This is a genomic window from Flavobacterium ichthyis, assembly GCF_009915155.1.
Classification (GTDB): Bacteria; Bacteroidota; Bacteroidia; order Flavobacteriales; family Flavobacteriaceae; genus Flavobacterium; species Flavobacterium ichthyis.
Genome location: NZ_JAABLM010000005.1, coordinates 1 through 57671, shown reverse-complemented (window position 1 = coordinate 57671; position 57671 = coordinate 1). Strand labels below are relative to the sequence as shown.

At 35.9% G+C, this 57671-nt stretch carries 44 protein-coding genes and 1 tRNA gene (1 of these 45 running past the window's edge); 18 read left to right on the top strand and 27 right to left on the bottom strand.

The features are described from left to right. The 4 genes in view from GV828_RS05230 to GV828_RS05215 are tightly spaced (at most 53 nt apart) and all read left to right on the top strand, a layout consistent with a single transcriptional unit that may run on beyond the window. Positions 1-2783 carry the 3' portion of a SusC/RagA family TonB-linked outer membrane protein gene (locus tag GV828_RS05230; protein WP_166536428.1) on the top strand. 187 nt of this gene lie to the left of the window's left edge, so the window shows 2783 of its 2970 coding nt (coding positions 188-2970); its start codon lies beyond the left edge, outside the window; it ends in the stop codon at positions 2781-2783. An 11-nt stretch (positions 2784-2794) separates the two neighbouring features. Continuing rightward, positions 2795-4384, top strand: coding sequence for a RagB/SusD family nutrient uptake outer membrane protein (locus GV828_RS05225; RefSeq protein WP_166536427.1), 1590 nt, complete (start codon positions 2795-2797; stop codon positions 4382-4384). A 17-nt stretch (positions 4385-4401) separates the two neighbouring features. After that, the gene (locus GV828_RS05220) at positions 4402-5502 is read left to right on the top strand and encodes a SusE domain-containing protein (protein ID WP_166536426.1); all 1101 of its coding nucleotides are present in this window, start codon (positions 4402-4404) and stop codon (positions 5500-5502) included. Between the two features lie 53 nt (positions 5503-5555). Continuing rightward, positions 5556-8459 (top strand): alpha-amylase family glycosyl hydrolase, encoded by a 2904-nt coding sequence (locus GV828_RS05215; protein ID WP_166536425.1) that lies wholly within the window; start codon positions 5556-5558, stop codon positions 8457-8459. A gap of 54 nt (positions 8460-8513) precedes the next feature. Here the strand turns inward: GV828_RS05215 and GV828_RS05210 are convergent, their stop codons facing one another. The 3 genes from GV828_RS05210 to GV828_RS05200 form a co-directional block, all read right to left on the bottom strand. Beyond that, positions 8514-10085 (bottom strand): AsmA family protein, encoded by a 1572-nt coding sequence (locus tag GV828_RS05210; protein ID WP_166536424.1) that lies wholly within the window; start codon positions 10083-10085, stop codon positions 8514-8516. A 264-nt stretch (positions 10086-10349) separates the two neighbouring features. Further along, on the bottom strand, positions 10350-10634 hold the full coding sequence (locus GV828_RS05205) for a GIY-YIG nuclease family protein (RefSeq protein ID WP_166536423.1): 285 nt from the start codon (positions 10632-10634) through the stop codon (positions 10350-10352). 54 nt (positions 10635-10688) lie between these two features. Continuing rightward, positions 10689-10761: transfer RNA gene (locus tag GV828_RS05200), tRNA-Phe, on the bottom strand. A gap of 121 nt (positions 10762-10882) precedes the next feature. Between GV828_RS05200 and GV828_RS05195 the strand changes: the two genes are divergently transcribed. The 6 genes from GV828_RS05195 (at position 10883) to GV828_RS05170 (ending at position 17203) form a co-directional block, all read left to right on the top strand. Further along, entirely contained in the window at positions 10883-11617 is a 735-nt protein-coding gene (locus GV828_RS05195; protein ID WP_166536422.1) for a type III pantothenate kinase, read from the top strand. Continuing rightward, positions 11610-12854, top strand: a complete 1245-nt coding sequence (locus tag GV828_RS05190; protein WP_166536421.1) for a hypothetical protein — start codon at positions 11610-11612, stop codon at positions 12852-12854. Before GV828_RS05195 ends, GV828_RS05190 begins: the two co-directional genes overlap by 8 nt. After that, complete coding sequence (locus GV828_RS05185) at positions 12847-14208, top strand: hypothetical protein (protein WP_166536420.1); 1362 nt, start codon at positions 12847-12849, stop codon at positions 14206-14208. Before GV828_RS05190 ends, GV828_RS05185 begins: the two co-directional genes overlap by 8 nt. Before the next feature lie 2 nt (positions 14209-14210). After that, a complete protein-coding gene (lptC, locus tag GV828_RS05180; RefSeq protein WP_166536419.1) occupies positions 14211-14756 on the top strand; it encodes an LPS export ABC transporter periplasmic protein LptC in 546 nt (181 codons plus the stop codon). Between the two features lie 19 nt (positions 14757-14775). Continuing rightward, positions 14776-14970, top strand: coding sequence for a hypothetical protein (locus GV828_RS05175; protein WP_208103144.1), 195 nt, complete (start codon positions 14776-14778; stop codon positions 14968-14970). A 136-nt stretch (positions 14971-15106) separates the two neighbouring features. Then, a complete protein-coding gene (locus GV828_RS05170; RefSeq protein ID WP_166536418.1) occupies positions 15107-17203 on the top strand; it encodes a peptidylprolyl isomerase in 2097 nt (698 codons plus the stop codon). A gap of 66 nt (positions 17204-17269) precedes the next feature. Here the strand turns inward: GV828_RS05170 and GV828_RS05165 are convergent, their stop codons facing one another. After that, positions 17270-18181: a GYDIA family GHMP kinase gene (locus GV828_RS05165; RefSeq protein WP_166536417.1), complete on the bottom strand. Its 912-nt coding sequence runs from the start codon at positions 18179-18181 to the stop codon at positions 17270-17272. A gap of 3 nt (positions 18182-18184) precedes the next feature. After that, the gene (locus GV828_RS05160) at positions 18185-19510 is read right to left on the bottom strand and encodes a hydroxymethylglutaryl-CoA reductase, degradative (RefSeq protein ID WP_166536416.1); all 1326 of its coding nucleotides are present in this window, start codon (positions 19508-19510) and stop codon (positions 18185-18187) included. A 155-nt stretch (positions 19511-19665) separates the two neighbouring features. On the opposite strand from GV828_RS05160, the gene GV828_RS05155 reads away from it, so the two are divergent. The 5 genes from GV828_RS05155 (at position 19666) to GV828_RS05135 (ending at position 27419) form a co-directional block, all read left to right on the top strand. Further along, the gene (locus GV828_RS05155) at positions 19666-21834 is read left to right on the top strand and encodes a S9 family peptidase (RefSeq protein ID WP_166536415.1); all 2169 of its coding nucleotides are present in this window, start codon (positions 19666-19668) and stop codon (positions 21832-21834) included. 2 nt (positions 21835-21836) lie between these two features. Further along, complete coding sequence (locus GV828_RS05150) at positions 21837-23381, top strand: peptide MFS transporter (protein ID WP_166536414.1); 1545 nt, start codon at positions 21837-21839, stop codon at positions 23379-23381. 86 nt (positions 23382-23467) lie between these two features. After that, the gene (locus GV828_RS05145; protein ID WP_166536413.1) at positions 23468-25114 is read left to right on the top strand and encodes an MFS transporter; all 1647 of its coding nucleotides are present in this window, start codon (positions 23468-23470) and stop codon (positions 25112-25114) included. 51 nt (positions 25115-25165) lie between these two features. Continuing rightward, positions 25166-26911 carry a peptide MFS transporter gene (locus tag GV828_RS05140; RefSeq protein ID WP_166536412.1) on the top strand — a complete coding sequence of 582 codons (1746 nt, stop codon included), beginning with the start codon at positions 25166-25168 and terminating at the stop codon, positions 26909-26911. Between the two features lie 46 nt (positions 26912-26957). Continuing rightward, the gene (locus tag GV828_RS05135; protein ID WP_166536411.1) at positions 26958-27419 is read left to right on the top strand and encodes a thioredoxin family protein; all 462 of its coding nucleotides are present in this window, start codon (positions 26958-26960) and stop codon (positions 27417-27419) included. Between the two features lie 4 nt (positions 27420-27423). Here the strand turns inward: GV828_RS05135 and GV828_RS05130 are convergent, their stop codons facing one another. From GV828_RS05130 to surE, 4 genes are all read right to left on the bottom strand, one after another. Then, positions 27424-29445 (bottom strand): ComEC/Rec2 family competence protein, encoded by a 2022-nt coding sequence (locus GV828_RS05130; protein ID WP_166536410.1) that lies wholly within the window; start codon positions 29443-29445, stop codon positions 27424-27426. A 49-nt stretch (positions 29446-29494) separates the two neighbouring features. After that, positions 29495-30175: a C40 family peptidase gene (locus GV828_RS05125; RefSeq protein WP_166536409.1), complete on the bottom strand. Its 681-nt coding sequence runs from the start codon at positions 30173-30175 to the stop codon at positions 29495-29497. 289 nt (positions 30176-30464) lie between these two features. Then, positions 30465-31589 carry a lipid-A-disaccharide synthase gene (gene lpxB / locus GV828_RS05120; protein ID WP_166536408.1) on the bottom strand — a complete coding sequence of 375 codons (1125 nt, stop codon included), beginning with the start codon at positions 31587-31589 and terminating at the stop codon, positions 30465-30467. Between the two features lie 11 nt (positions 31590-31600). Continuing rightward, positions 31601-32380, bottom strand: coding sequence for a 5'/3'-nucleotidase SurE (gene surE / locus GV828_RS05115; RefSeq protein WP_166536547.1), 780 nt, complete (start codon positions 32378-32380; stop codon positions 31601-31603). 276 nt (positions 32381-32656) lie between these two features. Between surE and GV828_RS05110 the strand changes: the two genes are divergently transcribed. Further along, complete coding sequence (locus GV828_RS05110; protein WP_166536407.1) at positions 32657-34921, top strand: carboxy terminal-processing peptidase; 2265 nt, start codon at positions 32657-32659, stop codon at positions 34919-34921. A 15-nt stretch (positions 34922-34936) separates the two neighbouring features. Further along, the gene (locus GV828_RS05105; protein WP_166536406.1) at positions 34937-36043 is read left to right on the top strand and encodes an ABC transporter permease; all 1107 of its coding nucleotides are present in this window, start codon (positions 34937-34939) and stop codon (positions 36041-36043) included. A 63-nt stretch (positions 36044-36106) separates the two neighbouring features. On the opposite strand, the gene GV828_RS05100 is transcribed toward GV828_RS05105, so the two are convergent. The 6 genes from GV828_RS05100 to GV828_RS05075 are packed head-to-tail and all read right to left on the bottom strand — an operon-like array spanning position 36107 to position 40634. After that, the gene (locus tag GV828_RS05100) at positions 36107-36721 is read right to left on the bottom strand and encodes a DUF6705 family protein (RefSeq protein WP_166536405.1); all 615 of its coding nucleotides are present in this window, start codon (positions 36719-36721) and stop codon (positions 36107-36109) included. Positions 36722-36752: 31 nt separating this feature from the next. Then, positions 36753-37367, bottom strand: coding sequence for a DUF6705 family protein (locus GV828_RS05095; protein WP_166536404.1), 615 nt, complete (start codon positions 37365-37367; stop codon positions 36753-36755). 31 nt (positions 37368-37398) lie between these two features. Then, positions 37399-38013 (bottom strand): DUF6705 family protein, encoded by a 615-nt coding sequence (locus tag GV828_RS05090; protein WP_166536403.1) that lies wholly within the window; start codon positions 38011-38013, stop codon positions 37399-37401. 31 nt (positions 38014-38044) lie between these two features. Beyond that, on the bottom strand, positions 38045-38659 hold the full coding sequence (locus GV828_RS05085) for a DUF6705 family protein (RefSeq protein WP_166536402.1): 615 nt from the start codon (positions 38657-38659) through the stop codon (positions 38045-38047). 9 nt (positions 38660-38668) lie between these two features. Beyond that, the gene (locus tag GV828_RS05080; protein WP_166536401.1) at positions 38669-40108 is read right to left on the bottom strand and encodes a hypothetical protein; all 1440 of its coding nucleotides are present in this window, start codon (positions 40106-40108) and stop codon (positions 38669-38671) included. A 31-nt stretch (positions 40109-40139) separates the two neighbouring features. Beyond that, on the bottom strand, positions 40140-40634 hold the full coding sequence (locus tag GV828_RS05075) for a hypothetical protein (protein ID WP_166536400.1): 495 nt from the start codon (positions 40632-40634) through the stop codon (positions 40140-40142). Positions 40635-40715: 81 nt separating this feature from the next. Here GV828_RS05075 and GV828_RS05070 point away from each other — a divergent pair, with 81 nt between their 5' ends. Then, positions 40716-41522: a DNA/RNA non-specific endonuclease gene (locus tag GV828_RS05070; protein ID WP_166536399.1), complete on the top strand. Its 807-nt coding sequence runs from the start codon at positions 40716-40718 to the stop codon at positions 41520-41522. 216 nt (positions 41523-41738) lie between these two features. On the opposite strand, the gene rodA is transcribed toward GV828_RS05070, so the two are convergent. The 12 genes from rodA to GV828_RS05015 form a co-directional block, all read right to left on the bottom strand. Next, positions 41739-42995, bottom strand: coding sequence for a rod shape-determining protein RodA (gene rodA, locus GV828_RS05065; protein WP_166536398.1), 1257 nt, complete (start codon positions 42993-42995; stop codon positions 41739-41741). Next, positions 42964-44871: a penicillin-binding protein 2 gene (gene mrdA / locus GV828_RS05060; RefSeq protein ID WP_166536397.1), complete on the bottom strand. Its 1908-nt coding sequence runs from the start codon at positions 44869-44871 to the stop codon at positions 42964-42966. Before mrdA ends, rodA begins: the two co-directional genes overlap by 32 nt. Continuing rightward, on the bottom strand, positions 44868-45377 hold the full coding sequence (locus GV828_RS05055) for a rod shape-determining protein MreD (RefSeq protein WP_166536396.1): 510 nt from the start codon (positions 45375-45377) through the stop codon (positions 44868-44870). The genes mrdA and GV828_RS05055 overlap by 4 nt, the downstream gene beginning before the upstream one ends. Beyond that, positions 45370-46200 carry a rod shape-determining protein MreC gene (mreC, locus tag GV828_RS05050; protein WP_166536395.1) on the bottom strand — a complete coding sequence of 277 codons (831 nt, stop codon included), beginning with the start codon at positions 46198-46200 and terminating at the stop codon, positions 45370-45372. The genes GV828_RS05055 and mreC overlap by 8 nt, the downstream gene beginning before the upstream one ends. A gap of 12 nt (positions 46201-46212) precedes the next feature. Continuing rightward, positions 46213-47241: a rod shape-determining protein gene (locus GV828_RS05045; protein ID WP_166536394.1), complete on the bottom strand. Its 1029-nt coding sequence runs from the start codon at positions 47239-47241 to the stop codon at positions 46213-46215. Between the two features lie 54 nt (positions 47242-47295). Further along, the gene (purH, locus tag GV828_RS05040) at positions 47296-48822 is read right to left on the bottom strand and encodes a bifunctional phosphoribosylaminoimidazolecarboxamide formyltransferase/IMP cyclohydrolase (RefSeq protein WP_166536393.1); all 1527 of its coding nucleotides are present in this window, start codon (positions 48820-48822) and stop codon (positions 47296-47298) included. 71 nt (positions 48823-48893) lie between these two features. Then, positions 48894-49019 carry a hypothetical protein gene (locus GV828_RS13245; protein ID WP_262885810.1) on the bottom strand — a complete coding sequence of 42 codons (126 nt, stop codon included), beginning with the start codon at positions 49017-49019 and terminating at the stop codon, positions 48894-48896. A gap of 48 nt (positions 49020-49067) precedes the next feature. Beyond that, complete coding sequence (locus tag GV828_RS05035; RefSeq protein WP_166536392.1) at positions 49068-51734, bottom strand: carboxypeptidase-like regulatory domain-containing protein; 2667 nt, start codon at positions 51732-51734, stop codon at positions 49068-49070. 32 nt (positions 51735-51766) lie between these two features. Beyond that, positions 51767-52450, bottom strand: coding sequence for a GLPGLI family protein (locus tag GV828_RS05030; protein WP_166536391.1), 684 nt, complete (start codon positions 52448-52450; stop codon positions 51767-51769). Between the two features lie 54 nt (positions 52451-52504). Continuing rightward, entirely contained in the window at positions 52505-52714 is a 210-nt protein-coding gene (locus tag GV828_RS05025; protein WP_166536390.1) for a hypothetical protein, read from the bottom strand. Positions 52715-53082: 368 nt separating this feature from the next. After that, complete coding sequence (locus GV828_RS05020) at positions 53083-53565, bottom strand: hypothetical protein (RefSeq protein WP_166536389.1); 483 nt, start codon at positions 53563-53565, stop codon at positions 53083-53085. A gap of 51 nt (positions 53566-53616) precedes the next feature. Next, complete coding sequence (locus tag GV828_RS05015; RefSeq protein ID WP_166536388.1) at positions 53617-57021, bottom strand: hypothetical protein; 3405 nt, start codon at positions 57019-57021, stop codon at positions 53617-53619. Positions 57022-57671 lie beyond the last annotated feature (650 nt).

Genomic DNA, 57671 nt, shown 5'->3' with positions numbered 1-57671 from the left:
CGGGTGTAAAACCCGGAGACGTCATCGTATTCTCATTTTTGGGATACCAAAATGCCACTGTTAATTATAGTGGACAATCAACTTTAGCTGTTAGCATGAGCGAAGATGCCTCTCAATTAGAAGAGGTGGTCGTGATTGGGTATGGTACTGTTCGTAAAAAAGATGCGACAGGTTCGGTAGAAGTGGTGACTTCGGAAAAATTTAACCGAGGAAACAATGTAACGGCTGAAAATCTTTTAAACGGTAGAGTTGCGGGACTTTCAATTAATACCGGTGGGGCTCCAGGATCTGGTTCAACAATCAGAATTCGTGGAGGTTCTTCGTTAAGTGCAAGTAATGATCCTTTAATTGTAATCGACGGTTTGCCTATAGATAATGCAAATTCTGGAGGTTCAACGAGTATTTTAGCTTCGATTAATCCAAATGATATCGAGTCTTTTTCAATCTTGAAAGATGCTTCTGCAACGGCAATTTATGGTTCGAGAGCGTCAAATGGAGTAATCATTATTACAACTAAAAAAGGTGGACGTGGTGGATTACAAGTGTCCTTTAATTCATTAACTACGTTAAATACTTTAGATCGAAAAGTGGATGTTTTGTCTGCAGATGAATTTAGAAGTGTTGTAAATCAATACGGAACACCAACTCAAATTGGTTTGTTAGGAACTGCAAATACAGATTGGCAGGATGAAATCTTCGCTAATTCATTTTCGGTTGATAACAATTTAAGTGTTAGAGGTAATTTGTTCAATGCCATTCCTTCAAGATTATCAGTAGGTTTTACAGAAGTTCCGGGATTGTTGAAAACAGGAAAGTTTGAAAGAACGACAGCTTCCTTGGCGTTAAATCCTTCACTTTTTGACAACCATTTAAAAATTAGCGTGAACGCAAATATTTCTTGGCAAAATAACCGTTTTGCAGATGAAGGAGCTATCGGAAACGCTATTAGATTTGACCCAACACAATCAGTTTACGACCCAACTTCAATTTTAGGAGGATATTTCGAGTGGTTTGAGCCAGATGGAGATCGTGTGGCAGTTGGAGCACAATTCAACCCGGTTTCTTTGTTGGAGCAAAGAAGAAATATTACCAATAACAGAAGAATTTACGGAAATGTACAATTAGATTATAAATTGCATTTCTTCGAAGATTTGAGAGCGGTTGTAAATTTAGGATTAGACAAACAAGATGGTAGCGGAAATAATATTTTGGCACCATTTAGTCCTGCCGGAGCGCAATCAGGAAATATCAGTGCTGGGAATTATGTAAATTACGGAGCTGACAATTATTTCTGGGATGATCGTCAAAACAAATTGTTAGATGCTTATTTAGTATATAATAAGGAGATTGGTAAAATTAATATCGAAGCGACTGCGGGATATTCTTACCAACATTTCGAAGCAGAACAATATAATAGTGGAAACGTATTGAGTCCAACGTGGGATCCAATTGCAACACCAGACATTAATACAGAAGCAGATGTCAACCTTCAATCCTATTTTGGGCGTTTGAATTTAGGTTTTGATGATAAGTATTTGCTAACTTTTAATTACAGAAGAGACAATACATCTCGTTTCTCACCGTCAATCCGTGGAGGAGATTTCTATGGAGCGGCATTTGCTTGGAAAATTTCTGAAGAAGCTTTTATGGCAGACTTTAAAAATCTTTCGGACTTGAAACTACGATTAGGATATGGTATTACGGGTCAACAAGATATTTCGGCAAGAATGGCTTTCATTCCAAGATATTCTACCTCTACAAGTCCACAAGCACAGTACCAATTTGGAGATTCTTTTGTATCATTCGGTCGTCCGCTAGGATACAATACTGGATTAAAATGGGAAGAAACCGTGACGTATAATGCGGGTATTGATTTCGGATTTTTCAATGATAGGTTAACAGGAGCTGTTGATTATTTTTACAAAGAATCAGGTGATTTATTGGCTTTCGTAGGTTATCCTGATGGAGCTAACTTAAGTAACGAAGGGTTTACCAACTTAGGTAGTTTTACAACTCAAGGACTTGAATTTAGCGTTGCATACGATATTTTTAAATCAGAAGATTTTACATGGAATGCCAACTTCAATATGTTTTACAACAAAAGAAGAGTAGAAGAATTAGCCAATGGCGAATCGGTTCCCACCGGAGACATTGACGGTGGTGGAGGTAACAGAATTCAAGTTCACACAGAAGGTTTTGCGCCAAACGCATTTTTAGTGTATGAACAAGTTTATGATGAAGCAGGTCGTCCGGTTGAAGGTGTTTATGTAGATAGAAATCAAGATGGTATAATAAATGCTGATGATTTGTACAGATATAAAAAACCAAATGCAGATTATACTTTTGGTTTCATGAACAATTTATATTACAAAAATTGGGATTTGTCTTTCGCAATGCGTGCGAGTTTAGGAAATTATGCGTATAACAATATCACTTCTACAAACAGTTACTTACTTTCAGGGGTTCGTTACCCAGATGTGATCAGTAACCTTGGAAGAGATTTTTTTAACACAGGCTTTTTAGCGGAAGGGAATAATTATTATTCAGATTATTATGTGCAAAATGCATCATGGTTTAAAATGGATAATATTACGTTAGGTTATACCATTAACGACCCTGTAAGAAATGAAAAATCAAGACTTAGAATCTACGGAGCGGTACAAAACGTATTTACAATTACTGATTACGATGGTATTGACCCTGAAGTTCAAAACGGAGGAATTGATAAAGCTGTTTATCCAAGAGCAAGAATGTTCATGTTAGGTGTGAATTTCGACTTCTAAAAAAAATGAAAATGAAAAAAACAATCGATTTATTAGGAAAAAAAGTGATTCTACTGCTCATGTTAATGACAGTTGTAATTTCCTGTACGGATGATTTAAACGTGTTGCCGGAAGACGATGACGAGTTTACATCCGAAAAATATTACCAAGATCCACAAGCATATCGCATGTTTTTGGCAAAATTATATGCAGGTCTAGCAAGAGCTGGAACTGGAGAAGGAGATGGTGGGGAAGATATTGGAGGAATCCGAAATGATTTCAGTGTTTACATGAGATCCTATTTCACCATGCAACAATTACCAACAGACGAAGCTATTATTGCTTGGGCTGACGGAAATTTACCATCAATGAACAACCACACCTGGTCAGGAAACAACGAATTTATCTATGTAATGTTTTCAAGATCATTGTACCAAATTAGTTTGGCAAATGAATTTTTGAGACAATCAACACCTGATTTAGTAGCAAGCCGTCCGGTTGCACCAGAAATTGCAGCCGATATGACTTCTTACCGTGCAGAAGCAAGATTTTTGAGAGCACTTTCATTGTGGCATGCTATGGATATGTTCGGGAATGTGCCTATTCTAACTGAAAATGATCCGGTAGGATTTTATTATCCACAACAACGAAGCAGAGAAGAAGTTTTCAACTTTTTGGTAGAAGAGTTACAAGCTATAGATGCCGACTTAAAAGCTTCTCAGCAAAACGAGTATGGACGTGTGGATAAAGTGGCAGCCAGAATGTTATTGGCAAAACTTTACCTTAACGCTCCAGTTTACATTAACCAAAATAAAAATATTGAGGCTTCCCAAGCTTTGGCTGACGTTTTGAACTCAACTTATACCATTGCAGATGTTCCTTATAGCTATTTGTTCATGGCAGATAATGACACTAATGGAGCACAAAACGAATTTATTTTCCCTATCCGTTTCGACGGTCTTTATACTACAAGTGGAGTCACTAATTATTTAGTTCACGCATCTATCTTGAGTAGTATGAATGCAAGTGATTTTGGAGTAAATGGAGGATGGAAAGGATTAAGAGTTCGAAGAGAATTTGTGAACAAATTTACAACCAATGACGATCGTGCCATGTTTCATACCCTAGGACAAACTTTGGACATCGCGTCAATCGCAGATGAAACACAAGGTTATGGTTTTACAAAATGGACAAATCTTCGTTCTGATGGCCAACCATTTAACGATCCAACCGGAAACTACGTAGATACAGATTTTCCAATGTTTCGTTTAGCTGACGCATATTTAATGTATGCAGAATTGGCTACAAAAGGTCAAGGTTCTCTTGGTCAGGCTGTAACCTACATTAATGAACTTCGTATGCGTGCTAACGCGCCAACAATTTCCCAAGCTCAATTAAATCCTGATTTTGTTTTAGACGAAAGATCTCGTGAACTTTCTTGGGAATGTCACCGTCGTCAGGATTTAATCCGTTTCGGAAAATTTACGGGAGGTTCTTATTTGTGGCAATTTAAAGGAAACGCTGTGAACGGCGCTCCAATCGCTGATCATTTAAAAGTATTCCCAATTCCGGATAGAGCCAGAACTTCTAATCCAACTTTACAACAAAATACAGGTTATTAATATTAATAAAAATGAAAATGAAAAATATAACTAAATCAATTATTGCACTTTTTACGGTATTTGCCGTAGCGTGTTCATCAGATGATGTAGAAGATAGACCGGTAATCATGCCTGTTGATGCTCCCGTTTTATTAGCACCAGAAAACGGAAATTCTTATGTACTAACAGTAGAAAATGCTACAATGCAAGCGGAAAGATTTGTCTGGTCAGCAGCAAATTTTGATCAGGATGTAGCCATTACTTATGAAGTAGAAATAGACTCTACCGGTCACGATTTCGACAATCCTGCATCATTGGGTTCAACTGTTGGCGGTTCTCAACTCTCTGTTTCAGTTGAAACACTTAATAACGCAGTAAGTTCTGTTGGAGGTATGGCTTTCGAAGAAGGAACTTTTGATGTTCGTGTAAAAGCAAGTGTAAATGGGACATTCGAACCAATGTACAGCAACGTGATGACAATTTCTGTAACACCATACGTGGCTTTAGACCCCGAATTATTTATGGTTGGTGCCATTCAGGGGTCATACGGTTTAGGAGAATGGGATAATACAACTGCTATCCCAATGAGATACGTAGGTAATGGAACTACAAAAGTTTTTGAAGCTTACGTTAAAGTAAATACTGGTCAAGGATTTAAATTTATTGGAGAACAAGGAACTTGGGACAATGGTAATTACGGTACTATCGGAGGAGCTCAAGACGGTGTTTTAGAAAATAGCGGTGGTTCTAGCGACCTTAAAGTTGCTGACGTTGACGGTCCGGGACTTTATTATGTAAGAGTAGACATTGATGCACTAACTTACAAAGCTGTTAAAATGAATTGGGGTGTAATCGGAGATGCAACACCAGCAGGTTGGGGAGATGAAACTCCAATGACTTACGATTTTGCAACAAATTTATACACCTTTACTGGAACTTTAGCTAACGGTGAATTAAAGATGCGATCGAAAAATGTGGGACAAGCAATTTACAGCGAAGACTGGAAATTTGCAGTGGGTAATTCTGCCGAAAAATTTGCCTATGATACAGGTGCGCCAAATTTCCCAATCACAGCAGGTTCTTATACTATTACTTTAAGTATAGATTTCGATGGAACAGCTACTGTAACCGGATTATAAAATTAACTTAAAGGGCTGAACCAAAATTCAGCCCTTTTTTAACTTTATTTCAAATGAAAAAAATTACACTTTTATTTCTTTTAATTTCTTCTTTTGCGTTTGCGCAACAGCAAACCGTTACTTATAACGTTTCGCCGGCAACTTTTGAAGAAAATCAATCGATTACAATCACAGTTAACGGAAGCAGCATAAACGAATCCGCTTGGGCTGTTACCGGGAACGCTTTATATCTTTGGGCTTGGTCTTTTGACCAAAATTATTTAAACAATCAAGATTGTCCTACTAACGGAACTTGGACAAGCTCTAACGAAGCCAATCGATTGACTTACAATGCTGGAACTGATACTTACAGTATTACATTTGTCCCAACAACATTTTTTGCCCGCACAAATATCGGACGAATAGGTTTCTTGGTTAAAGCCAAAAATGGAACCGGAGATAAAAAATCGCAAGATATTTTAGTGAACGTTGGAACTTTCCAGGTGAATTTAACCGCCCCTGCGCAAAATTCTACTACCATTATCCCTTCAGGGGGAAACTTAACTGTTACTGCTACAAACACTGGTGGTAATGCCGCTTACGTTTTAAAAGCAAATGGAACAACAATTAACACAGTGCCTTCTGCTGCTAGTTTTTCGTACAACCACACCGGAATTACATCCAACCAAAATTATGTTTTAGAAGTAACACAAGGTACAACAACCATCACCAGAAATTTTGCAGTAGTCGTAAACGGTGGTGCCATTGCCGAAGCAATGCCTGCTGGATTACAAGATGGTGTCAACTACAATCCATCAGACCCTACTAGAGCAACTTTAGTTCTAAACGCTCCATTCAAAGATTTTGTTTACGTAGCGGGAACTTTCAACGGATACGCGCCATCAACAAATCACTTGATGAAAAAAGATCCTGCATCTGGAAAATTTTGGTTAGAATTAACAGGTTTAGTCTCAGGAACTTCATATTCTTACCAATATTGGGTAGGAGATCAAACTAATCGTCCGGCTAATTCACCAGCTTTGGTAAAAACAGCAGATCCTTTTTCTACCTTAGTTTTAAGTCAGTTTGACGATCCAGAAATTGCTTCTTTGGGAGTTTACCCAAGTCTTCCTGCATTTCCTGCAGGTCAAGAACGCGAAGTTTCAGTATTGCAAACGGGTCCAAATGCTTATTATCAGTACAATTGGAGTAGTGCTACCACTAATTTTGTGAAACCAAATAAAAAAGATTTGGTAATATACGAAGTTTTAGTTCGCGATTTTGACGCTTCAAGAACTTACCAAGATTTGATTAACAAAATTGATTATTTCAAAAATTTAAATATCAATGCCATCCAATTAATGCCGGTAATGGAATTTGAAGGGAATGAATCTTGGGGTTACAATACAGCTTTCCACATGGCATTAGACAAACGTTACGGGTCTGAAGCCAAATTAAAAGAATTTATTGATTTGTGTCATCAAAATGGTATCGCTGTAATTTTAGATATCGCTTTAAACCATGTTTATGGACGTTCGCCTCTAGAAAGAATGTGGATGACCGATACAAATAATGATGGATGGGCTGACGGAATCACCTCGGAAAATCCTTATTGTAATGCTAACGCTATGCACTCTTACAACGTGGGTCGTGACTTGAACCATTACCGTGAGCCAGAAAATTTGACAGTATATTATGTGCAAAGAACGATCCAACGCTGGATGAATGATTTTAAAATTGATGGTTTCCGATGGGATTTAACCAAAGGTTTTACACAAAATTGTCCTTATACCGGAAGCGGTTCTGCGCAAGATGCTTGTACAAATGCTTATCAAGCAGATCGCGTTGCAAAACTGAAATATTATGCAGATTTACAATGGGCAATCGATCCTAATTTCTATGTAATTTTCGAACATTTAGGAACTGGTGGTTCTTACGATGAAGAAGTAGAATGGGCAAACTATCGTAAAACCGGTGACGCTGACGGAATTTCCAAAGGAATCATGCAATGGCGAAAAATGACTGACGAATATGCCAATTTCTTGAAAGGAAATGGTACTAACTTAACTCGAGTAGCAGACGCAACAGAACGTTTCATTGGTTATGCTGAAAGCCACGACGAGGAAAGAGTAATGTATAAAGCCCTAACCGAAGCCGGACAAACACAAGGAAATTTAACCAAGGCTTTAGCAAGAATGCCAGCTTTAGGAGCGCTTCATTTGTTAGTTCCAGGTCCTAAAATGGTGTATCACTTTGGTTCATTAGGTTTTGACGATTCAATTTTTACTTGTAACAATGGAACCGTAAATACACCTAACGATGCAATTAGTGGAGATTGTAAATTAGATACAAAACCCCAACCGCAATGGACTGAAAATTGGTTGGGAGATACCGCTAGAAGAAAAATTTACGACGAATGGGCCAAAATGATTAAACTAAGAATCAATGAACCGCTTTTTGAAAACGGTCAGCATTTCTGGAATTTTGGAACACAAGGAAAACCCAGACTTGATGTAAGAACTAGTTTAACACCTACTACAGATTTGTCTTATGTAATTGTTTTAACTAATTCTACTAATAATACAGCATTTACACCAGGAGGTTTTCCTTACACAGGAACTTGGTACAACATGATCACAGGAGATTCTTTCCAAGTAACAAACGTTAACCAAAATATTACCATTGAAGCAGACGGCTATCGCGTGTTTGGGAACAAAGCACCAAATCTTTCAAATCCAACTTTTGAAATTGAAAAAATTACTTTGTATCCAAATCCTTCAAAAGGAATTTTTAATTTAAATAGCAATGCGACTCACGTTTCGGTATATTCAATCACCGGACAATTGGTGAAAGATTTCGCTGGAAATTTTGATGCAAATCATCAATTCAACATCGAAAGTTTAAACCCAGGAATGTACATTGTAAAAGTAAAAACAGAAAATAATGCCGAATCAACTTTAAAATTGATGAAGCAATAATTGTTTGGGTTAGTTTAAGAAAGAAAAGCCTTCTCTTCTTTCGAGAAGGCTTTTTTATATCTTCAAAAGTGTTTCCTTTAAGCCTTCGCCAATATTTCGCCAAAAGAAATTATAAAAAGATTTTTCAGGAATGCGTTCCAAATTATCAACTGTTGCTTCTACAATCTCTTCGTCAGAATCATTTTTTACCAGCAAATTACCCACAAAAGAAAGTAATTTATTTTTCTTTTGTGACTTATTTTTGCGATATACGGTAAGTTTTAAATCCTTATATCTCAAGGCAAAATCACCACTTGAACGCATGTCATTCCCGGTAAAATTAAAATAAACTTCGTTCAGCATTCCTTCAACTTCGGCATTCAGATAAGGTTTGGTAAACGGTTTTAGTCTTTTGGCCGGAAAATTTAAAATACTACCATTAATATTAAATCCGTCAGTTTTGTCCAAAACATTCAGTTTCCATTTTACCTTCATCGGTGAAACGTTCATAAAGTTACAATTTACATTAATCACTAAATCCGGTAATTTTGTCTTCCCGAAACCGCTGTTTACTTCGGTTGCAAACAAATTAAATTGATTAAACGAAAGTAACCCAGCTCCTCGTTCAAAAGTTTTTTCCTCTTCGTATTCTAAAGTTGATTCGCGAACTGCAAGCGTATCAACATGCAATCCAAAGGGAATTTCACGAAGCAATTTATTGTAAAGTGGCTTTTTCGAAAGATCGTCAGGCGGCATTTTCGGGCGGTAAATATTCGCAAATACACGATCCAGAAATATATTGGACGAATTAAAATAAAAATCATCATTTTTAAATCCCCAGTCCATATTATTAATCCTAATTTCGTCCGCATTAATCGTAAAAATATCTTTCTCTTTCGGCATTCGTCGTGTAAATTCCGGGCGATCATATTGCGGAATCAACCGAAAAGCTGCAAGTTTTAAATCATTTTTATCAACTGCAATTTGATTTGCCGTGATGTGGTAAAATTCGCTGGCACGAAAATAAATACTGTCGCAGTTCACAATAAAATCGCTATATTGAAAAGGAATTTTTTCCGAAAGCGTTTCTTCATCTAAAACTAACTGGTCAATCGCCATTGATAAGTTATGGACAATTAGTGAAGCCTTATTGTTTTTAGTAGAAATAATTTTTAAACTGCTGTTATTTAAAGCAATATCTCTTACAGAAATTGTATTTCGGAAAGGTTCAACCACACGATTTTTAATACTTTTCGAATCGTTTAAAGCCTTGTCATTTTCTTTGTATAAAATAATATCAGGTCTGTTAATCGTCAATTTTTTCGCCTGAATTTTTTCGCTAAAAATAATCTTCCAAGCTTTAATTCCTTCCACATTTATCGATTCAATAGTGGCATAAATCCCCGATTTTACTTCGGTTTTGTTCAAAGAATTTTTTGGCACCAAAACAATTTCTGATACCAAAGCATCACCACCCCAAATTGACACATCGATATTTTTGTAGGTAATTTGATAAGGCGAATCATTTTTTTCGTTAATGAGTTGTGGCAGTTTTTCTTTAATCCAAAAATTAAGTCCAATATTGACAACCGCCACCAAAACCACTAAAATTCCTACACCAATCAGTATTTTTTTCCAAATTGCCATTGCTTTTTTTCTATTAAATATAAACAGAAAATTGCAGTAAAAATCCAGACAACAATTTAATTATCATTTTTTTAAGAAGATTTTTTTTGAAAGTATAGCGTGGGAGAAGAAGCTATTTTTTGCGTGCGCAAAAGTCAGAAATGCTTTTTTCACGCAGAAAATTCAGAATAATTTACGGGAGATTTTAAAAACAAAAAACCCACTAATTTCTTAGTGGGTTTAAGTGGTACCTCCAGTCCCGATGTTTCGGGAGAACCAGAGACACTATTTCTTAGTGAGAAGGTCTGGAATTATAAGTGGGTTTTGAATCACTTTTTCAATAAATTTTTTGCTTTTCATTCGTTTAAAAAAATTTTCTAAAAAAATGGCTTCATTTCTATTAACGCATTCAAAAGTCAATGTCAATTTCCAATCATTACTAATTTTTGAATAAGAATTTTTGTAGAAATGTTCATTGTGTTTTTTGACACGTTCTTCAACATTGTGTGTTTCCCCAATGTAATATTTATTCGCTTTTTCAGAAAATAGGATGTAAAAGTAATGAGGCATATAAAATGAATTTTATAAAAACAAAAAACCCACTAATTTCTTAGTGGGTTTAAGTGGTACCTCCAGGGATCGAACCAGGGACACATGGATTTTCAGTCCATTGCTCTACCATCTGAGCTAAGGTACCGTACAATTTTGAGCATTACTGCTTGTTGATTGCGGGTGCAAATATAGAACGATTTTTAATTTATCCAAAATAAAAATTAAAAAAAATCTATTCGTACCTTCGCCGAAACAAAATTGATGATATGCTTTTAGCTATTGATGTGGGAAATACAAGAGTGAAAGCTGCTGTTTTTGAGGAGAATGTGATTTTAGAAACCTATATATTTAAGGTTGAAATTTTTTTGGACCAGACACAAAATATTTTAAAAAAATTTCCAAAAATTAAACATTTAATCATTGCATCGGTAGGAAAACTGGATGAACACGATTTAAAACCCCTTTCTAAAAAGGTGGAAATTGTGATAGTATCCCGCGATTTTCAATTTCCATTTCAAAATTTGTATCACACACCACAAACTTTAGGTATCGATCGATTGGTTTTGGCATCTGGAGCTACACTTTTATTCCGGAATCAAAATCGATTGATAATTGACGCTGGAACTTGCATTACCTATGATTTTGTCAATAATCAAAACCAATATCTCGGAGGTGCAATTTCTCCAGGAATCAAACTTCGCTATAAATCCATGAACGATTATACTGCGAAATTACCACTTTTAGAAACTCAAAACCCAGAGAATTTTATTGGTAAAACTACTGCAGAATCTATGCATTCCGGTGTGATTTTCGGTGTGATTGGTGAGATTGAAGGTTTTATCAATCGCTATCAAACTGGTTTTTCAAACTTTACCATAATTTTAACGGGTGGCGATGCGGAATTTTTGGCTAAACGATTAAAAAATACCATATTTGCCAATTCAAATTTCCTTTTGGAAAGCCTGAACGTTTTATTTCAATACAAAATCAAAAATGATTAAAAATATCTTAGTAAGCTTCGGTTTGCTTTTTTCAATGGCTATTTTTGCCCAAGAAGGTACTTCGTCTCCTTATTCTTACTATGGTCTTGGCGATGTTCGTTTTAAAGGAACTGCCGAAAATCGAGCCATGGGAACTCTTTCCATTGCCGCAGATAGTATTCACATGAATTTGCAAAATCCTGCAGGATATTCGTTCTTGAAACTCACTAATTTTGCCGTTGCGGGAACTCAAAATTATAACAATCTTCATTCAAACTCCGGTAGTGCAGATGCACAAAGAACCACGCTTGATTATTTAGCATTGGCATTTCCGGTTGGGAAAATGGGATTTGGTTTCGGGATTATTCCCTATTCATCAGTAGGTTATAGAGTTCAAAGCACGGGCGAAGGTTTGCCATCTAGGCAATATTCTGGAAAAGGTGGGTTAAATCGCGTTTTCTTAGGAGCTTCTTATAAAATCACAAATTATTTAAGCTTTGGTGTTGAAGGTAACTATAACTTTGGTGATGTTGAAACAACAAACGTCATCCAAAACAGCGGTGTTCAATATGGAACTCGAGAAATCAGTAATTCAAATCTTACAGGTTTTAATGCGAACTTTGGTTTGATGTTCGATAAAAAAATCGGAAAAAAATACCATTTCGCAGCAAGTGCCACTTATAGTCCGGAAGGAACAATTACTTCAGAAAATGAACGCAACTTAGCTACCGTTTCAATTTTTGGTAATGGAAATATTACTACAATTGAAGAAAGAAACCTTACTGTTGACGATACTGAAATTAAAATGCCGTCAAAATTTTCTTTCGGAGTAGGGATGGGTGAGCAAGGCAAATGGTTTGCAGGAGCCGAAGCTGTTTTTCAAGAAAGCAGTTCTTTTGGAAACCGATTTAACGACATTCAAAATGTAGCATACGAAAACTCTCAAAAATATGTTTTAGGAGGTTATTTTATACCCAAATATAATTCTTACGACAGCTATTTAAAAAGAGTAACCTATCGTGCAGGATTCCGCTATGAAACAACCGGACTCATAATTTCTGATGTGTCCATAAAAGATTATTCCGGAAGCGTTGGAGTAGGATTACCGTTAGGAGGAATGGCATCTAATTTAAATATCGGGTTTGAATACGGACAACGTGGAACAATTAAAAATAACTTGGTTCGCGAAACTTATGCCAATATAATCATCGGTTTATCGTTAAATGATAAATGGTTCCAAAAGAGAAAATATGATTAAACAGAGAATTTGTACGATATTGATTTTGTTGTTAATGGGATTCGGTGCAATTGCGCAAGAAAAATCCTGTAAAGAAAAATGGACTGATTTTTCGGAATTGGCAACGAAAAACAATTTCGACAGTTCTACTTACCAACCTTGGTTGGCAATAAAAAATTGCTCAGAAAACAACGAAGATTATTTTCTTTCCGGAATAAAAATTTTATCAAAAATGGTGGAAGCTGCCAATGCTTCTGCCGAAAAAGATAAAATGATTGCCGATTTGACAACGCTTTTTGACGAACATGACAAAAAATTTCCCAACAATCAAAATGGAAATAAAATTGCCAAGTCAGTTATTCTTTTCGAAAATAATGCCGCTTCTGAAAATGATATTTTTAAATTTCTCGATCAAGCGTTTGCCTCGCAACCTTCGCAGTTTAAGCAGCCTTTTGTGATTGATTTGTATTCAAAAGTTTTGGTCAATCAATTTCATGCTAATGCCGAAAATTTAGATTTAAACAAAGTTTTGCAAAAGTTGGATGCTATTTCCATTCAAATTAAAACTGAAAAACAAAAATATTGGCCAACGGTTGAAACTTTGGAAAACAAAAAACAAACCATAAAGCTAACTCCAGAAGAAATTCAACAATTAAATTCTGCAAAATCTTCTTTTGACAATTTAATTTTGGTGGAAGAAAATGTCAACGCGCGTTTTTTAAAATTAGCTACTTGCGAACAATTAGAAAGTTTTTATGCTGAAAAAATAAAAGGTGCCGATGCGATTTTGACGATGCAAAACAGTTTTGAGGTGTTATCACAAAAAAAATGTACGTCAGCTTTTTATTTTGATTTGACCAAAAAATTGCACGCTGAAAAACCATCTGCGGCAACGGCAAACGTTTTAGCATTTGAAGCCAGAAAAAACCGTGAGCAAGAATTAGCGATGAAATATTTTCAAGAAGCTGCCGAACTTGAAACAAATCTTTCAAAAAAAGCCGAATCTTATTATATGTTGGCAACCGTTCAGCAAATAAAGCACAAAGAACAAGCCCGAATTTCGGCATTAAAAGCATTGGAAATTAAACCAGATTTTGGAAAATCTTATATTTTAATTTCGCAATTATATGCCAATAGTGGCAAAATGTGCGGCAATTCAACATTTGATCAACAAGCCATTTATTGGTTAGCAGCCGAAACCGCAAAAAAAGCAGGGCAAGTGCAACCGAGTTTTGAAAAAACGGCAAACGATTTAGCCGAAGATTATTTGCGTAAAGCACCTTCCAAAGAGGATTTAAAAAAATCTGGAAAAAAAGCGGGCGAGGTTGTCACTTTTTCCTGCTGGATTAACCAAGCTGTGACCATTCCAAAATAAAAATGAAATATATTTCCTACATATTAATCGGAATTTTCGTTTTAATTTTTACTTCTTGCCAAAACAATATTAAAGAAGTTCAGAAAATTAATCGAGCCGCTTTTGCTCCAATGGGAGAAGCTGATTCGGTTAACTTAAAATACACCGATTCTGGAAGGATTACCGCCATTTTAAAAAGTCCAAAAATGCTCGATTTTGGCAACGTGGCTTTTCCTTACCAAGAATTTCCAAAAGGCGTGGATGTTACCATTTACGATGCGGCTCAAAAACGAACTTTTGTGCGTTCAGATTATGCAATTTCTTTCAAAGGAACCAATATTATAGATTTGCAAGGCAATGTAAAAGTAACTTCGGAAGATGGTAAAATGCTTGAAACTACGCAGTTATATTACGACCAAAAACGAGAATGGTTTTTTACCGAAAAAAAATGCAAACTCACGCTTGGCGAAGGCAATATTTTTTACACCAAAGGATTTGATGCCAGTCGCGACTTAAAAGACATTAGTGGTCAAACTTTCTTCGGGGAAGGCCAAGCAGACGATTTTTAAAAAAAATAATTTAATAAAAATGTACAAATACATCCCTTACTTTTATTTGTTAGCAGCAATACTTTTTGCGGTTGACGGTTTTACGAATTTAAATAGCCAAGAACGTACACCTTGGTTGAGTTTTTTCTTTGCAGCATTGGCATTGTTCATGTTTTTCTTCAGAAGAAGTTATGCCAAAAAGTTTGACCAGCATAAAAAAAAACAATCCTTCTAACCAGAAATAATTTATAATATTTTCGCAAGTACAATCAAAAAAAATTCACTTTACAGCAAAATATAACTTTACTGCTTTTATTATTAAGTAGATAATTGTATTTTCGCCCTCTGAATTTAAAAAGTAACATTATAAAATGGCAGTTTTATCGAAAATCCGACAAAGATCGCTTCTCCTTATTGTGGTGATTGGTTTTTGTTTATTAGCATTTGTGATTGGAGACCTTATTCAAGGAGGCGGTTTTCAAAGCACTCCTAAATATGTAGGAACCATTAATGGCGAAGATATTTCGTTTGAAGATTTTAGAACAAAAGTTGATGCGGCAGAAAGAAGCCAACAAGGCATGTCGAACACTCAAGCTGTAAGTAGTGTTTGGGATCAATTAGTTTCTGTAGCTCTCTTAAACGAGCAATTTGAAAAATTAGGCATTCAAGTGGGTGAAAATCAAATTTTAGAAATGCTGAAACAAAATCCTCAAATTGGTCAAAATCCACAGTTTCAAAATGCTGCAGGACAATTTGATGCTGACAAATTCAAAGCTTTTTTTCAAGCAGATCCGCAAATGGCGGCTCAATTAGTTGAAATGGAAAAACAAGCAGAATTAAGTGCAAAATCTCAAATTTACAGCACTCTAATCCGTTCTGGTTTTTACACTACTGATGCTGAAGCAAAATTACAACACCGTTTAGAAACTGAAAAAGTTTCATTCAACTACGTGGCTTACGCTTTCTCTAATATTAAAGATAGCGAAGTTCCGGTTTCTGATGATGAAATCGTAGCTTACATGAGAAAAAACGAAAAAAGATATAAAGCTGAAGAGTCAAGAAGTTTAGAATACGTTTTGATCGAAGACAAACCGTCAACAGAAGATGAAAACGAAGTGAAAAAAACCTTAACAGATTTGATGAACCAAAGAGTGGTATTCAATGAAACAACAGGTAAAAATGATACGGTTGCAGGTTTTAACTCAACATCGAATGTAGTAGAATTTGTAAATGCAAATTCAGATATTAAGTATGATTCTACTTATATCACCAAATCAAAACTTCCAGCTCAATATGCTGACAATCTATACAACTTACAAACCGGACAAACTTTTGGCCCTTATGTTTACAATGGTTATTATGCTGTGAGTAAATCTATGGGAAAAAGAGCTGGAGCAAGCGCAAAAGCGGCTCATATTTTAGTTGCTTATGCTGGTGGAAAAGCACCAAACCCTGCCATTACCAGAACTAAAGAAGAAGCGCAAGCAAAAGCAAACGATTTATTGGCACAAGTTCAAGCAAATCCTGCTGCTTTTGGAGGTTTAGCTGCCGCAAATTCTGATGATCCAGGTTCTGCTCAAAATGGTGGAGAATATGACAACATCGTTCCTGGACAAATGGTTCCGGCTTTTGATAGCTTCGTGTTCAATAAACCAATTGGTTCGTTAGGTGTTGTGGAAACTGAATTTGGTTACCACGTCATTAAAGTAATCGATAAGCAAGATGCGATTCGATTGGCAACTGTTGCTTTGAGAATTGAACCATCTGAAAAAACTAGTGACGATATTTTTACAAAAGCTACCAAGTTTGAAATGGAAGCGGCTGAAAAAGATTTTGCAGCTACAGCAAAAGCAATGGGACTTTCTGTTGCACCAGCGGTTAACGTAAAAGCTTTTGATGATAATTTTGCAAGTTTCAGTAACCAACGTCAGGTAGTTCGTTGGGCTTTTGACAAAGAAACTGCTGCAGGAGACGTGAAAAAATTCAATGTTCCGGGTGGAAACTTAATTGTGAAAATGAAAAAAGTAAACGAAGAAGGATTACTTCCTGTTTCGGATGCAAGACCTTCAATTGAGCCTATTTTGAAAAACCAGAAAAAAGCTGAAAAAATTAAAAGCATCATGAAAGGAAGCACTTTAGAGCAAGTAGCAACCGCTTCAAAAATGACAGTTCAAACAGCGACTGATGTAACCGTTGCAGTTCCAAACCTTTCTGGTGTTGGTTTCGAACCAAAAGTGGTAGCTACAGCTATTGCTACAGCACCAAACAAAGTTTCGCAATTAATCGAAGGAAGAAGTGGTGTTTTTATGGTAAAAACTACTGCTGTAACCAAAGCGCCTGCTGCAACTGATTTGTCAGCTCAAAAACAAAAATTACAAGGTCAAGGAAATGTATCGATGAACAAAATCTTGCCTTCACTTAAAGATAATGCTGATATTGAAGACAACAGATTAAAATTCGGTTACTAAAATTAAATTCATCTCATAAAAAATCCCGGTTCTACGTGAATCGGGATTTTTTTTTTGGTTGAAATTTTATAAGATAATTCCCGAGTAAGGAAGGACAGTCGTATAACCTTTTCCCTTAAAATATTCCGTTGGATTTTCTTCGGAAATGGCCAAAACAAAATCTCCTCCCCAAGCCCCCAAACTTTTTACAACGCCTTTGAAATCGCCAAATAATTGTTGTTGCATGGTTGGTGTTTCTAAAATTGGGGACATCATTTCATCATATTGTTGAAGTAATTTGGCAAAGGTAACGCTGTCTTTTGCTGAAACGAGTTGTTTTGCAATATCCGCTGTTGCCTGCAATATGGTTTCGGAAATTTGTGTGTTATTTTTTTTGTATGCGGCAATGGCTTGCTTACTATTTTGTTTTTGATTTAAATAAACAAAAAATATTTTTGATGTAAAATCCGGCCGAAAATCAACCGTTTTTACCACAGGCTTTTTGTTCTCAATTTTATAAAAAATAGCCGAATTATTTTGTGCATTGGCAATGTCATAACCGCTTCCACCAAAGCTTTTTTGCAGCAATTCAAATGCATCAATTTTAAACCAAGCAGCAATGTTGTTAATCAAAGTGGAAGAAGTTCCCAAACCCCAATTTCGTGGAAAAGTTAACTGGGTTTCTACTGTAAAGCCTTTATTTTTCTCAAATATTTTTGCGTTAAGCAAATGCGCTTCGTGCAAAATTTTTAATAAAGTGTCCGTAACCGGATTTTCTTTTTTTTGATTTGAAAAAATATCAGCAACAGTAAAAGCATCTTCAAACCAAATACTTCCGTCATGGTCGTAACTTTTCCAGAAAATTCTATTTTCGGTTGAAGGATTAACGGTTAAAGATTGTCCAAATTTCGTAGGAAGCGAAAACGCTGTTCCACCGTCGAGAACCAAATATTCCCCGGAAATTAAAAGTTTTCCGTTGCTGTAAAAAGTTTGCTTCAAAGCCTAAATTTTTGCTTTTCTCAAATGACCTACATATTCTACGACCGCTGCATGAGTTACCGCTTTTTCTCGAAAATGATCCAAAATTAAGATGCGTTCAGTTTCATTCGCTTGTAGCTGATTGATGATATTTCCAAGGTGCATTTTCATATGTCCTTCCTGAATTCCGTTAGTGGTAAGCGAACGTAAAGCGGCAAAATTTTGTGCCAAACCAGCAGCTGCCACAATTTGCATCAATTCTTTAGCTGAAGGATTTTCCAGCATTTGCAAATTAAATTTTACCAACGGATGCAAACTTGTCAATCCGCCAACTGTTCCCAACGCCAGCGGAATTTCCATCCAAAAAGAAAAAATTCCATTTTCAATTTTGGCATGAGAAAGACTCGAATATTTTCCACCTTTTGCGGCATAAGCATGGATTCCGGCTTCGATGGCGCGAAAATCATTTCCTGTAGCTAAAACCACAGCATCAATTCCGTTCATGATGCCTTTATTGTGGGTTACTGCACGATAAGTTTCCACTTCAGCAATGTTTACCGCAGTCACAAATTTTTCGGCAAATTCCTGCGGATTTGCGATGGTTTTGTCAGCCAATTCTTCAACCGGGCAAGAAACTTCGGCACGAACTAAACAGTTTGGCACGTAATTCGACAAAATGCTCATAACCACGGTCATGTTTTTTTCTTCTTCCGAAAATAATTTGTAGGAAAATGCTTCGGATTTTAGGGTTTTGGCAAATTGTTCCAAACAAGAATTGATGAAATTTGCCCCCATGGAATCTTTGGTTTCAAACGTGGCATGAAGCTGAAAATAACCTTCAATTTCAGCTGTTTTATCCCGAAGTTCGAGGTTTAAAATGCCGCCGCCACGCTTTTGCATATTTCTTGTAATGGCTTCAGTTTCGGTAAAAAAGTGGTGTTTTTTTTCTTCAAAAAAGGATTGCAGTTTTTCTTTTTCGCCTTTAAAAATAAAATGTACCTGACCAATTTTTTCGGTACCGATTATGGTTGTTTTGAATCCGCCACGAGTGGACCAAAATTTTGCCGCATTTGCCGCTGCTGCAACCACTGAACTTTCTTCGATAGCCATTGGAATAGTGTAAAATTTTTCGTTAATTAAAAAATTTGGCGCAATTCCTAATGGCAAATAAAAGTTGGTAATCGTATTTTCGATAAAATCGTCGTGAAGTTGTTGCAGTTTTACATCTTTATTCCAATAATTGGTAAGCAACGAAACGGCTTGTTCCGGATTAGAAAAATATTGATTGGCAATCCAGCTGATTTTTTCGGCTTTGGAAAATTTAGAAAAACCGGAAACAGAATTATTCATTTTTTATTGAAATTAATCCTGCAAAGATACGTTTTTCGCCATGGCTTCACATCAAAACTCATTTTAGAATTATTGGTTTATGCATTTAACAATAAAAATTACGTTTAATTGTAAATTTTTCACTAAAATTGACAGTTTTTTTACCTCTATAAAATATGAAGAATTCCGGCAAAGTAGTTTTGATGTTTTTATTGATGAGCATCTCAACTGTTGCACAGCAAAAAATTTCCCTCGAACAAATTTGGAGTGGCGCTTTTAGAACGCAAGGAATGGATGAACTCCAGTCACTTAAGAATGCCAATCATTACACGGTTTTGAATTTTGACCGAAGTTCAAGAAGCATGCAGATTGAGTTGTATGACTTTGCCACGCTTAAAAAAATCGCAACTTTAATTGATACTAAAAATCATCAAAATCTACCGATGATTGACAGTTATAGCTTTAATAAAGACGAAACGAAAATTTTGCTGGCTTGTAATTCCACGCCTATTTTTAGAAGATCGTTTTTAGCTGACTACTTTCTGTATGATTTAAAAACAAAAGAACTGACTAAACTTTTCGACTTCCAGGTGCAAGAACCGGTTTTTTCTTCGGATGGAAAAAAGATTGCTTACGCAAAAGACAATAATTTATTTGTGTATGATATTGCTAATAAAAAATCCATCGCAATCACAAGTGATGGAAAGAAAAATGCCATTATTAACGGAATCACGGATTGGGTTTACGAAGAAGAATTTGCTTTTGTTCGTGCCTTTGACTGGAATGCTTCGGGCGATAAAATTGCTTATATAAGATTTGATGAAACTCAAGTTCCAGAGTTTTCCATGGATGTTTATGGCAAAAATTTATATCCGTCGCAACACGTTTTTAAATATCCTAAAGCTGGCGAAAAAAATGCCGAAGTGTCCTTGCATATTTACGATTTGAAAAATAATTCGACCCAAAAAATTCAATTGAACTATCAGGATTTTTATATTCCGAGGATTAAGTGGACCAATGATGCCAATGTTTTAAGTGCTCAAATCATCAATCGCCATCAAAATAATCTGGATTTGATTTTTGTGGATGGCAATTCGGGGCAACCCAAAGTCATTTTGAATGAAAAAGACAAAGCATACATTGATATTACCGATAATTTGACTTTTTTACAAGACAATAGTTTTATTTGGACAAGTGAAAAAGACGGTTTTAACCACATCTACCATTATGACAAATCCGGAAAGCTAAAAAATCAAGTAACCAAAGGCAATTGGGAAGTGACCCATTATTATGGTTTCAACGAAAAAAACCAAACGATTTATTACCAATCGGTTGAAAATGGTTCGATTAACCGAGATGTTTACAGCGTCAATTTAAACGGAAAAAATAAAAAGCGCCTAACGGATAAAACCGGAACAAACGCGGCAACTTTTAGTCCGAATTTTGATTTTTTCATCAATGCGTATTCAAGCGCTAGTGTTCCGCCGGTTTATACTTTGAACAATAGCCAAACCGGGCAAGTTGTGCAACCGATACAAGATAATCAATCGTTGCTGAACAAATTGAAAAGTTATAATTTGCCAGCAAAAGAATTTTTCGAAATAAAAACTGAAAAAGGCCATCAACTAAACGCTTGGATGATTAAGCCGAAAAATTTTGATGCCAATAAAAAATATCCGGTATTGATGTTTCAATATTCAGGTCCGGGTTCGCAAGAAGTGGCCAATCAATGGCTTGATATTAACGATATGTGGTATATGATGTTAGCGCAAGAAGGTTATATTGTGGCTTGTGTGGATGGACGAGGAACCGGTTTTAAAGGATCCGACTTTAAAAAAGTGACGTATAAAGATTTAGGAAAATTAGAGGTTGAAGACCAAATTGACGCGGCAAAAGTTTTCCAAAAATACAATTATGTGGATGCTTCCCGAATTGGAATTTGGGGCTGGAGTTACGGCGGATTCATGTCGTCTAACTGTATTTTGAAAGGAAATGATGTTTTTAAAATGGCAATTGCAGTGGCTCCGGTGACGAATTGGCGCTTTTATGATTCGGTTTACACCGAAAGATTTTTGCAAACACCACAAGAAAATCCTTCAGGTTATGACGAAAATTCGCCTATAAACCACGTTGACAAATTGAAAGGAAAATATTTGTTGATTCACGGAACTGCTGATGACAACGTTCATGTACAAAATACCATGTTGATGATTGAAGCTTTGGTGCAAGCCAATAAACAATTTGATTGGGCCATTTATCCCGACAAAAATCACGGCATTTACGGCGGAAAAACCCGTTTGCAACTTTACACAAAAATGACAAACTTTATTAAAGAAAATTTATAGAAATGAATACAACTTCAATAGAACAAGATAATTTTTTCGGACATCCTAAAGGTTTATTTATCCTATTTTTCACCGAAATGTGGGAACGATTTTCTTTTTACGGAATGAAAGCCTTATTGATTTTTTATCTCACAAAGTACCATCTTTTTTCTGATGCTTCGGGAAATTTACTCATCGGAAGTTACGCGGCTTTAGTTTATGCCGTTCCTGTAATTGGTGGATTTATTGCTGATAAATATTTGGGCTTTAGAAAAGCAATTATTTTCGGTGGAATTATGCTGGTTTTAGGGCATTTGGGAATGGCGTATGAAGGAAATGCTGCTACGCAATCCATGACGGGAGAAATCATAAGGGATAATTTTGCGCTTCAAGTTTTTTACTTTTCGTTGTCATTAATCATTGTTGGTGTTGGATTTTTAAAAGCAAACATTTCCTCATTGGTTGGAGAATTGTACGAATTTGGAGACAAAAGGCGAGATTCAGGATTTACTATTTTTTACATGGGAATCAATCTTGGGTCATTTTTAGCGACTATTATTTGTGCGTGGTTAGGAGAAAAATACGGATGGAGTTACGGTTTCGGAGCTGCAGGAATCGGAATGTTTTTCGGATTGATTACCTTCATCGCAGGGAAAAGATTTTTGAAAGGAAAAGGCGAGTCGAAAGTACCAGAATTATTGGCCAAAACTACTTTTGGAATTAAAAATGAATGGTTGATTTATGTAGCAAGTGCTTTGTCCGCTATCTTTTTTTGGCAAATGGTTCAAAGTCACGAAGCAGTATCTTGGATCTTAAAAATTGCAGGTGGATTTTCGTTTTTATACATCGTGTATTATGCTGTCACACAATTAACGGGCAAAGAAAGAGATCAATTGGTGGCGTTGACAATTTTAATTGTATTTACGATAGTTTTTTGGGCATTATTTGAACAAGCCTACACATCTCTAAATCTTTTTGCCGACAGAATTCTCGACAGAAATATTTTTGGAGTAGAATTAACCGCCGGACAATTTTTAAGTTTTAATGCTTTATTCATTATTTTATTAGCGCCTGTTTTTGCTTGGTTATGGGTGAAATTAGGAAAATATAATCCTAATACTGCTGTAAAATTTTCACTTGCTTTAATGCTGGTTGGACTAGGATTTGGCTCATTAGTGTTAGGAATTAATGTCTCTGATACTGGTAAAGTTGCCGCTGTTTGGTTAATCCTAACTTATTTCTTACATACTTGTGGAGAATTAAGTTTGTCACCAGTTGGCTTATCCGCAGTGACAAAACTTTCGCCGGCAAAAATCGTTGGTTTCATGATGGGAGTTTGGTTTTTGGCCACCGCAAGTTCAGAATTTATTGCGTCGGTATTGGCAAACATTGCTTCAATAGACACTTCAAGCGGAACAGCTCCAGATTTAAATACGGCAAAATTGAGCTATCTGAAATTATTTGAATATTTATTTTACACCGGAATCGGGTTTGGCGTATTGTTGCTTATAATTTCGCCAATTATCAAAAAATTAATGCATGGCGTTGACAAAGAATTGAATAACTAAATTCTATATTTGTCTTGCTAAAATAACATATAAAAAAGCGACTTCCGAGTCGCTTTTTATGATAAATTAAAATCATATTATTAAAAATGTCTGATAAAAAAACCTCCATTTTTTCTACCATTAATTCTTTCAACAAAACATTTTGGTTAGCCAGTTTCATGGAACTCATGGAACGTTGGGCTTGGTACGGAATTTTTACTTTATTCGGACTTTATTTAGTAGGTTCCACAGATGAAGGCGGATTAGGTTTTAACCACATCCAAAAAGGAAATATTATGGCAAACGTTACAGCTATTTTATATTTTCTCCCTATATTTTTTGGGGTAATTGCCGATAGAATTGGTTACAAATTGTCGCTTGTCATTGCTTACATCATCATGATTGTGGGTTATTATTTCATGGGTGAAGTCAACACTTATTGGAGCATGTATATGATTTTTCTTTTGGTGGCAATTGGAGCAGCGTTTTTTAAACCGGTTGCTTCCGCTATTGTAGCCAGAAATACGGATGAAACCACCGGAACAATGGGTTTTGGAATTTTTTATATGATGGTAAACATTGGTGGTTTTGTGGGACCTTGGTGTTCTTCTTATTTAAGGACTGAATTTGGCTGGAAAATTATTTTTATTCAAGCCGCCATCGTTATTGGAATTAATTTGCTCATGGTTTTAATTTTTTATAAAGAACCAGAGGTTGAAAAAAAACACAAGGAACCAATTTTAAAGGAAATTAAAGTTTCCCTTCTAAATATTGTCGAAGCGTTAAAAGACAAACGTTTAACCATCTTATTGATTTTAATGATTGGTTTCTGGACGATGTTTAACCAACTTTTTTACACCTTGCCAAATTTTATTGAAGATTGGGTAAACTCTGCCCAAATAAGTAATTGGATTAATCAAAATCTTCCGTTTTTAGGCAAAACACTAACACAAGACGGGCAAGTGAAACCTGAATGGTTTACCAACATCGATGCATTGATGATTATTTTGTTTCAAGTTTCCGTGTCATTTTTTGTCATCAAAATGCGACACATTAACGCCATCATCCGAGGATCGATTATTGCCACAATTGGAGTTTCGCTTACATTTTTTACCCACAATGTTTGGTTTACCGTTATTGGAACCATGATTTTTGCCATTGGAGAAATGATGTCGAGTCCAACACTTTCGTCATTTATTGCTTTGATTACGCCAAAAGGAAAAGAAGGTTTGTACCAAGGAACTTATTTTTTACCAGTTGCTGCCGGAAACTTTTTTACAGGTTTTATTGCAGGAGATTTGTACCAAAAATGGTCGGATAAATTATCATTGCTTCAAACAGAATTAGGCAAAAGAAACATCGCAATGCCAGAAGTGGTAAGCAAAGAAGAATTTATTGAACAAGGTTCAAAAGCTTTAAACCTTTCGATATCTGATTTTGAAAAACAATTTCATTTGAAAGACGCCAATCTTGACTACGCTACAATCGGAGAAAATTTTAAAACCGTTGCAGCTCAAAAAGGTATTGATGTATCTGGCATTCAAACGCCATTTTCAAAAAGCGAATATTTTGCGTTAGCAGAACAAAAACTCAACCTTAATCATTGGCAAATGACTGATATGCTGTGGGAAAATTACCAACCGAACAAAATTTGGTTTGTCGTTTGTGCGGTAGGATTAGTGTCAATTGTGTCCTTAATTATTTACGACAGATTTGTGGTAAGACCGCTTGAGAAAAAGTCTGCCGCGCTCTAATTTCAGTAGTTAAAAAAAAATTAATATCTTTCGCAACCAAAAAATAATATAATGAGTCAAAATTCAACAGACCAGTTTTTTAAAAGCACCGTTCTCGGGCATCCTTCGGGACTATTCGTTTTATTTTTTACCGAAATGTGGGAACGCTTTTCATTCTACGGAATGCGAGCCTTGCTTGTAATGTTTTTCACATCCACAGCTTTAAACGGCGGTTGGGATTGGTCTCGTGAACAAGCCATGGCATTGTTCGGGTCCTATGTAGGTTTGGTTTATTTGTCAACCATGTTAGGCGGATATTTTGCCGATAAAGTAATTGGATACCGTTATGCCGTTTTAGTTGGAGCGTTATTAATGACTTTAGGTCACGGGTCGATGGCTTTAGAAACACCGTTTTTTATCTATGCTGGATTAATTTTGTTAGTTTTCGGAAATGGATTTTTCAAACCAAACATGACTTCTATTGTATCAGAAATGTACAAAGATCGACCAGAGAAAAAAGACGGAGCTTACACCATTTTCTACATGGGAGTAAACTCTGGAGCATTTTTCGGAATTGTACTTTGCGGCTATTTAGGTGAACAAGTAGGATGGAGCTGGGGCTTCGGGCTTGCCGGAATTTTCATGCTTTTTGGATTAATTCAATTTTGGCTTTCGCAAAATATTTTCGGAGACATTGGTTTAAAACCTGTTAAAAAAGAAGTATTAACCACAGATGAAGACAACGATAAATTAAATCCTTTCCCGGTTTGGCAATTGGCTTTAATCGGATTGATGACATTTTTAGGTTTGGTTTGGATTATTTTTGAACCTGCTAAATTAATTTCAAATGGATCTGTTGACATCTTCAATTTTGAAGTAGCAGGACTTTCCGGAAATAATTTCACCATTTTAATTGCCATCGTATTATTTTTATTTTTATTGATTTATCGAATTTTAAATTATTCGCAAATCACTAAAGAGAAAATGATTGCAGTTTCTTTTTTCGCATTTTTGACGATTTTCTTTTGGGCGATTTTTGAACAATCTCCAGGAACGTTAACCATTTTTGCTAACGATTATACCGATAGAATTTTACAAGGAAACGCCGGAACAATTTTTAAAGTGGTAAATGCTTCCATCACAATTGTTCCTTTGGCAATCATTACTTGGGTTTTGATTTTATTGTTTAAGCAAACTTTTGCAAAATATTCTGTAGCAAATTTAGTATTAGCAACGAGTTTTGTGATCATTTGGGGAATTGCGATTTGGATGTTAAAAAACCAATTTTCACAAGAGTCTCTTGAGGTTCCAGCTTCTTGGTTTTCTTCTTTAAACTCACTTTACATTATTGCTTTGGCACCATTATTTTCTAAATGGTGGGAAAGCAAATACAATCCTTCGGCAAATATGAAATACGCTTTGGGAATGGTATTTTTAGCCATCGGAATGATTACCGTTGCCATTGGTTCTGACGGAATTTTACCAGGAGCAAAAACGGCATCGGTAAGCATGGTTTACCTGATTTTGGTTTACCTTTTTGTAACTATGGCAGAGCTTTGTATTTCGCCAGTTGGACTTTCTTACGTAAGTAAATTGGTACCGCCAAGAATGATTGCAATGATGTTCGGGATTTGGTATTTGGCTGTTGCAATTGGTATGAAAGGTGCGGCAAAATTTGGAGAAAATATTGATAAAATTGCAGACGAAAAAGGCTTGAGCTATTTCTTCTGGATGTTGGCCATTATTTCGTTGGTTGTTGCCGTAATTTCTTTTATCATGTCGCCAATCATCAAAAAATTAATGCACGGCGTTCGATAAAAAACGGCACTATATTTGAATACAACACAATCAAAATTATATCAAAATGAAAAAATTAATAGTATTATTTTTTATCGCTATCGGAAGTTTGGCTTCTGTGCAAGCACAAGAAATTAAGTGGATGACTTTAGATCAGGCTTTGGCAGCTCAAAAAAAGAAAGCCAAACCAATTTTCATGGACGTTTACACAGATTGGTGTGGACCATGCAAAATGTTGGATAAAAATACTTTCCAAACTAAAGAAGTTGCCGATTACATCAATGCTAATTATTATGCAGTAAAATTTAATGGCGAAGGAAATTCTGAAGTAACTTACAAAGGCACAAAATACGGTAATCCTAAATATGATGCTAACCGTAAAGGTAGAAATGCCGTACACGATTTTACCATTTTCTTAAAAGTGCAAGGATACCCTTCCATGTACATTTTTGACAAAAAAGGAGAATTGAAAGCGCCAATTGTAGGGTATCACACAGCAGAACAACTATTGCCTTTGCTAAAAGTATAATAATTTATTCCACAATAGTATAGAATCCCTTTTCATAAATTGAGTGAAAAGGGATTTTTGCTTTTTCACAGGTTTGCGATAATCGTTCTACAAAATTTTTGTAATTGCTCGCATCAGCAATCACCACTTTAGGTTTCGTAGTAGCCAGGATTCTTTCGAAGTTTAATTTTGGCGAATGCGAAACTATTAAAATATCCGATTTAATTAATCCTGAAGCAACAGAAGTACTGTCTAAAACCAAAATTTTTTGGTGTTGCGAAAACACCACATTTTTAAATTTTTCGTAAGATTTTATCTTTGAAACCGTAGCAATGGTGTAAGGTTTTATGGCAAAATTTAAACTCTTCTCATTCACAGAATCCCGACTTTTAATCGTTACTTCCGAACCATTATTCTCAGCCAAAATTAGATTTTTTCGATCGCTGAAAACAATAGTTTCGTTTTTATTTTTACTGTCGAAAACCGTAAATAGACAAACGATTTGAAACACGAAAATGGATGTCATTGCAGTCGCCATGTTTTTAAACGAATGTTTTTGAATCCAAAAACCAATTGCAAAAACTACAAAAACAGAAGCAAAAAGCATTATCAGATTAAAGTGAATTTCTTTGAATAAAAAGGTATCAACCGAAGCAATAAGGTGAATAATTTTGTTCATCCACAATATGGAAGTTTCTAAAATAAGAGAAAGTGGGTTCCAGATTAAATCGAAAAAGGCCAAAATCATTACGAACAATCCTAATCCCATGATAAAACCGATTATTGGAAGAATGACCAAATTGGTTACTAAAAATAATCCTGGAAACTGATGGAAATAATACAAGCAAAAAGGCAATGTTCCCAACTGAGCTGCAAATGAAACCGTAATAATTTGGTAAAAATATTTCACGATTTTATTTTCGGGTTGCCAAAAGGTATCAAATTTTGGTTGTAACCAAGCGATAAAAAAAAGCGCGCTATAACTTAATTGAAACCCAACATCTACCAAGAATGAAGGCTTAAAAAGTAAAATTAGCAGCATCGAAACTAGAAGCGTGTGCAACAAATTAGTTTTTCGGATAGAAAATTGTCCAACTGCAACAAAGCTAAACATTACCACAGATCTTACCACAGACGGTGAAAAACCTGCAATCAAAGCAAAAATCCATAAGAAACCGATTACGAAAAGTAGTCGGAAAAAGTGATAGAAACGAGTATTGGGTAAAGGCTTTAGTATAAATGTGATAATCAACATCAAGCAACCCACATGCAATCCCGAAACCGATAGAATGTGAACTGCTCCTGCAAATTGATAATCTTGTAGAATTTCTTTTGAAATTTCTTGTTGTTGGCCTAAAATTAAGGCTGACAAAACCGCAAGGGCATCTGGGTTGAAACCTGACTTTCTTAGATTGTTAATGATTTTTGCACGAAAGTTGGCGGCGTAAAAATAAAAGTCTCTTTTCGTTTCGCCGGTATTAATCAAAAATGTTTCTTCCAAGAAAATTTGTCCGGAAATCGATTTGTTTTGCAAATAATTTCCATAATCAAATTGATAAGGATTGGTGGTTTTTCGATGTGGCAGAAATTTTCCAACCGCAAAAAATTCATCGCCAATTTTTATTTCTTTGGAAGGGCGATTAATAGTTAGTAACAATTTTCCTTCAGTTTGGATTTTGCCAACCTGAACTGCTTCGGTCACAAAACGAGATCCAGAAACAGAATTTTTCAACTGCTCTCGAATCCGCAATTTAAAAACCTGCTTTTCATCTTTTACAAAATGCGAAAAATGATTTTGGTAAAAATGTTCCGAGTGAATAGAAAAAGCAGAAAATCCGAATATAAAAAATGTGAAACCAGCAGCGATTCCGTAAAGATGCGGAATGCTGTATTTTCTGTTCAAGAGAAAAACTAATGATAATAAAATGACCGAAATTCCTGCAAAATTTAGTGATTTTTCAGGCGATGGCGTTGTAAAAAATGCGGCAGATAATCCGAGAATAAAACAAACTGTAATTCTCGCTAACGGAAATTTCAGTACTTTCATAAATCGAAAATACTGAAAATCTGTTAATTATGTATTTTTTTGAAGAAAATTATTGTTGTAAAACCCGATTCACTTGCGCAAATGCTCTTTTGTAATATGATTCGCTTGTTGAAGAAACAATCACACCACGAGAGGAAGAAGAGTGAATAAATTTAATCTCGTCTCCAATTTTTTCAACAACCAATCCAACATGGTTGATTACTTTTCTGCCGTTGGTTCTAAAGAAAATTAAATCACCTTTTTTCACGTCGTCATGTTCCACTTTTTCACCTACAAGCGCCATGTCATGTGAACTTCTAGGTAATTTAATGTCAAATAAATTAAAGACTGCCGTAACCATTCCGGAGCAATCCATTCCCGCTTTTGTAGTTCCGCCACCTCTGTATCTAACGCCTAAAAATTCCATGGCGTTGTTAATTAATTGCATAGAAAGGTAACTATCTGTTGGCGATGCAAACATCAAATCGTTGTCTTCTGTTTCCACAACAGCGATGTTTTTCTTGGCGTTTTTTGTAGTTTTTGAAGCTTTTTTCTCAAGAGTTGCTGCAACAGGTTTGTTCACCATCGCTGGTTTGTCTGCCTCAATAGTAGGTTTTTTTTCATCAGAAGGTTTTTCGTAGATACCTTTTTTAACTGCTTCTTTTTTTGAAGTAACAATTTTTTGTGAAAATCCAGCTGTAGTTGCTAGAACCAACATTGGGATTAAGAAAAGGACTTTTTTTACAGACATATTTTATTTTTTATTTTTCAGCTGAACAATTTGGGACATTCAACTTTAGATTTATTAATAAAATTCCGGAGAATTATTTTTTTGCTCTTATAGAGAATTCACTTTTTTAATTATGTAATAACGTACGTTTGGAAACATTATTATATTTAAACGCTCAAATATAATACAATTTCCATTCCAAGAGTAAAAAAAAAATTAAAAAATTGCAAAAGTTGCTTTTTTTCAAAGCAATGTGGTATTGAGAATAATCTGTTTAATCACCTGAAAGTCTTGGTGTTAAAAGGATTGTTTATTTTTTTAAGGCAAAAGTATTTTCAATTATCAATTTTGCTGTTTTTTCGCTGGCTCCTTTGCCTCCTAATTTTTTTTCGAGCAAATTATATTTTTCAAGCAAAATTTTTCGGTGGTTTTCATCAAGAATTTTTTTCAATTCTGCTTTAATATTTTTGGAATTAAATTCATCCTGAATTAACTCTGTTACCACCTCTTCGTCCATGATTAAATTTACCAAAGAAATATATTTGAGCGTGATAATGCGTTTCGCAATTTGGTACGAAATCCAATTTCCTTTGTAACAAACCACTTCAGGAACTTTAAAAAGAGCGGTTTCAAGCGTTGCCGTTCCAGAAGTAACCAGTGCTGCCGTGGCAATTGAAAGCAAATCATAGGTTCGGTTTGAAATAAATTTTACATTTTCATTTTTTAAAAATGGTTTGTAAAATTCAAATTCCTGACTTGGAGCTCCTGCAATGACAAACTGATGTTCCGGAAAATCTTTCACCACAGAAAGCATTCCTTCCAGCATTTTTGAAATTTCTTGTTTCCTACTTCCTGGTAATAGTGCCACGATTGGTCGTTCGTCTAAACTAAATTCTTTACGAAGTAAATCTTCATTTTTTTGCTCCCGATTTTGGATCGCGTCAATCAACGGATGTCCAACAAATGTTACCGGAAAGCCATGTTTTTTTTCGTAAAAATCTTTTTCAAAAGGCAAAATTACGTACATAAAGTCAATATCACGTTTAATCGCCTTGATTCTATTCTCTTTCCAAGCCCAAATTTGTGGTGAAATATAATAATGTGTCACCATATTTAGGTCTTTGGCCCATTTTGCAATTCGCATATTAAAACCAGGATAATCGATAAAAATTATCGCATCCGGCTTAAATTTTAAAATATCTTCTTTACAAAATTTGATATTATTCAAAATCGTTTTTAAGTTCATCACCACCTCGGCAAAGCCCATGAATGCTAACTCCCGATAATGTTTTACCAAAGTTCCTCCTACATTTTGCATTAAATCACCACCCCAAAATCGCATTTCGGCATTGGGTTCTTGCTTAAAAATTTGCTTCATCAAATTTGCACCGTGCAAATCGCCCGAAGCTTCACCGGCAATGATGTAATATTTCATCTAACAATATTTTAAGAATTTAATTTCCAACTATTTAGTGACTGAATCGCATGATGTGCCGTTAAGTCAAATTGCACTGGAACCACCGAAACAAAACCGTTTTTTAAAGCCCATTCGTCAGTATCATCGCCATTATCCAAGTTTACAAATTTTCCCGAAAGCCAGTAATAATCGCGTCCCATCGGCGATTTTCGCTTGTCAAATTTTTCTTCCCACATCGCTTTCGCCTGACGACAAACTTTAATGCCTTTGATTTCTTTTTCGGGAAGGTTGGGCAAATTTACATTCAAAATTACCCCTTCTGGCAAACCATTTTCTAAAACTTTTTGTGCAATTTTTTTTACAAATTTTTTAGTGGATTCAAAATTTGCATTCCAGTCATAATCCAAAAGCGAAAAGCCAATCGCCGGAATTCCCTCAATACCCGCTTCAACCGCGGCACTCATCGTGCCCGAATAAATCACATTAATCGACGAATTACTCCCGTGGTTAATCCCCGAAACACACAAATCAGGTTTGCGTTTTAATACCTCGTTTACTGCAAATTTTACGCAATCTACTGGCGTTCCTGAACATGAAAATTCTTCTTTCACACCTTCGTGTAAGTTCGTTTTATTCAAAAAAAGTGTACTATTGATTGTAATGGCGTGTCCTGTGCCACTTTGCGGACTATCAGGAGCCACCACCACCACATCGCCCAAATCTTTCATCACCTCAATCAACGCTTTAATTCCCGGTGCCGAAACCCCATCGTCGTTCGTTACTAAAATCAGTGGTTTTTTTTTTGTCATCATATTATATTTTAGGAGCAATTTCCCACTTTCCGCTTCTCCCGAAACTTCGGGGCAGGAATAAAGCCAAGGTTACCGAGAAAAATTTTGCTCAGCTTCGCAAAAATACTTATTTTAAAATTTTCGACACTCGTAAAAATATATAACTTTGACCAAACCTTTCCATTGCCCGAAAATCGTGCCGGTAGAGGTTTAACAAAAAATTATGCGCCGGAAAAATTAGTGGCACAGTTTTTATTGTAATTTAGGAAATTATTTTACGATTGTCTCAATCAGATGAATGCTATTATGAGATTTATGAAAAGAAATTATAAGGTTTTAATCATTGTGGTAGCACTTTGTGCAGCCCTTTGGAGTTTTGTTCCCAAAGAAATATATGCTTCTTCAGAACCAGATCCTGAAAAAGACAGATTGCTAATCGAGTTACTCACTTTTGTAATTGAAAAAGGACATTATGATCCAGCAACAATAGACGATGATTTTTCAAAAGCGGTTTATAAAAATTACATGGAAGCCATTGATCCGTCAAAAAGATTTTTTTTACAATCTGACATCGATGAATTTGCTAAATACCAAACTGTAATTGACGATCAAATCAATGCGAGAGACCTTTCGTTTTTTTACCTTACGCATGAACGTCTGGTGCAACGCATTGGCGAAAGCCAAAAATATTACAAAGATATTTTGAGCAAACCGTTTGATTATACCAAAAATGAAACTATCAATACGGATTATGAAAAACATGCTTACGCCAAAAATACGGCCGAATTAAGAGAACGTTGGTACAAACAAATTAAGCTGTCAACGCTTTCTTCGCTTACCAATAAATTAGAAATCCAAGAAGGAAAAGATGTGAGCGATAACGTTGATGACTTAGACGAGCAAACTTTTGAACTCAATAAAAAAGCGGAAGACATCAAGAAAAAACTTGAAAAAGAGAAAGCCGAAGTAGAGAACAAATCGTTTGAAGTTTTGGAGAAAGAAACGCGTGAAAGCCAAATGAAATCTTTAGACGAATTTTTTGGTTTCATGACAGAATTAAACCGTGACGATTATTTTTCGGTTTATATAAATTCGATTGCGTCACAATTTGATCCGCATACTTCCTATTTTGCACCAGATGACAAGGAACGTTTTGATGTTTCGATGAGTGGAAAATTAGAAGGAATTGGCGCACGATTACAGAAAAAAAATGATTTTACCGAAATCAGCGAACTCATTTCGGGAGGTCCAGCTTGGAGAGGAAAAGAATTAGAACCTGGTGACGTGGTATTAAAAGTTGCACAAGGTTCGGCAGAAGCTGTGGATGTTGTGGGAATGCGATTAGACGATGTGGTGAAAAAAATCAAAGGACCAAAAGGGACTGAAGTTCGTTTAACTGTTAAAAAAACTGACGGAACCATCAAAATCATTTCTATCATTAGAGATGAAGTGGAAATTGAAGAAACTTATGCACGTTCGAGCATCGTAGAGAAAAACGGAAAAAAATACGGCATTATTTATTTGCCAAAATTTTACATTGATTTCGAAAACAAAGACAGTAGAGACGCTGCCAAAGATATTGCACTAGAAGTGAGCCGAATGAAAGAAGCAGGTGTTCACGGAATTGTGATGGATGTTAGAGATAATGGCGGAGGTTCGTTAAAAACGGTTGTGGATATCGCTGGACTTTTTATAGAAAAGGGACCTATTGTACAAATCAAATCCGCAGGTACAAAGAAAGAAATTTTATCAGACAAAGACTCGCGCATTCAATATGATGGACCTTTGGTAGTAATGGTAAACGGATTTTCGGCTTCTGCTTCTGAAATTTTAGCAGCTGCAATTCAAGATTACCGTAGAGGTGTGATTATTGGAAGTTCACAAACTTATGGAAAAGGAACGGTGCAAAATGTGATTGACTTGAACCAATTTATCAGAGGAAATTCCTACGGGAATTTAGGTGCTTTAAAAACGACTACGCAAAAATTTTATAGAATTAATGGCGGTTCAACACAATTAAATGGTGTAAGTAGTGATGTGGCACTTCCAGACAGATATTCCTATTTAAAGATGGGGGAACGCGACATTGATAATGCGATGAAATGGGACAAAATTGATCCGGCAGATTATAAAGTTTGGGACAAGCAAAACAATCTTGATTATGCTATTGAACGAAGTAAAAAAAGAATGGAACAAAATCCGCAATTCGCCTTAATTGAAGAAAATGCCCAATGGATTAAAAAGCGTCAGGACGAAAATGATTTTAGCTTAAACATTGATAAATTTAGAGCAGAACAAATTGCTTTAGAAGAAAAAGCCAAAAAATACAAAGCGATTTCTAAATACAATAACCAACTGAAATTTTCATCTTTGCCTTATGAAAATGAGTTAATTAAAAACGATAACTTGCTGAAAGAGAAACGTGATCGTTGGCATGAAACACTTTCTAAAGATGTTTATGTGGAAGAAGCATTGAATGTTTTAGACGACCTTCAAGGAAATTCTCCGCAAAAGGGAACAGTTAATGTGAAAAAAAAGGATAAATTAGTGCGGTCTTAAAAATTTAACGCATTAATGAGTACAAACTCACAATCATTACATCAGATAGCGCTCCAAAAATTTAAGAAAAATTTTTGGGGCGTTTTCAGTTTGGCATTCATTTTTTTAATGTTGGTCGTAGCAATTTTTGCTTACATTTTAGCACCAGATTCCAGCGAAAATGCCAATTGGGGCGATTTGACCATTCGCTCAAAATCACCGGGATTTTCTGTTCAAATGCTCAAAATTCCTTTGCCTGATGCACCACAAAAATCTTTTTCTGATTATTTTTTTGGCGAAGAAATGCAGTACAGCAAAACCCCAATTTCAAGCTATAAAATTGAAGGCAATCGGCTCATTTATACTTTGTATAGTGATGATGCTTCGGTAAATATTGAAAAAGAAATTACGTTACAATCTTTCCCCGAAAGTAAATCGTTAGAAGAAGTAGCTTCGAAACAAATTTCTACAGAAACTTTTCTTTTAGGAACCGATAAAGCCGGACGGGATTATCTCAGTCGAATGTTAGTTGGCTCGAGAGTTTCCATTTCTATTGGTTTTGTAGCCGTTTTTATTTCACTGATTGTAGGTATATTTTTTGGCGCAATTGGCGGATATTTTGGTGGAAAAATTGATGCTTTTGTTATGTGGTTGGTCAATATCATTTGGTCAATCCCAACCTTATTATTGGTTATTGCCATCACTTTAAGTTTAGGAAAAGGATTTTGGCAAGTGTTTGTAGCCGTTGGTTTGACTATGTGGGTGGAAGTGGCGAGAGTGGTTCGCGGGCAAATAATTTCGGTGAAAGAAATGCAATTTGTCACGGCTGCAAGAGCTTTGGGTTACAATGATTTGAGAATTATTATACATCACATTTTACCCAATATCATGGCTCCTGTAATTGTGATTTCGGCGGCAAATTTTGCCTCAGCCATTTTAGTAGAAAGTGGATTGAGTTTTTTAGGATTAGGTGCTCAACCGCCAGTTCCAAGTTGGGGTGGTATGATTAAAGATTATTACGGCGATATTATTTTAGACAAACCATATCTCGCTATGGTTCCCGGAATTGCCATTATGTTGATTACGCTTGCATTTATGATGGTTGGAAATGCGTTGCGAGATGCTTTGGATGTGAAGAGTTAGGGAAAAGAAAAAAGGACTTTCATTTATGAAAGTCCCGATTTTTTTGTTACATACGATGAAATATTAATCTATTTTGAGTAATACACACTCTGAAATATTAACTCGAAGGTTAAAGTTTTCTTTATTTACATTAGGATCATCAATTTTGTAAGTTTCTCCATTTCCATAAAGAATCATATGGATAGCAGGATTACCATTGATATTAATTCTCCTAAGCGTTAGTTTACCTGAGGCTTCGCGAATTGGGTCTCTAAGTCCCAGAACCATTCTCTTTTCTTGCGGTTCACAATCTAAACACAACGGAAATGATGCATTATTTATTGGAGTGCCACCCCTAATATTATGATTCCATTTGTTTGGTAAATCGAAATCAAGGTTTGCAAGCGTATTTACAATTGTAACGCCGTTTTCAGCATATTTATATTCGCCAATAAGAATATCTTGGTAAATACTCCCTAAGTTAACCCTTGTGTATCTCCTGAGAACAATTGCCAGTTCTTTGCCGTTTTCGGCATAACGCCAAGTTCCTATATAAAGTATTTGACTATTATTTGTGTCTTTAAGATAAGCACCAATCGGTGGAGTTGAGCCATCGAGCGATTCTATCGGAATAATGGGATTCTGTCCGAATGAAAATGCGTAGAGAAAGAATGAATATGTGAGAAACATTTTTTTCATACCAATTTAAAAGCCACTTTTATTAGCGAAATTAATCTACTTTTAATAAAATACAATCTCTAATATTTATCAAAAGTCCTGGGTCAGGAAGGTCGCCTGTTAATTCCTCACTTACTGTATTTCCTTGCTTTTCAATTAGGTACATATGGAGTGCTGGTGAGCCGTTTACAGAAATTCTTCGCAAAGTCAATAACCCTCCTATATTTTGAAGAGGATCAAACAAACCTAATACCATTCTCTTTTCATCATTTGTACAATCTGGACACAACGGAAACGATGCGACATTTATTGGAGTGCCACCCCTAATATTATGACTCCATTTGTTTGGTAAATCGACATCAAGGTTTGCAAGCGTATTTACAATTGTAACACCATTTTCAGAGTATTTATATTCGCCAATAAGAATATCTTGGTAAATACTACCTAAGTTAACCATTGTGTATCTCTTGAGAACAATTGTAAGTTCTTTTCCGTTTTGGGCGTAACGCCAAGTTCCTATATAAAGTATTTGACTATTATTTGTGTCTTTAAGATAAGCACCAATCGGTGGAGTTGAGCCATCGAGCGATTCTATCGGAATAATGGGATTCTGTCCGAATGAAAATGCGTAGAGAAAGAATGAATATGTGAGAAACATTTTTTTCATACCAATTTAAAAGCCACTTTTATTAGCGAAATTAATCTACTTTTAATAAAATACAATCTCTAATATTTATCAAAAGTCCTGGGTCAGGAAGGTCGCCTGTTAATTCCTCACTTACTGTATTTCCTTGCTTTTCAATTAGGTACATATGGAGTGCTGGTGAGCCGTTTACAGAAATTCTTCGCAAAGTCAATAACCCTCCTATATTTTGAAGAGGATCAAACAAACCTAATACCATTCTCTTTTCATCATTTGTACAATCTGGACACAACGGAAACGATGCGACATTTATTGGAGTGCCACCCCTAATATTATGACTCCATTTGTTTGGTAAATCGACATCAAGGTTTGCAAGCGTATTTACAATTGTAACACCATTTTCAGAGTATTTATATTCGCCAATAAGAATATCTTGGTAAATACTACCTAAGTTAACCATTGTGTATCTCTTGAGAACAATTGTAAGTTCTTTTCCGTTTTGGGCGTAACGCCAAGTTCCTATGTAAGGTATTTGACGATTATTTGTGTCTTTAAGATAAGCACCAAGCGGTGGAGTTGAGCCATCGAGCGATTCTATAGGAATAATGGGATTCTGTCCGAATGAAAATACGTAGAGAAAGAATAAATATGTGAGAAACATTTTTTTCATACCAATTTAAAAGCCACTTTTATTAGCGAAATTAATCTACTTTTAATAAAATACAATCTCTAATATTTATCAAAAGTCCTGGGTCAGGAAGGTCGCCTGCTAATTCCTCACTTACTGTATTTCCTTGCTCTTCAATTAGATACATATGGAGTGCTGGTGAGCCGTTTACAGAAATTCTTCGCAAAGTCAATAACCCTCCTATATTTTGAAGAGGATCAAACAAACCTAATACCATTCTCTTTTCATCATTTGTACAATCTGGGCATAGTGGGTATGTAAGATTATCTATTGGAAAACTCCCGCTTATATTATGATTCCATTTGTTTGGCATATCAGCATCTAAATTTGGCAATGTATTGATAATTGTAATCCCATTTTCTACGTATTTATATTCTCCAAAAAGTAAATCTGCATAACCACGATTTAAGGGCGCCATTGTAAATCTTCTGAGAACAATTGTGAGTTCTTTGCCGTTTTGGGCATAACGCCAAGTTCCTATGTAAGGTATTTGACGATTATTTGTGTCTTTAAGATACGCGCCAATCGGTGGAGTTGAGCCATCGAGCGATTCTATCGGAATAATGGGATTCTGTCCGAATGAAAAGACAGAAAAAAAGAACAAAGATATTATATATATTTTTTTCATAATTATACTTTAATTGCAATTTGTTTTAGTAATTTCTGAGCAGCAAACAGAGTCAGGATTTATCATATCTAGTTTAGACCAATTTGTAAAATCATTGTTAATCTCATAGAGACTAATATTTCCACCAAAATAATTCAAGAATGCCCTAACATGATTATGATCGCTTTCTTGAAATAAAGGAGTGTATTTGTTGATATGAATCCAGCGCTTTTTTTGCCAAAAACTATTACCTTCCGCTTCTGCCAAGTCATCATCTAATTTTTGTTTTAGTGCATCAAAATCATTTATTTTAATAGCATAGATTTTTTGGTTTCCTTCTTTGTCCTGACAAACTAATATTAAAACGACCGAAGTTTTATTTTCCGAGGCTGTTTCTTCATATATTTTAGATAGACCATATACGTCGCCCCAAGAAAACATTGGATCTGCACCAATGGTTGGATGGGTATGTACAGCACCATAAATTTCGAGACCTGTACGAAAACTAACTGATTTACCTGTTGTGTTAGTGATAGGGATATCTGGATTTGTATATTGATTTCCTGTTTTTTTTAACCTAAAGCCCAATTCTCGTTCTGGATTTAATTGACTTCTCAACGCCTGTAATTTAGGTTTAATGTTTGGACTTGGAGGGTCGCCGTTTTTTCGGGATTTTATTAAAAATTTTAATCTGTTGCAATTAGAAGTTTGATCATTGTAACTAGGTTTCGTTGACACGGGAGGTGTAATTATAGGAGGATTGCCAGGCCCATAAGCCCCTCCACCACCAGAAGAACCTCCAGGATTATTACTGTTTCCAGGATTGTTAGTGCCGAAACCTCCACCTCCGCCTCCGTCATTGGTGTTTATCATTACTGACTCGCAATAACTCGCCTCAAGAACCCAAGTAGGCACTCCTGAAGTGTAACTTTCACCTTGACCATTTATTGTATAATCTAGCACCCAAAATTCTACACATACTATCTCCATATGAACTCTAGCGTTAGTTTGGTCGATTTCTAATGGATAGTATTTCGTTTTTTTATTGTTGAGTTCTGATTGAGTTAAGTAACTGAATTCCTCTTCTGTAAAGTCGTACTCAATTCTAAACAAATCAAATTCACCATTTTCATTTTTTGAAAAAACTAAATTATTTAACTTTTCATTCGGGGGTGTTATAATTTTAAAGGTATAGGACTCGTAATCCTCTTTCTTTAAATAGATGCCATGTAAGGTATCGACTTCAAAATTGTGTAGTGAGTCCGAAGTACGAGAGAGTTTATTTTTAGAAACATTTTTAAATCTCTGAAATTTTTCATAAGCAACGGAATTGTTTTTAAATTCATTAAAAGAGATTTTTTTTAAACTTCTATTTTCTGAATATATATTGTCTTCATATATATCTTTCGAGCACCCTGTAAGAAAGCTAAAAACAACAAGTAAAAATACTCCAAATAATTTCTTAATCATAAATTGAATGTGTGTTACAACTGTTATTAATTTACGATTTTGTTTTCATCAAATCATTTTCAGCTTCTTTTACTTTTAATTCAAGTTCACTGATTTTAACTTTTTGTTTCTGAATTTTAATGTTAGCGGCATCAATTTCGGTGCTACTCATTTTGCCTTTTACTATTTTGGCGTCCAGTTTGTTTTGGTTTTTTTCCAATGAAGATTTCTCTTTAGCCAATTTCTCTTTGGCTTTTTCTACATTGCGTTCTGCTTTTGCAATTTTAGCCTGACGTTTTTCAACCGCTTTTTGTTCTTTTTCGAGTTTTCTCTGTGCTTTTTCAATCTTCTTTTGCTCTTTTTCAAGGCGTTTTGCTTCTTTTTCTCGGGCTTTTAAAATTTTTGCTTCTGCTTTTTGTTGTTCTTCCAAAGCTTTTTGTGCAATGGCTTGCTGTTTTTCAATTGCAGCGGTAGAAGCTGTAGTTTGTGCGTTTGCAAATTGAATGGCAGTGAAAAACAAGGCTGAAAGAATAATTTTGGCTTTCATGATTTTTAGTTTTGATATTATATTGCCAAATATATAACAAATATTATTCCATAACTTTGTTGCTATTTAATTTTGTGTGATATGAAGCAATTTTGGCGTGTTTTAGTTTTTATTATGATGGTTTTTGTGCAAATAAGTTGTAGGGAAGTTACTCAAAAAGAGTCGATTGCGGCTTCGGTTGAAGAAAATTTGCAAAATACAACCGTAAAGGATTGGCAAAAATTTGCACCAACTACCACTACAAATCAGTTGGTGAATCATGATTATTATTTGCTTTCCTACAACGAAAAAGCGGAACAAGCCGAATGGGTTTTTTATTTTTTAGACGCCGGAAAAAATGAAGGCGATTTCAAAAGACCTTATTTTATTCAAGATCCGAAAGTAAAAACGAAATCTGCGGATTACCGAAACTATAAAAATTCTGGTTATGATAAGGGACATTTGGTTCCGGCGGGTGATATGAAATTTTCAAAAAAAGCATTCGACGATACTTTTTATACGTCGAATATTTCGCCACAACGCAAAGATTTTAATGCCGGAATTTGGAACCGACTTGAGCAAAAAACGCGTTATTGGGCCGATAAATTCGGCGGTATTTACGTAGTAACGGGCGGTGTTTTGGAGCAAAATTTAAAAACAATTGGCACGGAAGAAGTAGCGGTTCCCAAGTATTTTTATAAAATTTTATTGGCTACTGAAAATAACGAAACTTACAGAATGGTGGCGTTTTTGATGCCGCACGAAAATAGTAAAAAACCATTGTATGAATTTGTGGTTTCGGTGGATGAAATTGAGAAATTGACCGGAATTGATTTTTTCCCAATTTTGCCTGACGCGGTTGAAAATGCACTTGAAAAACAAAGCGATTACAAAGGTTGGAGCTTTTAACCTGAAGTTTCCAAAAATGCGAAAAGATTTTTCAATAGCCCTGATTACTTCACAATACATTTATTTTAATTGGTGTTCGGTGAACACTTCGTGTTTGAAGCGGAAATCTTTTTTTTGATCGCCTTGGGTTTTAACCCAAAGGCAATTTGCTAAAAGATCGTAGCGGAAAGCAGGAAAATGTCCCGAGGTTTCTAGATCGCTTCTAAAAATAAATTTTTACCACTCGTTTACTTTATTAGCGTCCATTTTGATAAAAATAAATAACAAAATGCTGAACGCAAAAAGGCTCGATCCTCCGTAGGAAAAAAACGGTAACGGCACTCCGATGGTTGGGAAAAGCCGGATGAGCATGGCGATGTTTACCAAAAAGTGCATGAATAAAAAGGTGACCACGCAATAACCGTAAACCCGGGAGAATTTTGTTTTTTGGTTTTCGGCCAAATAAATAAGGCGGATGAAAAGCGTGACGAATAGCGCGATTACAACGATGGCTCCTACAAATCCCCATTCTTCGCCAACGGTTGTAAAAATATAATCGGTATGTTGTTCGGGAACGAAACCGCCTTTGGTTTGCGTACCTTCGAGGAAACCTTTGCCGAACCAACCTCCGGAACCAATGGCAATCATGGACTGGTTGAGGTTATATCCTTCATTTTTTAAATCGACATTATCACCGCCAAAAAGTACGTTGATACGGTCTTTTTGATGGGGTTCTAAAACATTGTCATACACAAAATCAACAGAATAAGTAAATGCAGAAACGATGACAAATAAAATGATGGATGCCAATGGGTTTCGGTTGATTCGTTTTGCTGTAAAAAATTGAATTAGCATTGCTAAAGCCGCTATAATAATCACGTATTGGGGTTCGACTAAAAGTGCGAGAAAAAATAATCCGATGGCACCAAATCCTGTCCACAAGTAACCGGAAGGTAATCCTTCGCGATAAAGAACGAAAACTAATCCTACAAAAATCATTGCGGTTCCGGTGTCGTGAACTAGAATTAAAACTAATGGAACGCCCATGACTAGAAAGGCTTTAATCTGGTCGTTTAAATTTTTTAAATTGACTTGAACATCACTGAGATATTTTGCCAAAAGTAATGCTGTGGAAGTTTTTACAAACTCCGATGGTTGTAGTGTGAAGCCGCCAATACTGTACCAGTTGGTTTGTCCTTTAATGGTTTTTCCAAAAACAAAAAGTCCGAGAAGAGATACTAAACCAATGATGTAAAAAACAAATGCATATTTTTCGTAAATTTTAGCGTCAACGGTGAGAATAACAAGGATTAGTGGGATGGTTAAAATGATAAACAATATTTGCTTACCATAGATTTGGTCTAAATCGAAAATTGAAGTAGACTCGAGTGGGAGAGATGCCGAATAAATGTTGAGCCACCCCATGATAACCAACATCGAATAGAGCAGGATGGTAATCCAATCAATGTTGTTCGATACGCTTTGGTTTTTCATTTACGGTGTCTTTTTTTACTGTTACTTTTGGCTTTGCAAGTTCTCCGCTGGCAATTTTAGCATAATAATCTTCAATACTTCCTTCCAGCATTCGTTTTTCGAGATCGGTTCGGGTGATTTTTCCTCTTAAATATTTTTCAATCATCAAACTGGCGATTGGTCCAGCCCAACGAGCTCCCCAATATCCATTTTCCACAAAAACAGCCAAGGCAATTTTAGGGTTTTCTTTTGGTGCAAAAGCCACGAAAATTGAGTGATCTTGTAGCTGAACGGTAACGCCATTAATTTTGGTTTTGTTTTCTGCGGTTCCGGTTTTTCCGCAAATTTCAATGCCTTCCACTTGTAAGCTTCTTGCAGTTCCTTCTTTATAAACGGCTGACAATCCTTCGATCACGGGTTTAAAATGTTGCTTGTCAATGGTGGTAACATGCTTGGTTGTATATTTTTTGTCGATAGGTTGATTTTCGATTTTTTTGATGATGTGAGGCGTGTAATAATATCCTTCGTTTGCCACGGCAGCCATCATGTTAGCCAATTGAATTGGTGTGGTCAAAACCTCTCCTTGACCTATCGAGTTAGAAATAATTGTGGTGCTTCTCCAGCCACCGTTTGGATACCAACGGCCGTAATATTTGGCATCAGGAATGTGCCCTTTTCTTCCAGCAGGCAAATCATATCCCATAAAACTTCCTAACCCAAAACTTTTTAAGTGATTGCTCCAAGCGTCAACTCCATAAGTAGGTTTTGGATATTTATCTATAATTAATTTAAAAACATTGGCAAAATAAGTGTTACAAGAATGTGCCATTCCAGTGTGAAGGTTGTTGGTTCCCACGTCGTGACATTTCATAAAAGCACCTCTTCCGTAGGAAAATCCGTTTCGGCAATAAAACGATGATTGGGTGTCAATTACTTCTTCTTGCAAGCCAATTAAGGCGGTTAAAATTTTAAATGGCGATCCCGGAGGATATTCTGCCAGAAGACCTCTATCATATAATGGTTTTGCTAATGAATCGTTATAAAGTTTCGTATAGTTTCTCGAGCGTTCTCTACCTACAAGCAAAGCCGGATCGTAAGTTGGTGCCGAAACTAAGGCTAAAATTTCTCCGGATTTTGGTTCGAGAGCTACGATTCCACCACGTTTGTTGACCATTAATTGTTCGCCATATTCTTGTAAAACCAAGTCGAGTGAGAGGGTTACATCTTTTCCTTGAACCGGAATGGTATCATAAACACCTTCTTTGTAAGAGCCAATTTCTCGGTTAAATCGATCACGTTGAATATATTTTACACCTTTCACACCTCGTAAAACATCTTCGTAAACTTCTTCCACCCCTTGACGACCAATTAAATCTCCACTTTTGTAATATGGATTTTTTTTGATGATGGCGTCATTTACTTGTGCAATGTACCCGAAAACATTGGCTCCAGATTTGGTTTGATAATCCCGAAGCGAACGTTTTTGAATATAAAATCCTTGAAATTTTCTTATTTTTTCCTGAAATCCTGCATATTCTTTTTTGTTCAATTGTGGTAAAAATACCGATGGTAATCTCGGGCTGTACACTTTGGCTTTAGCAATTTTTGCCAAAAATTCTTCTTTTGTAACTTTTAATAGCGAACAAAAACTTAAAGTATCGAGGTTTTTAATTTCATTGGGAATCACCATCACATCATAAGACGGTTGGTTGGCGACCAACAATTTTCCATTTCGATCGTACATGTAACCGCGTTCGGGATAATCGTATTTGATTTTAATAGCGTTATTGTCCGACTTCTTTATGAAAGAATCATCAATGATTTGCAAATAAAAAAGCCTGGCTACAATGATTATTGTAACTACAATTATCAAAACTGGCAAAAAGGCTTTTCTCATCGTTTGGTTGAAGGCTTAAAAATGTAAATAATTCCGATGCAAATAATCAGGGTGAAAATGGAACTGAATAGCGTTCGTAATAAAATATTTAGAATAAAACTGAATTTAAAAATTTCCAGCGTAAATAGTATTATGTGATGTGTTAAAACTGAAACCAACAGGAAAGAAAATCTTTCGGGCGAAAGCTTGTCGTTAATTCTAACGGTTTGGTATTCATAACTTACGCCAAATGAAAATCGGAAAAATGACGGTCTAACATACGCTAAAACTACTGATGCTGCCGCATGAACCCCGCCAGAATCACAAAACATATCCATCGTAATTCCCAACAAAAAACTGGCGGCTAATAATCCGGCACGATTTCCATTAACGGGATACAACAAAATGAATAAAATATATGGATAAGGATTGATGTACCCGAAAAAATCCATTTCATTAAACACCAAAACCTGAACGGCAATGAGCAACACAAATCGTGCAATATTGAGCAAAAGCATACTATTCATCTTCGGTTACAGTTTGTGCTTCAAGCTGTTCAATTTCCTTTTTTTCGTAATTTTCCAAAATATACACATGTCCTAAATTAGTCATGTCGTTAAACAATTTAATGTCTAGCGTATAATAATTGGTCACTTTATCGGTGTAAACTTTATCAATTGTTCCAATGCCAATTCCCGGTGGAAAAGTAACCGATTCGTTTCCGGTAACAATCGTATCGCCTTTTCTCACTTGTGCCAATCGCGGAACGTCCACTAACTGCAGAAATCCGGTACTTTTTCCGTTCCAAGTTAAAGTACCAAAGTGATTTGACTTTTTGAATTTGGCGTTAATTTTTATTTTGGTATTCAAAACGCTAATTACCGTAGCATAATTTTTTGAAGTATGTTCTACAATTCCTACAATTCCCAAACTGTTTACCACACCCATATCCGGCTTGATTCCTGCTTTGGCACCGCTATTTAAAGTAAGATAATTTTCTTTTACGTTGTAAGAATTTTTAATGATTTTCGATTGGATGACATTTATTTTCTCAAAACCTTTCAAACTATCTTTTACCACAATTTCAGTAGAATCAGTACTGTTGTAAAGCAATTTTCGCAAAAGTGCATTTTCTTGCGCTAATTGTTCGTTTTGAGATTTCAGGCTCAAATATTCTTTCACATCATTGACTTTTTCATAAACACCGCCACTAACGTAATTAGCGGAAGTAACCACTTTGCTTCGGTGGTAAGAATGCGATTGAATAGTAAGCACTAACGAAATGCCCAAAAGCAGCAAAAACAGCAATTTATTGCTGTTTTTCAGTAAAAAATTAAAGATTTGCTGCATGAAACGATGCTATTATTTTATTAGTATGCTTCTGAATTTTGGAATATTTTTTAGTGCCATTCCGGTTCCTCTCACTACAGCTCTCAAAGGGTCTTCGGCAATGTAAACCGGAAGGGCGGTTTTTTGAGAAATTCTTTTATCTAAACCTCTTAACATTGATCCTCCTCCTGCAAGATAAATTCCGGTATTGTAAATGTCGGCTGCTAATTCCGGAGGTGTTTGAGATAAAGTTTCCATCACCGCATCTTCAATTCTTTGAATTGATTTGTCTAATGCTTTGGCAATTTCTCTAAATGAAACTTCCACTTGTTTTGGTTTTCCGGTTAACAAATCTCGTCCTTGAACCGACATGTCGTCTGGCGGTGTTTCGAGGTCTTCAATTGCAGCACCAATTTCAATTTTAATTTTTTCTGCCGTGCTTTCTCCCACAAAAAGGTTGTGTTGCGTTCGCATGTAATACACGATGTCGTTGGTAAAAACGTCACCAGCAATTTTTACTGATTTGTCGCAAACAATTCCGCCTAAAGCAATCACGGCAATTTCGGTTGTTCCACCACCAATGTCCACAATCATGTTTCCTTTTGGTTGCATAATATCAACACCAATACCAATTGCAGCCGCCATTGGCTCGTGAATCAAGTAAACTTCTTTACCATTTACACGTTCTGCAGATTCTTTTACGGCACGCATTTCTACCTCAGTAATTCCCGAAGGAATGCAAATGACCATTCTTAAAGCTGGCGTAAATAATTTTTTCTTTAAAGCAGGAATACTTTTTATAAACATGCTGATCATTTTCTCCGAAGCATCAAAGTCAGCGATAACTCCGTCTTTCAAAGGTCGGATGGTTTTTATGTTTTCATGGGTTTTCCCCTGCATCATACTGGCTTCTTTACCAACAGCAATAATTTTTCCCGAAACTCTATCACGTGCCACAATTGATGGACTGTCGATTACCACTTTATCATTGTGGATTATTAGAGTGTTAGCTGTTCCAAGGTCAATCGCGATGTCCTCGGTCATGAAATCAAAAAATCCCATACTTTAATTAGGGTTTAAAATGTTTATAAAATTTAACACGCAAAGTTACATAAATTAATGTTTGAAATGACGTGTTCCTGTAAATACCATTGCAACTTTATTTTTATTACAAAAATCGATGCTTAATTCGTCTTTAATAGAACCGCCAGGTTGAATGACAGCTCCAATTCCAGCCTGACTTGCGATTTCTACACAATCAGGAAATGGGAAAAAAGCGTCGCTTGCCATCACGGCTCCGTTTAAATTAAAATTAAAACTTTTTGCTTTTTCAATTGCTTGTTTTAATGCGTCAACTCGAGAAGTTTGTCCGGTTCCCGATGCAATAAGCTGTTTGTTTTTTGCCAAAACAATGGTGTTGGACTTGGTGTTTTTGCAAATTTTTGATGCAAATAACAAATCTTCAATTTCGTCTGAAGATGGGGGAGTTGTTGTAACGGTTTTTAGTTGTTCTTTATTGTCCGTTACCGAATTTCTATCTTGAACCAATAATCCGTTTAGGCATGTTCTAACCTGACGTTCAGGAAGTTCAGTATCTTTTTGAACCAAAATAATTCTGTTTTTCTTTTCAGAAAGAATGACAATGGCTTCTTCGCTAAAGGAAGGAGCAATCACCACTTCGCAAAATAATTGGTTGATTTCCCGAGCCGTTTCGCTGTCAATATTTCCATTGGCAATTAAAACACCACCAAATGCCGAAGTCGGATCTCCAGCCAAAGCATCAAGATAGGCTTCTCTCATCGTACTTCTGGTAGCCAAACCACAAGCGTTGTTGTGTTTTAAAATGGCAAAAGTAGGTTCGTTATTTTTAAATTCTAAAATCAAATTAACAGCAGCATCAACATCGAGCAAATTATTGTACGAAAGTTCTTTGCCATGAATTTTATCGAACATCTTTTCAAATTCTCCAAAGAAAAATCCTTTTTGATGCGGGTTTTCACCGTAACGAAGCGTTTGTCCGTTGGCAATGCTTTGCTTGTAAACGGTTTCATCTTCATTAAAATAATTGAAAATCGCCGAATCGTAATGTGAGGAAACATGAAAAGCTTTGGTAGCCAATAATTTTCTATCTTCTAAAGAAAGTTCGCCGTTTTGTTTTGAAATCAATTCTAAAAAATCTGCGTATTGTTCCATTGACGAAACAATCGCGGTATCTTTAAAATTTTTTGCGGCAGCACGAATTAGAGAAATGCCACCAATATCAATTTTTTCAATAATATCAGCTTCCGAAGCACCAGAAGCTACGGTTTTTTCAAAAGGATATAAATCAACAATCACCAAATCAATCTGTGGAATGTTGTATTCCTCCATTTGCGAAACATCGCCTTCATGGTCTTGACGGTTTAAAATGCCGCCAAAAATTTTCGGGTGTAAGGTTTTCACTCTTCCGCCCAAAATAGATGGATAAGAGGTTATATCTTCTACCGGAATCACAGGAATACCAAGGTTTTTTAAAAATTCTTCTGTTCCTCCGGTTGAATAAAAAACCACGTTTTGCTCGTGCAACTTTTTCACAATTGGTTCTAATCCGTCTTTTGAAAAAACGGAAACCAATGCCGATTTAATTTTTTTTGAATTGTTCATTGTTGTGTAGTTGTGTTTAAGCGTGCAAAAGTAGTTATTATAGTCGAAAGTTGAAAGGGAAGTTTTTTGTTTCAGGTTTCGAGTTTTTCTTGGAATTTTTTTTCGCTCGCCAAGACGCGAAGTCGCAAAGTATTTGAAACTTCTGTAAAAAACGCCACGAATGCACCAATTTTTTTTTGAAATTTTCGGTTTGACATTGCCATTGTAATTTTCAATTCCCTTGGAATTTGGAATTTCTTACCAGATTACAACTTATAACTCACAGCCAACATCACCACGCGTGGCAAAATAAAAGTGCGTCTTTGGCTAATCAAAAAATCCGAGAAAGAATTGCTTTCCTTGATGCGGTTGTTGAGCAAATTATTGGCAAAAACCTCAAAAGTCCAAGCGCTATTTTTCTTTTGGTATAAAAGCGAAGCATTGGCAATTTCGTAGCGATTGCTTTGATTTTGGCTGTTTTGGTTGAAGAAATTTTCGTAATCGGCTTTAAACGAAAGCGATTTTGTAAGGGAAATATCGAGTTTAGCTTCGAACAAATCGGTTTCAAAAGTCGATTGGGTCAAACCGCTAAATTGGTTGAAACCTTTGGTATATTTCACACTAACGAAAGGCCATTTTCGGTTGGCGGTTTTCAGTTCTACGCCAATGTTTTGACTGTCACGGTTATTTTCAGTGGCAATATTATTCACGTTTTGAATGTATTGAAACCACGACAAACTGCTGTTTACCGACAAATTAAATTTGTAAATATTTTTGGCAATCGAGCCGTAAACGCGCCAATTGGTTTCGGGATTGTGCGTGAGAATTGGCGTGGCATATTGGTTGATGCCTTCCAGGATAATTTCGTTGCGAAGCGTTCTGGTTTTTTTGTTGAAATTCGCAGAAGCATTCAACCTCAAACCTCGATACGAGCTAAATTTGCTATAAAATAAATTGGCCGAATGAAAGCGTTCGTTTTGTAAAAGCGAATTTCCTTTAAAAACAGAATTATAGCTTGTGAGCGAAAACCGATTGGCAAAATTTTCGGCATCGGGGAAATCATTTTCCAAACGGTATTTTAACTTCAAACTTTCGGATTTATTGAATTCAATTTCGCTTTCCAACTGCGGTTGAAGTAAAAATTTACTTACATTTTTGTTGTCTCCAAATTGATTGGTGTTCAAATGATAAAAATGTCCGTAGATGCCGGGTTTGGTGATGACTTTTCCAATTTTAAATTTGTATTCCAATCCCAAATAAGCGTCGTTTAGCTGGTAATGGAGGTCGTTTCCAAATCCGGCTTCGGCAAAATCATTAATACTTCCGTCAGAAAGCAATTGTTTTTCGGAAGTTTTTAAGGCTGAATTTTCAAAATTATTGCCGATAATTGTATAAAGATGGTTGAAGTTATTGACAATCCAATAATGCTTGAACATCGCATCAACACTATTGGTTTTGATATTTTTGAGTTGCGAAATTTTGTATTGAGCATCTTCTTCCAAAGGAATAAATCCGGCTAAAAATGGCGCATCAGTTAACCATAAATTTTCAGGTTTATTTTGGTCAAAAGCGTGGTTTACCACGAAAGTTCCAGTGTGATTTTGGTTAAAAGCCTTGTGCCATTCCACATATTGTTTAAGCGAAATATTATCGGCTTCGCGCAAAGCTTCAAAATTGTTATTTCCCGAAGGTGAAATCGTTTGGATATTTGTGAGATAATTATTGTTCGAACTTTGAAATTGTACATTATAATACAATTTTTCATTGTTTGATGACGAATAATCCAATTTCACATTTCCCATTGCTAGCAATGCTTTGTTTTGGTTGCGTGTGTTTCTGTTTTCGAAAATGGTGGTTTCATTTTGAAGGTATTGGTTAAAAACTTCGTCTTTTGCCACCGAAAATATTTTGGAAAACAAGCCAAAACCCGAAAGCGCCACTTTATCCGATAATTTATGGGTAAAATTGAGTGCGGCAAACTGCGATTTATTTTCCACCACATCTGTATTTTCATGTACAAACGAATACAAATTGCTGAGCGATTTTCTGCCCGAAAGATAAGAACTCACGCCTCCTTCAAACCGCATCAAATCGTCGAAAGTAAAAACACTTTTCCCGAAATTATTGGCGTCTGCAATGAGTCCGAAGTTGGTTTTTGGGCTGTAATAAAACAAAGCCGCGTGACCTAAATAAAAACCGTTGTCGTCATTTCCGGCTTCAATTCCCGCTTGGACATCGCCAAAAATAAATTTCTTTTTTTCTTCTTTGAGTTTGACATTCATGGCAAGATCTTCGCTGTCAGATACTTGCTTCATAAAACCCACTTCGTTAAAGTTGTCAATTACTTCAATTTTTTGAATGGCATCTGCTGGAATATTTTCGACCGCCAATTTCGAACCACCGCCAAAAAACAAATCGCCTTCCACAAGCATTTTGGTCACTTTTTTTCCCTGAACGGTTACAGTTCCGTTTTTGGCCACTTCTACACCCGGAAGTTTTTCGAGCACTTCCTTCATTTTGCGTTCGTTGCCATTGGCGAAAGCCTTGACATCAAACGTCATGGTATCTTTTTTAATTTCGATGGGTTTGTAATCGTGGGTAATGACAATTTCTTTGATGGTTTCGCCAGTATTTTTGAGTACAAAATGATGCTCGCTAATTTCGGCATTGGCTTCTACAATAAAAACCGCGTCTTGGTAACCAATGTAAGACACCGAAAGTTCGTACCGCATATTTTTAGGAATATCAATGCGGTAACGGCCTTTGTTATCGGCAATGGCAAATTTAATCCCGCCGTTTTCGTCGAGTGGTTTTGCCAAAATATTGGCAGACTCCAACGGATTTTGAAGCGTATCGGAAACCGTCCCGACAATGATTTTCTGTGAAAACGCGGAAATGGAGAAGAGAAGAAAAAAGAGGAGGGGTTTGGGCATTGAGGTGGGTTAAGTGGAGAATTTTTTTGACTTTACATATTTTTTAAATATTCTGCTTCTGAAATTTTTTTGCCTTTTGGAATAGCGATTTTAATCTCCGAATTTTTAACCCACGTGATTTTTGAAACTAAATAAGTAGTTTGTCTTTCGGTTAGTTCTAAAATTAATCCTGGCAAACCGTAAAATTCTTTCGGTCCGTAACCTGAAGGAATCGCCGGCGCAAACCAAGCAACGATAGGAATGGTTTTTTTTTCTCCTTTTCTATTGATAATTGGCAAATCTAATGTGGCTTTAGTGCAAATGTAATTTCCAATTTTTTTTGTCTCTGATGTGATTGTCCAGTCTTTTTTTAAACTTTCCTTTTCAACTAATGTTCCATCATGTTTTTCAACTATTTGTTTGTTCGATTTTTTTTCGGTAAAGTAAGTATCTTCCGTTGTAAAAGTAATTGAGGCAAGTCTCGAAAGATTGTCGTCAGTTTCGTCTGTGGTTAGGTTTTTAATCAAGGTAAATTTTGATAAAGATTGATTGAACGCTAACTCAAAAGTTTGTGCTTCAGAAATTTTTTTGGTTTCTTGAACTAATGGATTGTCTTTTGCAGCTTTACCCTCTAAAGTGATAGGACGTATTTTGTAAATAATTCTTCCAGAACTTTTTTGTCCAAAACAAGAGAAGGAAAATGGTATTAGTAGAACATATAAAAGTAGATGTTTCATAGAAGCTGTTTTAAAAAGAATTTCTCAGTAATTATACTGAGAAATTCTGAAAAATTAGTTGTTGTATTTTAAGCAAGTGTGATATGCTAATTGAAATATGAAATTTACTTGTTCTTGATTCAAGTTATAGTCAGGATCTACCGCTTCCAAAAAGTCGATAGCGACGAAAACGCAATCAACGTTTTTTTTGTTCTCCACGTTACCTGCAAACGAACTTCCGGCAAATGCCATCACAGCAAATGCACTAAATAATAATTTTTTCATGTGTTTTAAATTTTTTAAAATTATAAATTGGTTTTTGTTGCAACAAGTCAAAGGAAGTTTTTTTTTATATGCAAGTTTTGTTTGAAAAAATTAATTAATGTTGTAAAAATATAATATTTAATACTAAAAGTGGTTTGATGTTTAAATTTATGAAAATTTTAAATCTCGGCGCATGTTTGCGTGAGGGATGGAAGTGGCATCCTTTTATGAATTGCCGGGGATTTCAATCCCGGGGTAATTTATAAAAGATAAAGCGTACAGCCCGACGTGTTGCTTTCCGACACTTCGGGGAAGCAATACGGCACGCCCAAATATTTTTCAAAAAAAAAGCGACTGGTTGGGTCGCTTTATAACTATTTTTAAAAAAATTACTGGTTTTTCGGGGCTGGTGCTGAAGCTAGTGGCGCTCCAACGGCAATATCGCAACGGTGTCCAGGTTGTCCGTGTGGAGGATTCATTCCGGGAGCAACTTGCGTGGGTTGTTGAACCACTTGTGGTGCAGGTTGCGGTTGAACGGGTTGCGGAGTGGGTTGTGCAGCTGGTTTTTGTGCTGGTGCAGAATTTAAAGGAGCTCCAACGGCAATATCGCAACGGTGTCCAGGTTGTCCGTGTGGAGGATTCATTCCTGGTGCGGTTGTTGTCGTTTGGGCTGGTGCCGGAACTTGCGTTGGCGTTTGCGTTACAGCTGGTGCGGCTTCGATAGGCTGTTGAAAAAATTCTTTGTTTTCTTGTATTGAAATATTTTCTGGATTTTCTGTTTGGGGTAGGCTTTCTTGCGGTTGTAATTCTTGCTTGCAAGAGGCAAAGAATATTGCTGATAAAAGTGCGATTGAAGCTATTTTCGTTTTCATTTTTTAAAATTTTGTAATGGTCAAATATAGACAATTAATTGAACATCAATGTTAAAAATAGGCTCGCAGTTGAACGTTTCCGGTGTGAATCGCTTTGAAATCTTCGCTTTTACGGCCTTCATAATTGATATTTACATCTAAAAATTGGGTGAGGTTTTTTTGCAAAAGCAATCGCCACGTCAGGTTTTGACCGGGTTGCAATCCTTCAAGCATTTGATAAGCGACGGCGGAAAGTGTATTTCCCGTGAAATTATTTTCGAAGAGAGAAAATTCGCCGTTCATAGAAAATTTCTTTTCGGAATTTAAGGTAAAAGACGTTCCGATTCGATGTTGGGTTAGGGTTTCGAGGTCGCCAATTTTATTTTTTTTGTTTTGAAATTCATAAAACAAATCCCAACTGGTGTTTTTTGAAAATAAATAAGAAATTTTTGGCGCTAATTGATACGATTGAACGTTGAAATTTTTGCTTCCGTAGTTCTCAGAGGTCAATGTTGACGTGGTTTCGCTGACATTTAAACCCAATAACCACGATTGTTTGAGCAAATGTAAATATTGCAGTTGGTTAGCGTTATTTTCGGTTTCTTGAGAACCAACGGACAATAAATTTCGCACGCGGTTTTTCAAAAAAGTATAAGTAATGGAGTGTTTTTGCTTGCCGCGATTGTAAAATAAACTGTTTCGCAAACTGTAATTAAGCCCGAGCAATCCATCTTCTTTTCCGGAAAAAGGATTAAGGTCAAAGTTGTCATTTCGGAAAATTTTTCGGTCAATTAAAAAAGAAGTTTGGTTGTAGAAATAGGACAATATTTTTTTGAAACCTTTTTCATTTTGCCATTGTAACGGGTTAATATTTAATGCAGTAGAAAATTTATTTTGATGCGTTTTGACAAAAATTTGGTTCGGCAAAAAGATTCTTACAAATTTAGCTTGATCGCTAAATTGCGCTACTTCAAATTCTTCTAATTCCTGAATACCGTTGCCATTATAATCAATCCATGTGTAAACGCCACGTCCGGGTTCTACTTCGAGATAGGTAAATTCTTGCTGAGCAATTGTTCCTGAAGTAGTTTCGTAAGCCGAAGAAATTTGCAATAATTGATTAAAAAATCGGTCATTGTACAAAATTCTCGAATTTAAAGAAGGCTCATTAGGCTGATTGTTTTCGAAAACTAAATTTCTGTAATTCACAAAAACCGAAAGTTCTGATTGATCGGTTTTGAGCAATCTTGACTTTAAATAATAGGAATCAGAGGTGTTTACTTTTTGAATCACATTTCCTACCAAACTGTCATTTACTCTACGTAAATAACCAATTTCTGCAAAAACTTTAGTGCTATCGCCACGCCCAAAAAAGGCGCCATATTCGGTAAATTTTTGGCTTAACGCCGAAAAAAGCTGCGTGGATTTTATTTTTTCACGATTATTTTCATAGCGAAATGAAGCGCCAATCCAGTTTTTTTGAAAATTGTATCGCGCTTGGTTTTGACTTCGGATAAATTGCGATTCGGCATAATTACTGTCGCTTTTCAACGCACTCGACTGACTTAAAACGGTGAGTTTTTTCAGTTTTAAATTACTTTCAAAAATATGCCGTGTTCCCGAAAAACTTTCCGAAAAATCTAATTTCTCTAACTGGTATTTGGCTTGACCATTTTCTTTTAAATTGAAATTCAAGCCTGTAATCAAAAGGGTTTGGTCGCCATTTGTAGCAGCAATATTCCAATCCCTGTTAAATTCTATCGAGTATAAACGTTCGATGGTTTTAAATTCTTGTTGCACAAATTGAAAGTCGGCAAAAGCATCGATGGTCCATTTTTTGCGAGAAAATAATTGTTGCTTCGCAAAAAGTTTTCCCGCTAAACCTTTGTTATCATTGTCATCTTGGTCCGAAAAAAGATTCAAATCATTATCGCTTACGCCAATTTCAAAGTCAACCAGCGTTTTTTCTTCTTTTTGGTATTTTCCCATAACGCTCGCCACCTGAATTTTCGTGGGAGCAATCAACCGAATTTGTGGTTCAAAATTTCCTTGAGGAACGCCATTTACCGGAGCAACATAGCTGTAAATTTTGCCAACGGCAGCATTATTTGCCAAAATATAATTGCCTTGATTTTGCCCAACCAACGAAAATCTCACATTAAACAAAACATCATCCGGATTGTTGGAATACTCAAAAACTTCCACTCCGGAAACGATGGTTTTTTTGTACAAAATTTTATTTTCGGAAAAAGCATCTTCATAAGCCGAAGGCGCAAACATCGCCGAAACATCGTCTCCGGCTTCCTTGAGAATTTGCACTTGTTCAGCTGAAAGACTTTGTTGCAAAGGCTGATTTTTCACGTCATTTTCTGAGTATAAATAACCCGATAAACTCCAGTTTTTATTCGTGTGTTCAGCACCTGCATAAGTCACAAAACGGGTGAAATTCCGGTCAGAAAATTGGTATTCCACATTAATCCGCATTTCTGAAGTAATGGGAAATAAAGTGGTGAAAATAATTTCTCCGGCGTTGTAATCAATCACATAATCATTGTTTTCGCCTCGCGTGAGCAATATGCCATTTACGTAAACCCGTTCGCTTCCGGAAATTACCAAAACATACAATTCGCCGTTAGATCCGGTCAATTTATAAGGACCTTGATTGCCTTCCTGACCCGTAAAACTGCTTCGGGCATATTGACCTCGCACCAAAGCCGCCGAACCAAAAACATTCGTTTTATTTTCATCGCCACCAAAGGTAAAATTGGCCGCCAAACCTTGCACTTTTTTATTGAAATTTAAAAAACGAGATTTCCGATTTTCGAGAAACAAATCTCCGGCACGAATATTCCAATTGTCAGAAAATAATTCGATAAAAATTTGGTCAAACTCATCTAATTTTTGCGAATAACCGCCTTCTTGTAGCGGAATATTGCTGTCTTGGATGGACGCCCGAAGCCCAACTTTATCCGAAATTTTCCCTGTAATTTGTAAATCTAAATTAGAATTGACTACCGCATTTTGATTATTTCCTACCGTAATTCCTCGGGTGATGCTTCCCGAAGTGTTTAATCCATCAAACGGTTTGAAGTTGTTAACCAACTCATTTTCAGATTTATACAAAACTCCGTTTCCGGCATCATTTGCCACAACCCGACTTTGATTGTAAATAGAATATTCTTTGGTGATGAATTTCGGGTAAGGCAAATACGCCACTTCTAAAGTATCGCCAACGAAATTTTTTTTCGTAAACGAAACGCTACCTGATTCATAATCAACAACGTAAAAAGATTTGTCTAGGACGTTTCCGAATTTGTCTTTTAGTTCAAAAAAAGCAGGATTGATCGAAAGGCTGTCAATTTTTACCGCTCCAGAATCTGCCACAATTTTCTTAGTTTGGTACGGAGTTTTAAGCTCTTGACCATAGAGTTGGCAAGCGCAAAAAGCAACCATAAAAATGAGCAGTTTCCTCAACATAAATACTATAACTCCAAAACTGCTAAAGTAGTATTCTGGAGGTCAAATTACAAGGATTATAAATTCCAATGAAGAAATTGCAAATTCCAAAGGAAAAACCTTGCGAACTTTGCGAATTACTTTGCGTTCGTTGGTGTTAATAATTTTAAATTCCAAGTTACGAAATCCTGCCTCGAAAAACTCATAACTCATAATTCATAACTCATAACTCATGTATAATCGGGGCTAAGGAAAAATTATTGGCATTTTTGGAAACACAGGGAGAAAAATTCCAATAAAGAAATTGCAAATTCCAAGGGAAAAACCTTGTGAACTTTGCGAATCACATTGCGTTCGTTGCGGTTAATAATTTTAAATTCCAAGTTACGAAATCCTCCCTCGAAAAACTCATAACTCATAATTCATAACTTATGTATAATCGGGGCTAAGGAAAAATTTTTGGCATTTTTGGAAACACAGGGAGAAAAATTCCAATAAAGAAATTGCAAATTCCAAGGGAAAAACCTTGTGAACTTTGCGAATCACTTTGCGTTCGTTGGTGTTAATAATTTTAAATTCCAAGTTACGAAATCCTGCCTCGAAAAACTCATAACTCATAATTCATAACTCATAACTCATGTATAATCGGGGCTAAGGAAAAATTATTGGCA

Coding starts and splice junctions, on each gene's coding strand:
- GV828_RS05225 (WP_166536427.1), top strand. CDS start 2,795: ATGAAAAAAACAATCGATTTATTAGGAAAAAAAGTGATTCTACTGCTC.
- GV828_RS05220 (WP_166536426.1), top strand. CDS start 4,402: ATGAAAAATATAACTAAATCAATTATTGCACTTTTTACGGTATTTGCC.
- GV828_RS05215 (WP_166536425.1), top strand. CDS start 5,556: ATGAAAAAAATTACACTTTTATTTCTTTTAATTTCTTCTTTTGCGTTT.
- GV828_RS05210 (WP_166536424.1), bottom strand. CDS start 10,085: ATGGCAATTTGGAAAAAAATACTGATTGGTGTAGGAATTTTAGTGGTT.
- GV828_RS05205 (WP_166536423.1), bottom strand. CDS start 10,634: ATGCCTCATTACTTTTACATCCTATTTTCTGAAAAAGCGAATAAATAT.
- GV828_RS05195 (WP_166536422.1), top strand. CDS start 10,883: ATGCTTTTAGCTATTGATGTGGGAAATACAAGAGTGAAAGCTGCTGTT.
- GV828_RS05190 (WP_166536421.1), top strand. CDS start 11,610: ATGATTAAAAATATCTTAGTAAGCTTCGGTTTGCTTTTTTCAATGGCT.
- GV828_RS05185 (WP_166536420.1), top strand. CDS start 12,847: ATGATTAAACAGAGAATTTGTACGATATTGATTTTGTTGTTAATGGGA.
- lptC (WP_166536419.1), top strand. CDS start 14,211: ATGAAATATATTTCCTACATATTAATCGGAATTTTCGTTTTAATTTTT.
- GV828_RS05175 (WP_208103144.1), top strand. CDS start 14,776: ATGTACAAATACATCCCTTACTTTTATTTGTTAGCAGCAATACTTTTT.
- GV828_RS05170 (WP_166536418.1), top strand. CDS start 15,107: ATGGCAGTTTTATCGAAAATCCGACAAAGATCGCTTCTCCTTATTGTG.
- GV828_RS05160 (WP_166536416.1), bottom strand. CDS start 19,510: ATGAATAATTCTGTTTCCGGTTTTTCTAAATTTTCCAAAGCCGAAAAA.
- GV828_RS05155 (WP_166536415.1), top strand. CDS start 19,666: ATGAAGAATTCCGGCAAAGTAGTTTTGATGTTTTTATTGATGAGCATC.
- GV828_RS05150 (WP_166536414.1), top strand. CDS start 21,837: ATGAATACAACTTCAATAGAACAAGATAATTTTTTCGGACATCCTAAA.
- GV828_RS05145 (WP_166536413.1), top strand. CDS start 23,468: ATGTCTGATAAAAAAACCTCCATTTTTTCTACCATTAATTCTTTCAAC.
- GV828_RS05140 (WP_166536412.1), top strand. CDS start 25,166: ATGAGTCAAAATTCAACAGACCAGTTTTTTAAAAGCACCGTTCTCGGG.
- GV828_RS05135 (WP_166536411.1), top strand. CDS start 26,958: ATGAAAAAATTAATAGTATTATTTTTTATCGCTATCGGAAGTTTGGCT.
- GV828_RS05130 (WP_166536410.1), bottom strand. CDS start 29,445: ATGAAAGTACTGAAATTTCCGTTAGCGAGAATTACAGTTTGTTTTATT.
- GV828_RS05125 (WP_166536409.1), bottom strand. CDS start 30,175: ATGTCTGTAAAAAAAGTCCTTTTCTTAATCCCAATGTTGGTTCTAGCA.
- lpxB (WP_166536408.1), bottom strand. CDS start 31,589: ATGAAATATTACATCATTGCCGGTGAAGCTTCGGGCGATTTGCACGGT.
- surE (WP_166536547.1), bottom strand. CDS start 32,380: ATGACAAAAAAAAAACCACTGATTTTAGTAACGAACGACGATGGGGTT.
- GV828_RS05110 (WP_166536407.1), top strand. CDS start 32,657: ATGAATGCTATTATGAGATTTATGAAAAGAAATTATAAGGTTTTAATC.
- GV828_RS05105 (WP_166536406.1), top strand. CDS start 34,937: ATGAGTACAAACTCACAATCATTACATCAGATAGCGCTCCAAAAATTT.
- GV828_RS05100 (WP_166536405.1), bottom strand. CDS start 36,721: ATGAAAAAAATGTTTCTCACATATTCATTCTTTCTCTACGCATTTTCA.
- GV828_RS05095 (WP_166536404.1), bottom strand. CDS start 37,367: ATGAAAAAAATGTTTCTCACATATTCATTCTTTCTCTACGCATTTTCA.
- GV828_RS05090 (WP_166536403.1), bottom strand. CDS start 38,013: ATGAAAAAAATGTTTCTCACATATTTATTCTTTCTCTACGTATTTTCA.
- GV828_RS05085 (WP_166536402.1), bottom strand. CDS start 38,659: ATGAAAAAAATATATATAATATCTTTGTTCTTTTTTTCTGTCTTTTCA.
- GV828_RS05080 (WP_166536401.1), bottom strand. CDS start 40,108: ATGATTAAGAAATTATTTGGAGTATTTTTACTTGTTGTTTTTAGCTTT.
- GV828_RS05075 (WP_166536400.1), bottom strand. CDS start 40,634: ATGAAAGCCAAAATTATTCTTTCAGCCTTGTTTTTCACTGCCATTCAA.
- GV828_RS05070 (WP_166536399.1), top strand. CDS start 40,716: ATGAAGCAATTTTGGCGTGTTTTAGTTTTTATTATGATGGTTTTTGTG.
- rodA (WP_166536398.1), bottom strand. CDS start 42,995: ATGAAAAACCAAAGCGTATCGAACAACATTGATTGGATTACCATCCTG.
- mrdA (WP_166536397.1), bottom strand. CDS start 44,871: ATGAGAAAAGCCTTTTTGCCAGTTTTGATAATTGTAGTTACAATAATC.
- GV828_RS05055 (WP_166536396.1), bottom strand. CDS start 45,377: ATGAATAGTATGCTTTTGCTCAATATTGCACGATTTGTGTTGCTCATT.
- mreC (WP_166536395.1), bottom strand. CDS start 46,200: ATGCAGCAAATCTTTAATTTTTTACTGAAAAACAGCAATAAATTGCTG.
- GV828_RS05045 (WP_166536394.1), bottom strand. CDS start 47,241: ATGGGATTTTTTGATTTCATGACCGAGGACATCGCGATTGACCTTGGA.
- purH (WP_166536393.1), bottom strand. CDS start 48,822: ATGAACAATTCAAAAAAAATTAAATCGGCATTGGTTTCCGTTTTTTCA.
- GV828_RS13245 (WP_262885810.1), bottom strand. CDS start 49,019: ATGTCAAACCGAAAATTTCAAAAAAAAATTGGTGCATTCGTGGCGTTT.
- GV828_RS05035 (WP_166536392.1), bottom strand. CDS start 51,734: ATGCCCAAACCCCTCCTCTTTTTTCTTCTCTTCTCCATTTCCGCGTTT.
- GV828_RS05030 (WP_166536391.1), bottom strand. CDS start 52,450: ATGAAACATCTACTTTTATATGTTCTACTAATACCATTTTCCTTCTCT.
- GV828_RS05025 (WP_166536390.1), bottom strand. CDS start 52,714: ATGAAAAAATTATTATTTAGTGCATTTGCTGTGATGGCATTTGCCGGA.
- GV828_RS05020 (WP_166536389.1), bottom strand. CDS start 53,565: ATGAAAACGAAAATAGCTTCAATCGCACTTTTATCAGCAATATTCTTT.
- GV828_RS05015 (WP_166536388.1), bottom strand. CDS start 57,021: ATGTTGAGGAAACTGCTCATTTTTATGGTTGCTTTTTGCGCTTGCCAA.